This is a genomic window from Mesorhizobium sp. M1342, from assembly GCF_040317955.1.
Taxonomy (GTDB): Bacteria; Pseudomonadota; Alphaproteobacteria; order Rhizobiales; family Rhizobiaceae; genus Mesorhizobium.
In genome coordinates this window covers 1-49,405 of the sequence record NZ_JAMYLI010000041.1, presented here as the reverse complement: position 1 = coordinate 49,405, position 49,405 = coordinate 1, and the positions used below count along the sequence as shown (strand labels likewise).

The 49,405-nt window shown below is 61.9% G+C and carries 46 protein-coding genes and 1 tRNA gene; 20 read left to right on the top strand and 27 right to left on the bottom strand.

Annotation, left to right across the window (positions count from 1 at the left end; translation table 11 throughout):
- From NKH06_RS29625 to NKH06_RS29615, 3 genes are all read right to left on the bottom strand, one after another.
- On the bottom strand, window positions 1-488 hold a 488-nt coding region (locus NKH06_RS29625), incomplete at its 3' end, for a DUF2938 family protein (protein WP_352894877.1).
- A gap of 91 nt (window positions 489-579) precedes the next feature.
- Window positions 580-1,056, bottom strand: coding sequence for a peroxiredoxin (locus tag NKH06_RS29620; RefSeq protein WP_023808596.1), 477 nt, complete (start codon window positions 1,054-1,056; stop codon window positions 580-582).
- Window positions 1,057-1,140: 84 nt separating this feature from the next.
- Entirely contained in the window at window positions 1,141-1,947 is an 807-nt protein-coding gene (locus tag NKH06_RS29615; protein ID WP_352442779.1) for a protein-disulfide reductase DsbD domain-containing protein, read from the bottom strand.
- Between the two features lie 170 nt (window positions 1,948-2,117).
- Here NKH06_RS29615 and NKH06_RS29610 point away from each other — a divergent pair, with 170 nt between their 5' ends.
- A complete protein-coding gene (locus NKH06_RS29610) occupies window positions 2,118-2,726 on the top strand; it encodes a YqgE/AlgH family protein (protein ID WP_023808594.1) in 609 nt (202 codons plus the stop codon).
- Window positions 2,727-3,024: 298 nt separating this feature from the next.
- Here NKH06_RS29610 and NKH06_RS29605 read toward each other — a convergent pair whose 3' ends face one another.
- The 4 genes from NKH06_RS29605 to thrC are packed head-to-tail and all read right to left on the bottom strand — an operon-like array spanning window position 3,025 to window position 9,233.
- On the bottom strand, window positions 3,025-5,913 hold the full coding sequence (locus NKH06_RS29605; RefSeq protein ID WP_128302499.1) for an EAL domain-containing protein: 2,889 nt from the start codon (window positions 5,911-5,913) through the stop codon (window positions 3,025-3,027).
- Window positions 5,914-5,916: 3 nt separating this feature from the next.
- The gene (locus tag NKH06_RS29600) at window positions 5,917-6,513 is read right to left on the bottom strand and encodes a GNAT family N-acetyltransferase (protein WP_352442778.1); all 597 of its coding nucleotides are present in this window, start codon (window positions 6,511-6,513) and stop codon (window positions 5,917-5,919) included.
- Between the two features lie 15 nt (window positions 6,514-6,528).
- Window positions 6,529-7,821, bottom strand: coding sequence for a M16 family metallopeptidase (locus tag NKH06_RS29595; RefSeq protein ID WP_127290840.1), 1,293 nt, complete (start codon window positions 7,819-7,821; stop codon window positions 6,529-6,531).
- A 14-nt stretch (window positions 7,822-7,835) separates the two neighbouring features.
- Entirely contained in the window at window positions 7,836-9,233 is a 1,398-nt protein-coding gene (thrC, locus tag NKH06_RS29590) for a threonine synthase (protein ID WP_352894873.1), read from the bottom strand.
- Between the two features lie 128 nt (window positions 9,234-9,361).
- Between thrC and NKH06_RS29585 the strand changes: the two genes are divergently transcribed.
- A complete protein-coding gene (locus tag NKH06_RS29585; RefSeq protein ID WP_023808589.1) occupies window positions 9,362-10,093 on the top strand; it encodes a hypothetical protein in 732 nt (243 codons plus the stop codon).
- A gap of 25 nt (window positions 10,094-10,118) precedes the next feature.
- Here the strand turns inward: NKH06_RS29585 and NKH06_RS29580 are convergent, their stop codons facing one another.
- From NKH06_RS29580 to NKH06_RS29570, 3 genes are all read right to left on the bottom strand, one after another.
- A complete protein-coding gene (locus NKH06_RS29580) occupies window positions 10,119-10,409 on the bottom strand; it encodes a type II toxin-antitoxin system RelE/ParE family toxin (protein WP_023808588.1) in 291 nt (96 codons plus the stop codon).
- Window positions 10,409-10,645, bottom strand: coding sequence for a transcriptional regulator (locus tag NKH06_RS29575; RefSeq protein WP_023808587.1), 237 nt, complete (start codon window positions 10,643-10,645; stop codon window positions 10,409-10,411). Before NKH06_RS29575 ends, NKH06_RS29580 begins: the two co-directional genes overlap by 1 nt.
- Window positions 10,646-10,791: 146 nt before the next feature.
- On the bottom strand, window positions 10,792-11,478 hold the full coding sequence (locus tag NKH06_RS29570; RefSeq protein WP_023808586.1) for an HAD family hydrolase: 687 nt from the start codon (window positions 11,476-11,478) through the stop codon (window positions 10,792-10,794).
- A gap of 176 nt (window positions 11,479-11,654) precedes the next feature.
- Between NKH06_RS29570 and NKH06_RS29565 the strand changes: the two genes are divergently transcribed.
- The gene (locus NKH06_RS29565) at window positions 11,655-12,788 is read left to right on the top strand and encodes a site-specific DNA-methyltransferase (RefSeq protein ID WP_023808585.1); all 1,134 of its coding nucleotides are present in this window, start codon (window positions 11,655-11,657) and stop codon (window positions 12,786-12,788) included.
- Window positions 12,789-12,796: 8 nt separating this feature from the next.
- On the opposite strand, the gene NKH06_RS29560 is transcribed toward NKH06_RS29565, so the two are convergent.
- From NKH06_RS29560 to mutY, 3 genes are read right to left on the bottom strand one after another with little or no spacing between them, the layout of a single operon-like run.
- Entirely contained in the window at window positions 12,797-13,180 is a 384-nt protein-coding gene (locus tag NKH06_RS29560) for a WapI family immunity protein (protein ID WP_023808584.1), read from the bottom strand.
- Between the two features lie 12 nt (window positions 13,181-13,192).
- Window positions 13,193-13,804, bottom strand: a complete 612-nt coding sequence (locus tag NKH06_RS29555; protein WP_023808583.1) for an HAD family hydrolase — start codon at window positions 13,802-13,804, stop codon at window positions 13,193-13,195.
- The gene (gene mutY / locus NKH06_RS29550) at window positions 13,797-14,978 is read right to left on the bottom strand and encodes an A/G-specific adenine glycosylase (RefSeq protein WP_352628650.1); all 1,182 of its coding nucleotides are present in this window, start codon (window positions 14,976-14,978) and stop codon (window positions 13,797-13,799) included. Before mutY ends, NKH06_RS29555 begins: the two co-directional genes overlap by 8 nt.
- 53 nt (window positions 14,979-15,031) lie before the next feature.
- Here mutY and NKH06_RS29545 point away from each other — a divergent pair, with 53 nt between their 5' ends.
- The 3 genes from NKH06_RS29545 to smc all read left to right on the top strand — a co-directional run bounded on the left by NKH06_RS29545 (window position 15,032) and on the right by smc (window position 20,003).
- Window positions 15,032-15,532 (top strand): DUF721 domain-containing protein, encoded by a 501-nt coding sequence (locus NKH06_RS29545; RefSeq protein ID WP_127412048.1) that lies wholly within the window; start codon window positions 15,032-15,034, stop codon window positions 15,530-15,532.
- Between the two features lie 163 nt (window positions 15,533-15,695).
- On the top strand, window positions 15,696-16,439 hold the full coding sequence (locus tag NKH06_RS29540) for a DsbA family protein (protein ID WP_352894879.1): 744 nt from the start codon (window positions 15,696-15,698) through the stop codon (window positions 16,437-16,439).
- Window positions 16,440-16,544: 105 nt separating this feature from the next.
- Window positions 16,545-20,003 carry a chromosome segregation protein SMC gene (gene smc, locus NKH06_RS29535; protein WP_352894870.1) on the top strand — a complete coding sequence of 1,153 codons (3,459 nt, stop codon included), beginning with the start codon at window positions 16,545-16,547 and terminating at the stop codon, window positions 20,001-20,003.
- 73 nt (window positions 20,004-20,076) lie between these two features.
- Here the strand turns inward: smc and NKH06_RS29530 are convergent, their stop codons facing one another.
- The 6 genes from NKH06_RS29530 to NKH06_RS29505 all read right to left on the bottom strand — a co-directional run bounded on the left by NKH06_RS29530 (window position 20,077) and on the right by NKH06_RS29505 (window position 25,195).
- Window positions 20,077-20,244 carry a hypothetical protein gene (locus tag NKH06_RS29530; protein WP_352894868.1) on the bottom strand — a complete coding sequence of 56 codons (168 nt, stop codon included), beginning with the start codon at window positions 20,242-20,244 and terminating at the stop codon, window positions 20,077-20,079.
- Window positions 20,245-20,256: 12 nt separating this feature from the next.
- On the bottom strand, window positions 20,257-20,472 hold the full coding sequence (locus NKH06_RS29525; RefSeq protein WP_352442772.1) for a hypothetical protein: 216 nt from the start codon (window positions 20,470-20,472) through the stop codon (window positions 20,257-20,259).
- A gap of 182 nt (window positions 20,473-20,654) precedes the next feature.
- A complete protein-coding gene (locus NKH06_RS29520) occupies window positions 20,655-21,023 on the bottom strand; it encodes a VanZ family protein (protein ID WP_352442771.1) in 369 nt (122 codons plus the stop codon).
- Between the two features lie 120 nt (window positions 21,024-21,143).
- Window positions 21,144-21,635, bottom strand: a complete 492-nt coding sequence (locus tag NKH06_RS29515) for a hypothetical protein (RefSeq protein WP_352442770.1) — start codon at window positions 21,633-21,635, stop codon at window positions 21,144-21,146.
- A 36-nt stretch (window positions 21,636-21,671) separates the two neighbouring features.
- Window positions 21,672-22,904 (bottom strand): polysialyltransferase family glycosyltransferase, encoded by a 1,233-nt coding sequence (locus NKH06_RS29510; protein WP_352894866.1) that lies wholly within the window; start codon window positions 22,902-22,904, stop codon window positions 21,672-21,674.
- Between the two features lie 653 nt (window positions 22,905-23,557).
- The gene (locus NKH06_RS29505) at window positions 23,558-25,195 is read right to left on the bottom strand and encodes an ABC transporter substrate-binding protein (RefSeq protein ID WP_352894864.1); all 1,638 of its coding nucleotides are present in this window, start codon (window positions 25,193-25,195) and stop codon (window positions 23,558-23,560) included.
- Between the two features lie 128 nt (window positions 25,196-25,323).
- Between NKH06_RS29505 and NKH06_RS29500 the strand changes: the two genes are divergently transcribed.
- Window positions 25,324-26,223: a LysR family transcriptional regulator gene (locus tag NKH06_RS29500; RefSeq protein ID WP_127290810.1), complete on the top strand. Its 900-nt coding sequence runs from the start codon at window positions 25,324-25,326 to the stop codon at window positions 26,221-26,223.
- 89 nt (window positions 26,224-26,312) lie between these two features.
- Here the strand turns inward: NKH06_RS29500 and NKH06_RS29495 are convergent, their stop codons facing one another.
- The 4 genes from NKH06_RS29495 to NKH06_RS29480 all read right to left on the bottom strand — a co-directional run bounded on the left by NKH06_RS29495 (window position 26,313) and on the right by NKH06_RS29480 (window position 30,219).
- On the bottom strand, window positions 26,313-27,185 hold the full coding sequence (locus tag NKH06_RS29495; protein ID WP_023808572.1) for a phytanoyl-CoA dioxygenase family protein: 873 nt from the start codon (window positions 27,183-27,185) through the stop codon (window positions 26,313-26,315).
- Window positions 27,186-27,353: 168 nt separating this feature from the next.
- The gene (locus NKH06_RS29490) at window positions 27,354-29,444 is read right to left on the bottom strand and encodes an O-antigen ligase family protein (RefSeq protein WP_352894861.1); all 2,091 of its coding nucleotides are present in this window, start codon (window positions 29,442-29,444) and stop codon (window positions 27,354-27,356) included.
- Window positions 29,445-29,671: 227 nt separating this feature from the next.
- Window positions 29,672-29,746: transfer RNA gene (locus tag NKH06_RS29485), tRNA-Gln, on the bottom strand.
- A 128-nt stretch (window positions 29,747-29,874) separates the two neighbouring features.
- Window positions 29,875-30,219 carry a VOC family protein gene (locus tag NKH06_RS29480; RefSeq protein WP_127290804.1) on the bottom strand — a complete coding sequence of 115 codons (345 nt, stop codon included), beginning with the start codon at window positions 30,217-30,219 and terminating at the stop codon, window positions 29,875-29,877.
- A gap of 223 nt (window positions 30,220-30,442) precedes the next feature.
- Here NKH06_RS29480 and ppdK point away from each other — a divergent pair, with 223 nt between their 5' ends.
- The 3 genes from ppdK to NKH06_RS29465 all read left to right on the top strand — a co-directional run bounded on the left by ppdK (window position 30,443) and on the right by NKH06_RS29465 (window position 35,253).
- Complete coding sequence (ppdK, locus tag NKH06_RS29475; protein ID WP_352442766.1) at window positions 30,443-33,121, top strand: pyruvate, phosphate dikinase; 2,679 nt, start codon at window positions 30,443-30,445, stop codon at window positions 33,119-33,121.
- Window positions 33,122-33,239: 118 nt separating this feature from the next.
- On the top strand, window positions 33,240-34,343 hold the full coding sequence (locus NKH06_RS29470) for a glycosyltransferase family 9 protein (protein WP_352772347.1): 1,104 nt from the start codon (window positions 33,240-33,242) through the stop codon (window positions 34,341-34,343).
- 169 nt (window positions 34,344-34,512) lie between these two features.
- Window positions 34,513-35,253 (top strand): polysaccharide deacetylase family protein, encoded by a 741-nt coding sequence (locus NKH06_RS29465; protein WP_023808566.1) that lies wholly within the window; start codon window positions 34,513-34,515, stop codon window positions 35,251-35,253.
- Window positions 35,254-35,292: 39 nt separating this feature from the next.
- Here NKH06_RS29465 and NKH06_RS29460 read toward each other — a convergent pair whose 3' ends face one another.
- Window positions 35,293-35,682 (bottom strand): DUF427 domain-containing protein, encoded by a 390-nt coding sequence (locus NKH06_RS29460; protein WP_352442763.1) that lies wholly within the window; start codon window positions 35,680-35,682, stop codon window positions 35,293-35,295.
- 143 nt (window positions 35,683-35,825) lie between these two features.
- The gene (locus NKH06_RS29455; protein WP_023808564.1) at window positions 35,826-36,182 is read right to left on the bottom strand and encodes a hypothetical protein; all 357 of its coding nucleotides are present in this window, start codon (window positions 36,180-36,182) and stop codon (window positions 35,826-35,828) included.
- A 183-nt stretch (window positions 36,183-36,365) separates the two neighbouring features.
- Between NKH06_RS29455 and NKH06_RS29450 the strand changes: the two genes are divergently transcribed.
- Window positions 36,366-37,994 (top strand): fatty-acid--CoA ligase, encoded by a 1,629-nt coding sequence (locus tag NKH06_RS29450; RefSeq protein ID WP_352442762.1) that lies wholly within the window; start codon window positions 36,366-36,368, stop codon window positions 37,992-37,994.
- Window positions 37,995-38,074: 80 nt separating this feature from the next.
- Entirely contained in the window at window positions 38,075-38,860 is a 786-nt protein-coding gene (locus tag NKH06_RS29445) for a DUF1499 domain-containing protein (protein WP_023808562.1), read from the top strand.
- Between the two features lie 13 nt (window positions 38,861-38,873).
- Here the strand turns inward: NKH06_RS29445 and NKH06_RS29440 are convergent, their stop codons facing one another.
- Window positions 38,874-39,872, bottom strand: coding sequence for a LacI family DNA-binding transcriptional regulator (locus NKH06_RS29440; protein WP_128302515.1), 999 nt, complete (start codon window positions 39,870-39,872; stop codon window positions 38,874-38,876).
- A gap of 195 nt (window positions 39,873-40,067) precedes the next feature.
- Here NKH06_RS29440 and NKH06_RS29435 point away from each other — a divergent pair, with 195 nt between their 5' ends.
- The 5 genes from NKH06_RS29435 to NKH06_RS29415 are packed head-to-tail and all read left to right on the top strand — an operon-like array spanning window position 40,068 to window position 44,776.
- Complete coding sequence (locus NKH06_RS29435) at window positions 40,068-41,108, top strand: ABC transporter substrate-binding protein (RefSeq protein WP_352442761.1); 1,041 nt, start codon at window positions 40,068-40,070, stop codon at window positions 41,106-41,108.
- 27 nt (window positions 41,109-41,135) lie between these two features.
- Window positions 41,136-42,173 (top strand): ABC transporter ATP-binding protein, encoded by a 1,038-nt coding sequence (locus NKH06_RS29430; protein WP_352442781.1) that lies wholly within the window; start codon window positions 41,136-41,138, stop codon window positions 42,171-42,173.
- Window positions 42,170-43,057 (top strand): ABC transporter permease, encoded by an 888-nt coding sequence (locus NKH06_RS29425; RefSeq protein WP_352442760.1) that lies wholly within the window; start codon window positions 42,170-42,172, stop codon window positions 43,055-43,057. Before NKH06_RS29430 ends, NKH06_RS29425 begins: the two co-directional genes overlap by 4 nt.
- The gene (locus NKH06_RS29420) at window positions 43,050-43,841 is read left to right on the top strand and encodes an ABC transporter permease (RefSeq protein ID WP_128302516.1); all 792 of its coding nucleotides are present in this window, start codon (window positions 43,050-43,052) and stop codon (window positions 43,839-43,841) included. The genes NKH06_RS29425 and NKH06_RS29420 overlap by 8 nt, the downstream gene beginning before the upstream one ends.
- Before the next feature lie 14 nt (window positions 43,842-43,855).
- Complete coding sequence (locus NKH06_RS29415; protein WP_128302517.1) at window positions 43,856-44,776, top strand: phosphorylase family protein; 921 nt, start codon at window positions 43,856-43,858, stop codon at window positions 44,774-44,776.
- 19 nt (window positions 44,777-44,795) lie between these two features.
- Here the strand turns inward: NKH06_RS29415 and NKH06_RS29410 are convergent, their stop codons facing one another.
- Window positions 44,796-45,722 (bottom strand): MBL fold metallo-hydrolase, encoded by a 927-nt coding sequence (locus tag NKH06_RS29410; protein WP_128302518.1) that lies wholly within the window; start codon window positions 45,720-45,722, stop codon window positions 44,796-44,798.
- Between the two features lie 117 nt (window positions 45,723-45,839).
- On the opposite strand from NKH06_RS29410, the gene NKH06_RS29405 reads away from it, so the two are divergent.
- The 3 genes from NKH06_RS29405 (at window position 45,840) to NKH06_RS29395 (ending at window position 49,390) form a co-directional block, all read left to right on the top strand.
- Window positions 45,840-46,430, top strand: a complete 591-nt coding sequence (locus NKH06_RS29405) for a biotin transporter BioY (RefSeq protein WP_352442759.1) — start codon at window positions 45,840-45,842, stop codon at window positions 46,428-46,430.
- A gap of 364 nt (window positions 46,431-46,794) precedes the next feature.
- Window positions 46,795-48,072: a sugar transferase gene (locus NKH06_RS29400; RefSeq protein WP_352442758.1), complete on the top strand. Its 1,278-nt coding sequence runs from the start codon at window positions 46,795-46,797 to the stop codon at window positions 48,070-48,072.
- A gap of 43 nt (window positions 48,073-48,115) precedes the next feature.
- Window positions 48,116-49,390 carry a nucleotide sugar dehydrogenase gene (locus NKH06_RS29395; protein ID WP_128302521.1) on the top strand — a complete coding sequence of 425 codons (1,275 nt, stop codon included), beginning with the start codon at window positions 48,116-48,118 and terminating at the stop codon, window positions 49,388-49,390.
- The last annotated feature ends 15 nt before the right edge of the window (window positions 49,391-49,405 follow it).

Below are 49,405 nucleotides of genomic sequence, written 5' to 3'. Positions count from 1 at the left end.
TGCTGTGTTTTTTTGCGCACCCCCGCTTTTTCCCACACCCCCCCGCCGGAAACCCTTGTTCCCCACCCTTGTACCCGCGTTGTTAGCCCTGGGGGGGGGGCGGGTTGTGCGGGCCCAAACCCGGCGCCCATGCCGGGTGCCAGTAGGAACCAGCCGGCGCCGACGGTGACGATGCCGAGGATGAAGGCCGGCAGGAATGTCGGCGCGGCAAGCCAGCCCGCTCCGGCCAACACCACCAGGATGATGCCGTAGACGATGCCGACAAAATAGTGAAAGGCCCAGCCCAGCGCCTTTTCATGCGCGTAGGGCGCTGCACCGCCGATATCATCGTGAAAGACCTTGTCGCGGAGATGCCAGACCCAGCGACCGACCGGCCCCCAGTTCGGCCGTGGCTGCCCGAACGCCTTGTGCAGGAAGATGGCCCAGAGATCCATCGCCACCGTAGCGCCGATGCCGATCGCGATAGCACGCCAGAACATGTCAAACATCGAGGTCCCCCCAAAGGCAATCCCTGGAATACAAGGGCGATCGTCGGGCGGCGGCAACCGTTGCGGTCCAGCCCGACGTTGTCGCTGAAGTTCAGAGCTGCCCCAGAATATGAGCCGCACCGGACTCGTCGACACCGGGCTTGGTCTCGACATTGAGCGCGGTGACCTTGCCGTCGTCGATGATCATTGAGAAGCGCCTCGAGCGCAGGCCCATATCGTTGCTGATGTAATCGAGGCCCACCGCCTTGGCGAAATCGCCACTGCCGTCGGCGAGGAACAGGATCTTGCCCTCTCCGCCGGTGAAGTGCGCCCAGGCACCCATGACATGGACGTCATTGACCGAAACGACGGCGATGGTGTCGACGCCGCGCGCCAGGATGGCATCGTGGTTCTCGAGATAGCCCGGCAAATGGTTGTTGCTGCAGGTAGGTGTGAAGGCGCCGGGAACCCCAAACAGCACGACCTTCTTGCCCGAGAAAATCTCGGCCCCGGTGATCGGCTTGGCGCCATCGGCGGTCATCGTCTTGAAGGTCACGTCAGGCAGCTTGTCGCCAACGGAAATGGTCATGGATTCCTCGCTTGGGAAAATGGGAAGGACGTGTCTTTGCGTAGCGAACTCAACGGCTTCCTGCAATCGTTGGGACAGGCTGGATCAAGGGAAAGGCAGAATCCCTGCGACCGCGCCCGCCGCACTCGTCAGCGTATAGTGAAGCCCGCCATCGGTCGGCGTCGTCGAGGGGCGATCGAGGATCGGCACGGTGAAAATCAGCTTGCCGTCCTTTTCGCTGCGGGCCGGGGTGCCGAACATGTAGTCCCGCTCGCCGGCAACGAAGAAATCCGCCGCCGCCGGATCGCCGGGAAAGCTCGCCTCGACAATCAGCGTCTCGTGGTCGCCCGGCAGCACATTGATGCCGAAATCGGACCTCGCGGGCGTCGGCAGCGCCGTAAAACTCGCCTTCACCAGCGCCGCGTCCTCGACATTGTCCGGATCGGAGGCGGGGTCGACGGTCAGCCGCGTCTGCACCGGAATGCAGATCGTTTCGCAGATGCCGAGAAAGATGTCGGCATCGATCACCGCCGGCTGGTTCGGCGTCGCCAGCGTGAATGTCACCGGCAGAGAAACCGGATAGTTGTAGCCTGCCCATTTGCCATAGCCGTCGTCATGGCGCTGCGGCGCCGGAAACGACAGAGTGGCGTCGGCGATGTTGGTGCTGGCTGAAATGTCGAGTTGCGGCGGCACGCCCGCGTCGCCCGGATCGCGCCAATATGTCTTCCAGCCAGGCTTGAGCGCAATATCGAGAACGCCTTGGATACGGCCGGCATCGTCGGCTTTGCCTGATGTAACCAGCCGAACCTTGCCGCCTTCACTGTTGTACCACGCCGACGAAGAGGCGGCGGCGGGAAGAGCGGTTGCCGATCCGATGGCGGCTCCGAGCAGCAGGATTTTCAAGCTTCGCATGGCGGTGATTTGATCGTCCGTTCGTGGCCGCGCAATGATTTCATGGCCTTGCCGGTATCATATTTGCGTGACTTCGAGGGAGAAGAATGTTCGAGCCGCCGCAACAGGCTTTGGTCGAATCCAGCACGGCGCATCTTTTCGGCGCTTTGGAAACGCGTTACGCTCCCTTCATGGACTTGTTGCGCCACAAGAAGACGGTCGCCAGTCGCGGCTTTCTCGACGATCAGTTCCTGATTGCCATGCCCGGCATGAAGGACGACCGTTTCACGCGCTCGGTCATCTATGTCTGCGCACACTCCGATGAAGGCGCCATGGGCCTGATCATCAACCAGACGCAGCAGATGCTGTTTCCGGACCTGCTCGTGCAACTGGGCATCATGAACGAGCAGGAGGCGATCCGCTTGCCGGCTCAGGCCCGCGATTTCGTCGTGCGCAATGGCGGCCCCGTGGACCGCAGCCGGGGCTTCGTCCTGCATTCGGGAGACTATCGGGTGGAATCGTCGCTGACCGTTTCCGACGACATCTGCCTGACGGCGACCGTCGACATATTGCGCGCAATATCGTCCGGCCGCGGGCCTCGTCATGCGCTGATGGCGCTCGGCTATTCCGGCTGGGGCGCCGGCCAATTGGAGACCGAGATCGCCGAAAATGGCTGGCTGACCTGTCCGGCCAATGCCGAGCTTCTGTTCGACACCGACATCGAGCGCAAATACGACCGGATCCTCGCCTCGATCGGTATCGACCTTGCGCATCTCAGCTTGGCGGCCGGACACGCGTAATCGCGAACAGTCATGCGCAACATTCGCGGCTAGCCGAAGCCGCCTACACCTTCGTCATCCTAGGGCGAAGCAGGAGCGAAGCTCCGTCGCGGAGACCCTGGGATCCATTCCGTGACCTATGTCGAAGGATGCAGCGGCGAAGAAATCTGAACCGTTTTCAACGCTTTAACCTCACGGCATGGATCCTAGGGTCTGCGCCGCGTCGCTGCGCTCCTTGCTTCGCCCTAGGATGACGAAGCGATAGGCGTCTCGGCCAATCGCAGAGGTCCGCGCCTGGGCGACGCGCGCCTGAATCCCATCACGCTTGCGTCAGCGGATACTGTTCCTTCAGCGTCTTCAGCACCTGGTCGCCCGGCATTGGTGCGCCGAACATGAAGCTCTGGACATATTCGCAGCCCATCTGGCGCAGTTCCAGCGCGTCGCTCTCGTCCGAAATGCCCTCGGCGACGACGGACAGGCCGAGTTCATGCGCCATGTTGACCATCGATTTCAGCAGCACCGCGCGCTTGGGCGTGTTGTCGTCGACGAAGCTCTTGTCGATCTTGATGGTGTCGAAGGGGAAACGCGTCAGATAGGCCAATGAGGAATAGCCGGTGCCGAAATCATCCAGCGACAGGCCGATGCCGAGCTGCTTCAGCTTGGTCAGCACATGGGCGGTCTGCTCGGGATTGTCCATCACAAGCGATTCGGTGAGCTCCAGCCGGAAGCAGCGCGGCTTCAGATTGGCCCGAGCGATGACCGAGCGGACGTCGCTGACCAGGTCACGGCGGATCAGCTGGCGGCTGGACAAATTGACCGAGACCGACAGCGGCGCGTCACCGATCTGTTTTTGCCAGCTGGCGAGATCTTCCGCCGCCTGCTGCATGGCAAACAGGCCGAGCTGCACGATAAGCCCGCAGCTTTCGGCGACCGGGATGAAATCCGCCGGCGGGATCATGCCGCGGCGCGGGTGGTCCCAGCGCAGCAGCGCCTCGAAGCCGGCGACACTGCCGTCCTCAAGCCGCACGATCGGCTGGTAGGCAAGCGTGAATTCCCGCCGCTCGATGGCGCGGCGCAGGTCGGATTCGAACTGCAGCCTGTCGGTGCCGACAGTGCGGAAGGCCGGACGGAACGGCTCGATCCTGTCGCCGCCGAAGCGCTTGGCCTGGTGCATGGCAAGCTCGGCATCCTTGACCATGTCCTCGGCCGACATCTGCGGCGAATTCCAGGTGATCAGTCCGATCGACGCGGTCAGCACGATCTCGCGCTTGGCAAAGGTGATCGGGTTGTTGATGGCATGCTTGATGGCATCCGCCACGGCGGCGATGCGGGCCGGGTCCTGTTCGGACAATAGCATCAGCGCGAACTGATCGCCGGCAAAGCGCGACAGCGAATCCTTCGGCTTGAGCAGCCGGTGCAGGCGACGCGCGATGGTCAAGAGGATGGTGTCGCCGGCCGAGATGCCGAGGCCGTCATTGACCTGCTTGAAACGGTCGATGTCGATGACGAAGACGGTTGGCCGCACCTTTTCTTCGGTGCGCGCGATCGAGATGATCGCTTCCAGCCGATTCATCAAAAGTTCGCGGTTCGGCAGACCGGTCAGATTGTCGTGAACGGCGTCGTGCAGCAGCCTTTCCTCGGACTTTTTCTGCTCGGTCACGTCGACCATGGTACCGACGCAGCGGATAACCTCGCCGTCGGATCCGATGACCGGGCGCGCGCGCAGCGAAAACCAGTGATAGTGGCCGTCGGCGCCGCGCAGGCGAAAATTCTGCGATACCCGGCCGCGCCGGTGTTCGAGCACGACGTCGAGCGTGGTGCGGAACGTGTCGCGGTCGTCGGCATGCAGCACCGGGAGCCAGTTGCGGGCCGCGCCGCCAAGGCTGTTCGGCGCCAGTCCGAGCTGGATGCTGACATCGGGCTTGGTGACGACGCGGTCGCGCAGCACGTCCCAATCCCATACCGTGTCGCCCGAACCGGCGACCGCCAGCGCCTGCCGCTCGAGGTCGGAGAACAGGCCCTGATGCAGCGCGCCGCCGGCAAAAGCATGCTGCATGACGGTGAAGCCGATCAGAAGGATGATCAGGATCAGCCCGCCGCCCAGGGCCGGCTGGGCAATGTCGTTGTCGAGCATGCCGGTGATCGCCATCCACGATCCGCATAGCCACAACAGCACCATGACCCAACTGGGCACCAGCATGATGGCACGGTCGTAGCCGCGTATGCCGAGGAAGATGATCAGGCCAAGCCCGGTCAGTGCGGTGGCGGCGAAGGACAGCCTGGCAATGCCGGCGGCGACCGCCGGATCGACGATGGCGACGCCGGCGATCAGCACCAGTCCGAGGATCCAGACCAGCGCGCCATAACTGAAATGGCCGTGCCATCGGTTGAGGTTGAGATAGGCGAACAGGAACACCACGAAGGTTCCCGCCAGCGCCACCTCCGTTCCCGCTCGCCACATCTGCTCGTTGCCGGGCGATATCTCGATGATCTTGTTGAGGAAGCCGAAATCGACGCAGATATAGGCCAGCACCGCCCAGGCAAGTGCCGCGGTTGCCGGGAACATCGAGGTTCCCTTGACCACGAAAAGGATGGTCAGGAACAGCGCCAGCAGGCCTGCAATGCCGATGACGATGCCGCGAAACAGCGTGTAGGAATTGACCGAGTCCTTGTAGGATTCCGGATCCCAGAGGTAGACCTGCGGCAGCTTCGGCGAGGCCAGTTCGGCGATGAAGGTAATCACCGTGCCGGGGTTCAGCGTCACCCGGAAAACGTCGGCGTCGGGGCTGGTCTGGCGATCGAGCGCGAAGCCTTCGCTGGGCGTGATGGCGGCGATGCGGGTCGAGCCGAGATCCGGCCAGAAGATGCCGGAATTCACCAGGCGGAAATGCGGTGCGACGATCAGCCGGTCGAGTTGCTGGTCGGTGGTGTTGGCGAGCGCGAAAACAGCCCAGTCGCCGGTGGAACGGGCATCATTGGCCTCGACCTCGATGCGCCGCACGATACCGTCCGGACCCGGCGCGGTCGACACCTGGAAATTCTCGCCCTGGTTGCGGTAGATCTCGACGGCGCCGGAAAGGTCGAGCGCGACGTCGTCGCGGGCAATCTTGATCGGTTCGACGGCAAAGGCCGACGATGCCGCGCACAGCGTCAGGAGTGTCGCGAGGACAAAGGCGAACAGCGACCCGTTGCGCAGGAAATTCGTCAAAAATCAGTCCTTCGTTCCAACGCCCGGCGGATCGTCCGCGATCCGGGCGTAGAGGTAGTGGTCCTGCCAGATGCCGTTGATCCTGAGATAGGATCGCAGCAGTCCTTCGCGCCGAAATCCGGCTTTTTCAAGCACGCGGATCGACCGGATATTGTCGGGAATACAGGCCGCTTCGATCCGGTGCAACCTCAGCGTATCGAAGGCGAAGCGGGCCACCACCTTGACCGCGTCGGTCATCAGGCCGCGGCCGCCGAAGCGCTCGCCGATCCAGTAGCCGACATGGCCGCTCTGCGAGACGCCATGGCGTATGTTGCCGAGCGTGATGCCGCCGGCCAGCTTGCCACTGCTCCTCTCGAAGATGAAGAAGGCGATAGCGGTTCCTTGCGCATAATCCTCGCGGTAGCGGCTGATGCGCAGCCGCCATGCGTTGCGGTCGAGTTCATCGGGAGTCCAGCGTGGCTCCCAGGGTTCGAGGAAGGCGCGGCTATCGCCACGCACCGCCGCCCACTCGCGGAAGTCGTTGGTGAACGGCACGCGCAGCGTGACGCGGTCGCCTTTCAGCGCCGGCAGGTCGCGGCGGAAGAAAGGGAGCGCGAACACGACGCTTCGAGGGGCTTAGACGGCGAGCTTACGGGCCGTGGTCTGCGTGCCTGCGAGCGATTCGAGGATCGCCTCGTATGGCGCCAGTGTGCCCACAGGCCCGACAGCGGTAAGCGTCGGCTTGGTCGAGAACAAACGCGACGATAGATCGGTCAGCCGCTCGACCGTCAGCGCCGACAGCCGTTCCATCAGTTCCTCCTTGGCGATCGGCCGGCCGAACAGAAGCAGCTGCCGTGCGATCTGCGAAGCGCGGCTGGCCGGGCTTTCGGCTGACATGATCAGTCCGGCGCGATATTGGGCGCGCGCCCGGTCGAGTTCTTCCTGCAGGATTTTCTCGCCGGCCTTCTGCAGCTCGTCGATGATGACAGGCACCAGTTCGGCGATGTCGCTCTGGCCGGTCGCGGCATGGACGCCGAAGACGCCGGTGTCGGAAAAGCCCCAATGGAAAGCATAGACCGAATAACACAGGCCGCGCTTCTCGCGGACCTCCTGGAACAGGCGCGACGACATGCCACCGCCGAGGATCATCGACAGCACCTGCGAGGCATAGAAGTCGCGCACATGATAGGCCCGGCCTTCGAACCCCAGCACGATCTGCGCGTCCATCAGGTCGCGGTCCTCACGGAAGTCGCCGCCGACATATTGCGCATATTGCGGGATGGTGCTGTCGGCCTTGCTGCGGAAGCCGCCGAGTTGCTTTTCGACCTCGCGCACGAAATTGTCATGCTTGATGTCGCCGGCGGCGACAATCACCATGCGCTCGGCGCCATATTGCCGCTCGATGAAGTCGTGGAGTTGCTTGGAGGTGAAGGATTTGACCGTTTCGGGTGTGCCGAGAATGGAGCGGCCGATGGTCTGATGGCGATAGGCGGTTTCCGTGAAACGGTCGAAGACGATGTCGTCGGGGGTGTCGTGCGCGGCGCCGATCTCCTGCAGGATCACATGCTGTTCGCGTTCGAGTTCCTGCGGGTCGAATTCGGACTCTTGCAGGATGTCGGCAAGAATGTCGACGGCCAGCGGCACGTCGTCGGAGAGCACCCTGGCATAGTAGGAAGTGGTTTCGACGCTGGTGGCGGCGTTGATTTCGCCGCCGACGTCTTCGATCTCCGAGGCGATTTCGAAGGCGCTCCGCCTTTTCGTGCCCTTGAACGCCATGTGCTCGAGCAGATGGGCCATGCCATGCTCGTCCTCACGTTCATTGCGGGCACCCGACTTGACCCAGGCACCAAGGGCAACCGATTCGATGCTTTGAAGGGTTTCGGTGGCGACTGTCAGGCCGTTCGACAGACGGCTTACCTCAACACCCATATGGCTAGTACTCCTTAACGCGCCGCCCGCGCGCGGCGGCCGACATAATCTTCCACCATTTTCAGGTCGGAGGGAAGTACCGTGTATTTTTCCTCCGATGTCATCAACCCACCTAGCCATGCGGGCAGTGCGGGCGACACGCCGCTGGCGGCTTCGACGGCGGCCGGGAATTTTGCCGGGTGTGCGGTACCCAGCACCACCATCGGCACGGCGCCTGACGCCTTGCCCGCAGCGACATGCACAGCTGCCGCGGTGTGCGGATCGAGCAGATAGTTGCTGGCCGCGAGCGTCGAGCGGATGGTGGCGGCGACCTCGTCCATATCAGCCCGGCCGGCGTCGAATTCCGACCGCATCCCGGCGATTTGCTGGGGTTCGATGGTGAAAGCGCCGGACTGCTTCAGACCGTCCATGTAGCGCCGCACGGTCGCCGCGTCACGGCCGGAGGCCTCGAACAGCAGGCGTTCGAAATTGGACGACACCTGGATATCCATCGACGGCGACGTGGTCGCAAAGACACCCTTGGTGCGATATTCCCCTGTCGCGAAGGTCCGCGCCAGGATGTCATTGTCGTTGGTGGCGATGACCAGCCGCTCGATCGGCAAGCCCATCTTCTTGGCCGCGTAGCCGGCGAAGATATCGCCGAAATTGCCGGTCGGCACGGTGAAGGAGACCGGCCTGTCCGGCGCGCCAAGCGACAGCGCCGAGGAGAAATAATAGACGATCTGGGCCATGATCCGGGCCCAGTTGATCGAGTTGACGCCCGAAAGCGCCACCCGGTCGCGAAATCCGTGATCGTTGAACATGTCCTTGAGCAGGCCCTGGCAATCGTCGAAATTGCCTTCGATCGCCAGCGCATGGACGTTTGCAGCCGTCGACGTCGTCATCTGCCGCTGCTGCACCGGCGAGACGCGGCCGTGCGGGAAAAGGATGAAGATGTCGGTCCGGCTGCGACCGGCAAAGGCATCGATGGCCGCCCCGCCGGTATCGCCCGAGGTGGCGCCGATGATGGTGGCGTGCTGGTCGCGTTCGGCAAGCACATGGTCCATCAGCCGGGCCAGAAGCTGCATCGCCACGTCCTTGAAGGCGAGCGTCGGCCCGTGGAAGAGTTCCAGGATGAAGGTGTTGGGGCCGGTCTGCACCAGCGGGCAGACGGCCTCGTGGCGGAAGGTGGCATAGGCTTCGCGCACCAGCCGCTCGAAAACGGAGGCCGGGATCTCGTCGCCAAGGAACGGCGACAGCACGCGGATGGCAAGTTCGGGATAGGCAAGGCCGCGCATGGCGCGGATCTCGGCGGCGGAAAACTGTGGCCACTCGCGCGGCACGTAGAGCCCGCCGTCGCGCGCCAGCCCGGCCAGCACGGCGTCGGAAAATCCAAGAACGGGGGCTTCCCCGCGGGTACTCACATAATGCATGTCACAATTCCGTTACTGCTTGGCTTTTCCATCCACCGCAAGGTGGTTAATTTCTGCGCTGGCTCAGTCGCATTTTTGCCGCGCGGTTGATATACGTCACCAGCTTTGCGAGAGGGAAGTGCAGTTTCATGGCGTTTCGTACATTCAGTGGTCGCTTTTTGGCGGGTCTTGCGCTCACCGGCTTTATGCTTGCCGCCGCCGGCTGCCAATCGGGCGACAATGGCATCCTGAACCTCGGCATAGGCAAGAAGGAGGACCCGACGGCGCCACCGCCGCCCCAGGATCCCAAGATACTGGCCAGCCAGTTGCAGGCCTATTGTCCCAGGGTGACGGTGCGGGACGGCACGGCTTTCTTCAACACCTATTCCAAGGAAGCTCAGAAGCCCAAGCCCAGGATCAAGAAGACCGGCGACGCCGCGCAGGATGCCGCGGCCCAGGCCGAGGCTGACGCCGCTGCTGCAACTCCGCCCGACGAATCGGCCAACATCATCTACCAGGCATCGGTCAGCGACGTGACACGCGACTGCAGCCGTGCCAACGGCCAGCTGACGATGAAGATCGCGGTCGCCGGCAAGATTGTCCCCGGACCGAAGTTTTCTCCAGGCACCATCACCATGCCCATCCGCACGGCTGTGATGCATGGCACCGAGGTCCTCTATTCGCAGATCCACCAGTATCAGGTCCAGGTCACCGATCCTTCGGTCGCCACGCAGTTCGTCTTCACCGATTCCAATATTGTCGTGCCCGAGCCGACGGCGCAGGACTATCAGGCCTTTGCCGGCTATGACGAAACCGCGCATCAGGCAACGGCCGACAAGCCGAAGAAGAAGCAGAGGAAGAGAGCCGCCGCGACGAACTAAGCGGCGAACACAAGACATGGGCGGGCTATGTGAGGCTCTCCGGCCATTCTCTGGCCCCATGGACAACGGCGATGATTTCAACGTCACTGCCGCGCACCCGATAAACAACGATATAGGATGTCCGCGCTATCACAAGCTCGCGGGTTCCGCCCGCTCGTCCCTTGCGTCCGACCATGGGATTTGACGCCAAGAGTTCGTCGGTGCGACCAATCAGATCGGCTGTTAGCCGATACGCCGCAACGGGACTGTCCTGCGCGATAAAATCCTGAATCTGGTCGAGGTCGTCGAGAGCGGCGCTCGTCCATGAAACCTGCATCAGGTGGGGCGGTACTTGTTCAACACCCGCTCGATATCGGCACGGCTGGCAAATTCACCACGGTCGGCCGCTTCAATTCCTGCGTTCACCTTGTCTAAAAACCGCTCCTGCCACTCAAGGGAGTGGCCGTTCTCAAGCGCGTCCGCAACGACTTCCGACGCGGACAGGCTGGACCGCGCCGCGATAGCATCGATGCGGGCCTGTAACTCTGGCGTGATTTCAAGCTCAATCGTCATGACGCAATCATCGCATAGCCATCAGGGTTTTGAAATGAAAACCAGCTCCCAAAATTGCAGTATCGCCTCCTACCACTCTGAAGCACGAGAACGGTAGACCGACCGGGCGAGAAAAGTCCCGCCACGAGGGCGAAATTCAATCGCCCTCAGGCGTCCGACCACTCCGACAGCGCCGCGATCACGCTTTTCAACTCTGCCCAGCGGCGGATCACCGTTTCGGCGCCGGCCTCGGTGAGCGCGTCGGCATGGCCGGGATAGCTGTGGGCGGCTCCGGTGAAGCCGATCACCCGCATGCCCGCCGTCCTTGCGCCGTGAACGCCGTGCACGGAATCCTCGATAACGAAAGTGTTCGCCGGGTTGGCGCTGAGTTTCTCCGCCGCGAACAGGAACACGTCCGGCGCCGGTTTCGTTTTCCCGGTCGGTGTTTCCATCGCCGAAAAAATCCGGTCGGTGAAAAACGGCAGAAGATGCACCTTTTCCAGCATGAATTCGATCCGCTCGGAGCGTGAATTCGAGCAGACGCAGCGCGGCACGCTTACCGCGGCAACGGCCTCGCGCACGCCATCGATGGCGCGGACGTCGCTGCGCAGTTTGCGGTCGACCAATTGTTCCTCCCTGTCGATCAGAGAGGCCTGGAAGGGGATGCGGGACTTTTCCTCGACCCGCAGCATGATGTCCTTGAAGGTCAGGCCGGCATAGCTCTCCGAAATCTCCTCAGCCGATATCTCGTATCCTGCCAAGGTCAAAAGCTCGGCGTCGACGCGGGCGGCGATGATCTCGGAATCGACGAGCACGCCGTCGCAATCGAAGATGACAAGGTCTGGCTGGGGCATGGTGATCCGGACAATAGGAGGGCGAAGTGGCCTCGGAAGGCTCAGGCGGCGCGGCATACACCAACAGGGCCGCCTTCGCAAATTCGCCACACCCGTCCCTTGGCCTTCACGGAATATTTACGCTGATCGGTAACCATAACGGAGAGTAAACAGTAACGCGTGCCTTGGGTGTCAGAATGTCTGCCGTGCGTCTTCTCGACGAGCTATCCCACGCTCCCCAGCAATCCGAATGGCTGGACACGATCCTCAAGGGCGACTGCGTCGCCGCGCTCGACCGGTTGCCCGAAAAATCGATCGACGTCATCTTCGCCGATCCGCCCTACAATCTGCAGCTCGACGGCGACCTGCACCGCCCCGATCAGTCCAAGGTCGACGCCGTCGACGACGACTGGGACCAGTTCGAGAGTTTCGAGGCCTATGACGCTTTCACGCGTGCCTGGCTGCTGGCGGCGCGCCGGGTGCTGAAGCCCAACGGCACCATCTGGGTCATCGGCTCCTATCACAACATCTTCCGGGTCGGCGCCAAGATGCAGGATCTCGGCTTCTGGATCCTTAACGACGTCGTCTGGCGCAAGACCAACCCGATGCCAAATTTCCGTGGCCGCCGCTTCCAGAACGCGCATGAGACGATGATCTGGGCTACGCGCGATCAGAAGGGCAAGGGCTATACCTTCAACTACGAAGCGATGAAGGCGTCCAACGACGACATCCAGATGCGCTCCGACTGGCTGTTTCCGATCTGCACCGGCGGCGAGCGGCTGAAGAACGACAATGGCGACAAGCTGCATCCGACGCAGAAACCGGAAGCGCTGCTTGCCCGCATCATGATGGCCTCGACCAAACCGGGCGACATCGTGCTCGATCCCTTCTTCGGCTCAGGCACCACGGGCGCGGTGGCCAAGCGTCTCGGCCGCCATTTCGTCGGCATCGAACGCGAGCAGGCCTATATCGACGCCGCCAACGAGCGCATCGACGCGGTGCGGCCGCTGGAAGAGGCCGACTTGACCGTTCTCACGGGCAAGCGCGCCGAGCCGCGCGTCGCCTTTGTCAGCCTGATCGACACCGGCCTGATGATGCCGGGCGCGACGCTCTACGATGCCAAGAAGCGCTGGGCGGCCAAGGTGCGCGCCGACGGCACGGTGGCGATCGGCGACAGCGCCGGCTCGATCCACAAGATCGGTGCCGAAGTGCAGGGGCTGGACGCCTGCAACGGCTGGACCTTCTGGCATTATGAGCGCAGCGGTGGCCTGACCCCGATCGACGAGCTTCGCCGCATCGCGCGGCTCGGCATGGAGCGGGCAGGGGCCTGATCGGCAGCTCAGGCCTTGTCTTCCTCCAGGATGATTTCGCTGACCTCGCCTTTCGCCATCAGTGAGAGCTGACTGGCAAAACGCGACAGACGCGAATAGTCCGTCCGGAGTCGCACACGCGCGAAGTCACGGGCTTCGATCTCCTCCGCGACCTCGATCCGGACGAACAGGTGACCGACGCCATCCGCCGGGAAAACCGAGATGCTTATCAGGCCGGGCGATCTCAGGACCAGATCCGCGCGTTTAAGCGGATAGGCCTGCAATGACACAATAAATTCGCTTACCTCGTCGGTCGGGAAATAGGCATCGCCACGTCCTCGAAAGTGGCCATGCTCGACACTGGCGTCAAGTATTGACCATTCCGGGTTGAAGGTCAGAACGAGCTTGCCCATTGCCGGTCTCGATCAGGTCGCGATGCCATGCCGCTCAAGGTCTGCTTGAAGCGCCTTTGCATCGGTGAACAGCACCGACTGCCAGCCGGCCGCCTTGGCGCCGTCGACATTCTTCTGGCTGTCGTCGATGAACAGCGTCGCGGCCGGTTCGAGGCCGAAGGCGGCGATGTGATGATCGTAAATGCCGCGATCGGGCTTGATCATGCCGATCTCGCCGGAGATGGTGACGCCGCGCGGACGATTGAGAAAATCGAAGCGCTCGCGGGCTTCGGCCAGCGTGTCGCTGGCGAAGTTGGTCAGCATGGTCACGTCGTGGCCGCTCTCGATCAGGCCGACCATGATGGCGACGCTGTCGTCATAAGCATGCGGCACCATCTCGTGCCAATGGCGGCGGAAACCGCGGATGTTTTCCGCGTGATCGGGATGGTCCGCGATCAGCAGCGCCTCGGCCTCTTCCCAGGTGCGGCCGCGATCCTGCTCGATGTTCCAATCATGCGTGCAGACATTGTCGAAAAACCACTTTCTCTCTTCGGCATCCGGAATGAGGCGGCTGAACGGAATGTTGGGATCGTAGTGGATCAGCACTCTGCCGATGTCGAAAACGATGTGGCGTATTTCAGTCATGGGGCCTCTTTGCACTGTGTGGCGACGGCTTTTTCGTCGCGCCGGGTATCGCAGCCTCGATTGCCTTTTTCATGACAGTCGGCAGCGCCTCGCCGGAAATCTCGTGAGCGAGCGACCAGAAATGCCCGTCTGGCGCATCACCTTTGATGTGAGCGTGAAAGACTTCGAGTTCGAGAGCGAAATGCGTGAAGACATGCGCAATGCGGCCCGCATGCCGCCAGTCGGCGGGAAAGGGCGCGGCCGCTTCCGTGGTTGCCCCATCGATCCGCGCGGTCCAGCCCGTCGTCGGCACCTCGGTCATGCCGCCGAGCAAACCCTTCTCTGCCCGTTTGCGCAGAAGGATGGCGCCGTCGGCCCGCACGGCGACAAAGGCCGCGCCGTGCCGCTGCGGCTTGTCGGCCTTGGGCAGGCGCACCGGGAAGTGCTCGGGATCGCCTGAAACGACCGCGCTGCAGTCTTCGCGCAGCGGGCACAGCATGCAGCGCGGCCGGCGTGGCGTGCAGATGGTGGCGCCGAGATCCATCATCGCTTGGGCGAAGTCGCCAGGCCTTGTCCCGGGCACCATGCGCTCGACATGGGCACGGATCTCGGGCTTGGCTTCGCTGAGCGGGGTTGTGATCGAAAACAGCCGGGAGATGACACGTTCGACATTGCCGTCGACAACGGCGGCGGGGCGATCGAAGGCAATCGCCGTGATGGCCGCCGACGTATAGGCGCCGATGCCGGGCAGTTCTCTCAAACCCGTCTCCGTGTCGGGAAACCGGCCGCCACGCGCGGCCACAAGATCGGCACAGGCCTTGAGATTGCGGGCGCGGGAGTAGTAGCCGAGCCCGGCCCAGGCCTTCATCACGTCCTCGGTGGGCGCCGCGGCCAGCGCTTCGACATCGGGCCATTTCTCGACGAATACCTTGAAATAAGCCTTCACCGCTTCGACGGTGGTCTGCTGCAGCATGACCTCGGAGAGCCAGATGCGGTAGGGATCAGGCCGCACGCCGCGCGCATGCTCAATTGGTGTGATGCGCCACGGCAATTCACGGTGATGCACATCGTACCAGCTGAGCAGGCGGGATGCGATATCGTCGCTGACACCGGATGCAGCTGTGCTGCTATCTCCGGATGTGGCTTTGCCACTATCCCAGGATGCGGTCTTGCGGGTCTGGTCTGCTGGTGCCATTGATCTTGTATTGGCCTGGCCGGTATCTGCTGGGTCGTCGCTGGAGGACGTACATGGCAGGGAGAACGCCCTACGGCAATCCCGTCCCGGTCAGCGATCTCGCGACCAGGATCCTCGATCCGGTGCTGCGCAAGCGGGCCGGCATTTCGATCGGCCTCGTCCAGTCATGGGACGAGATTGCCGGCCCGCGGCTGGCCAGCCATTCGCGCCCCGAAAAAATCCAGTGGCCGCGCCGTATGCATGAGGACGATCCGTTCGAGCCGGCCGTGCTGGTCATTGCCTGCGAAGGCATGGCGGCACTTCATCTGCAGCACGAGACGGGCGAGATCATCAACCGGGTCAACGCCTTCCTCGGCTTCACCGCCATCAATCGCATCAGGATCCTGCAGAAGCCGGTGACAGCCGACAAAGGAAGGCGCAAACCGGCCCTGAGGCCGCTGACGGCGGCTGAGAAGACGAAATTGTCGGGAACTGTCGGCCTGGTCGATAATGATGAACTGCGCGCCTCGCTGGAGAAACTTGGCGCGACCATTATTGGGGAGAGAAAATCATAGGCGTCTCGAAGAAAGTCATGGATTCGTCGTCAATATCTCGCATTCGTGATCGCTCTTGTCAGGTTTCGCGATTGGATTGGGGATCGAGATGCCTTAATTCGCGCCAACTCTCGCCTTTTCGTGCCTTTGCATTGCAAAATCCAACCCTTGTCAGGTGATTCGTATGAACCGTCCCCCGTTCGGCCAAAGCTTGTCTCGCAGAAACCTCCTGTCTTCGCTGGCCGCCATTCCGGCGGTGGCCCTGCTCGCCGCCTGCAGCGACTCTGGCGAGGAGGCGAAGGCCGCGGATGTGAAGCCTGCGGCCCCGGCCGCCCCCGCGAAGGCGGCCACGCCGGCCGCCGCCACCGCGCCGGAGGCCCAGGGCACCGTGGATGTGGCGGAACTGATGAAGCCGGGTGCGCTGCCCGACAAGCAGCTTGGCAAGGATGACGCCAAGGTCACCATCGTCGAATACGCCTCGATGACCTGCCCGCACTGCGCGCATTTCGCCGAGACCACCTTTCCGGACCTGAAGACCAAGTACATCGACACCGGCAAGGTCCGCTACATGCTGCGCGAATTCCCGTTCGATCCGAGCGCCGAAGCCGGTTTTATGCTGGCGCGCTGCGCCAAGGATAACTATTACCCCATGGTCGACGTCCTGTTCAGGCAGCAGGCGAACTGGGTTGGCGTTCAGAATACCAAGGATGCGCTGCTGCAAATCTCGAAGCTCGCCGGTTTTACACAGGAGTCCTTCGAGGCCTGCTTGACGGACCAGAAACTTCTGGACGATGTGAGATCGGTCCAGAAGCGCGGCGCCAATGAATTCAAGGTCGACTCGACACCGACCTTCTTCATCAACGGTAAGACCTACAAAGGGGCGATGTCGATTGAGGAAATGTCGGCCATCATCGACCCTCTGCTCTGACATCCAGTCAGCCCTGAGGCGGCGGCGCTTCGGCGTGCGCGGCTTCCTGTCGTGCCGCGAATTCCTTTCGCAAAATCACGGAAATCCGCTTAGTGGGCGGGGCGAATGAAGTTTTCGCGCCTTCGCCTCCTCGGTTTCAAGTCCTTCGTCGAACCCGGCGAGTTCGTCATCGAACGCGGCCTGACCGGCATTGTCGGGCCGAATGGCTGCGGCAAGTCGAACCTTGTCGAGGCGCTGCGCTGGGTGATGGGCGAAAGCTCCTACAAGAACATGCGCGCGTCCGGCATGGACGACGTCATCTTTTCCGGCTCGGGCACTCGGCCCGCACGCAACACCGCCGAAGTCACGCTTTTCCTCGACAACAGTGACCGCTCGGCGCCCGCTGCCTTCAACGATGCCGACGAACTGCAGGTGTCGCGCCGCATCGAGCGCGAGGCCGGCTCGCTTTACCGTATCAACGGCAAGGAGGCCCGTGCCAAGGACGTGCAGCTTCTGTTCGCAGACCAGTCAACCGGCGCGCGTTCGCCGTCGATGGTCGGTCAAGGCCGCATTGGCGAACTGATCCAGGCCAAGCCGCAGGCACGCCGCGCGCTGCTCGAAGAGGCGGCAGGCATTTCCGGCCTGCACACCCGCCGCCACGAGGCAGAACTGCGGCTGAAGGCGGCCGAGCAGAACCTCGAACGACTGGACGACGTCGTCGGCGAGCTGGAAAGCCAGATCGAAAGCCTGAAGCGCCAGGCGCGCCAGGCGTCCCGCTTCAAGAACCTGTCGGCCGATATCCGCAAGGCAGAAGCGACGCTTTTGCATTTGCGCTGGACACTGGCCAAGACCCAGGAAGGCGAGGCACGTTCGGCGCTGGCGGTTGCGACAGCACTGGTCGGCGACCGCGCCGCAGCCCAGATGGCCGCCGCCAGGGAGCAAGGCATCGGCGCTCATAGGCTGCCGGACCTGCGCGACGCGGAAGCCGCCGCCGCCGCTGCCTTCCAGCGCCTGTCGATCGCCAAGTCGCAGATCGAGGAGGAAGCCGGTCGCATCCGCGCCCGTCAGAGCGAACTCGAGCGCCGGCTGCAGCAGCTCGACGGCGATATCGCACGTGAAGAGCGCATGGTCCGCGACAATGCGGACATTCTCGAGCGCCTTCGCACCGAAGAGGCAGCACTCAATTCGGAAAATGCCGGCGCCGCCGAACGCGAAGCCACCACCCGTGCGGCGTTCGAACAGGCGGCGTCGACGCTTTCGCAAAGCGAAGCCAAGCTCGCCGCGCTGACCGCCGAACGGGCCGAGGCTGCCGCCTCGCGCAACCAGATCGAACGGACGCTGCGCGACACCGCCGAGCGCCGCGACCGCTTCGCCCGTCAGCTTGCCGATGTCGACCGGGAATTGTCGGAGATACTCTCCAAGGTCGCTGGCCTGCCCGATCCGGCCGAGAAGCGCGTGCTGGTCGAACAGGCCATGGCGCTGCTGGAGGAGGCCGAGGCTGCCGTGTCCGAGGCCGAGCAGTCGGTCATCGATGCCCGCGCTACCGAAAGCGCTGCCCGGCCACCGCTTCAGGATGCCAGGGCCGAGCTGGCACGGATCGAAACCGAAGCGCGCACGCTGGCAAAAATCCTGAATGCCGCCAGTGGCGATCTTTTCCCGGCCGTGCTGGAACAGATCAGCGTCGATCGCGGTTTCGAAACGGCGCTGGGTGCGGCCCTTGGTGAAGATCTCGACGTGCCGCTCGACCGCAGCGCGCCGGTGCATTGGGGCGAAAGCGCGATCCGGCCCGGCGACGCGGCTCTGCCGGAAGGCGTCAGAAGCCTGGCCAGCGTGGTTCACGCGCCGGCACAGCTCGCCCGCCGCCTGGCGCAGGTCGGTATCGTCGAATCTAGCGACGGCCGCCGGTTGCAGCCGCTGCTTGCTCCCGGCCAGCGGCTGGTCAGCCGTGAAGGCGCGCTCTGGCGTTGGGATGGCTTTACCGCCAGCGCCGATGCGCCGACCGCCGCAGCACAACGGCTGGCGCAGAAGAACCGGCTGGCTGAGCTCGATGCCGAGGCGATACAGGCGACGCTCGTCCTGCGCCAGGCCGAGGAGGCGCTGGGAGAGGCTGAACAGGCGCTCCGCCTGGCGAGCGAGGCCGAGCGCAACACGCGCCAGGCCGGTCGTGACGCCCAGCATCGGCTGGACGCTGCCCGCAATGCGTTGGCCGAGGCCGAGAGAGCCGGCGGCGAATTGCAGAGCCGGCGCGCCGCGCTCGATGAAGCGCGCGCCCGCATCGTCGACAGCCATGAGGAGATTTCGGCCGCCTTCGCCGAGGCCGAAATGCTGCTGCAGGACGCGCCCGATCTTGGCGATCTGCAATTGCAGTTCGAACAGTCCTCGGCCAATGTCGCCCGCGACCGCGCCGCGCTTGCCGATGCGCGTGCCGTGCATGAGGGGCTGCGGCGCGAAGCCGAGGCGCGCGCGCGCCGGCTCGATGCCATTGGCGCCGAGCGCAGCAACTGGCTGGAGCGGGCCGAAAACGCCTCGACGCAGATCGCATCGCTCGGCGAACGCAAGGCCGAGGCCGAGGCCGAACGCGAGCGGCTGGCCGATGCTCCCGATGAAATCGACGCCAAGCGGCGTGCCTTGCTGTCGCAGCTCACCGAGGCCGAGAGCTTGCGCAAGGCGGCGGCCGACCGTTTGCAGGAAGCGGAGAACCGGCAATCCGAACTGGACAAGGCCGCCACCGGCGCCATCCAGTTCCTGGCCGAGGCGCGCGAGACCCGCGTTCGCGCCGAAGAGCGGCTGACCGCAGCCGACGAACGCCGGCTGGAGGTCGAGGCGCGCATCCAGGAGACGCTGAACACACCACCGCATCTGGTCATCCGCCACACCGGTCTTGAGGCTGACAGCCCGATGCCTGAAATGGCCGAGATCGAGCGTCAGCTCGATCGGCTGAAGATCGAGCGCGAACGGCTCGGCGCCGTCAATCTGCGCGCCGAGGAGGAGCAGAAGGAGCTATCCGACCGGCTGGAGGCGATCGTGTCGGAGCGCGAGGACATCATCGAGGCGATCCGCAAGCTCAGGCAGGCGATCCAGAGCCTCAACCGCGAAGGCCGTGAGCGGCTGCTGGCCGCCTTCGAGGTCGTCAACGGGCATTTCCAGCGGCTGTTCTCGCATCTGTTTGGCGGCGGCACGGCGGAATTGCAGCTGATCGAATCCGACGATCCGCTCGAGGCCGGTCTCGAAATCCTTGCCCGCCCGCCCGGCAAGAAGCCACAGACCATGACGCTGCTGTCCGGTGGCGAGCAGGCGTTGACGGCGATGTCGCTGATCTTCGCTGTGTTCCTGACCAATCCGGCGCCGATCTGCGTGCTCGATGAAGTCGACGCGCCGCTCGACGACCACAATGTCGAGCGCTTCTGCAACCTGATGGACGAGATGGCCGCCACCACCGAGACGCGCTTCGTCATCATCACCCACAATCCCATCACCATGGCGCGCATGAACCGGCTGTTCGGCGTGACCATGGCCGAGCAGGGCGTCAGTCAGCTGGTGTCGGTCGACCTGCAGGCGGCCGAGGCGATGCGCGAGGCAAGCTGACCCAGGTCGCGCTACCTGCGAATGGGCGGCTCTGGAGCGATTTCAGGGAAAAGTGTGAACCCCGGCAAAAAAATCAGAGCGTCGGATTGTGTTTGTGCGAATGCTGTTTGGCCGAAGCCCAGACGAAATAGAGTGATCCCAGCTTCAGCACAGGCACCCTGCGATCCCGTTCGCGATCACGCAGTTCGCGGTAGGTCTTCACCTTCAGTGTGCCTCCCGGCAATCTGATTCGAAAAGCCATGATGCATAGAGCTTACGTGCTTTCTCCAGTCGATGGAAGGTTCATTTCAAGCTCCTCGTCAGTATTCGAGCTCTTGGAGGGTCGATCAGGAATTGTACTGGGCCACCAGATGACGAAATATTTGCCACACTGCCAGACCGGGACTTCGCCCTTGTACTCCCGCCGCCGCAGTTCATGACGTTGCTTGACCTTCAACACACCACCCGGAAGCCTGATCTTGATCGTCATCGTCCCTCAATACTGATGGTGCGCTTCCTGGGTGCCGCGCCCGAAGCTTCATCTGTCCGGCCAAGGTAGAAAAATCGCCACTCCCGGATCGGATCGTTGCAATCCGATTTCGCCGAGTCAATGGAGCCGAGGGCGAACTCCTGTGGCTATCGGCGCCGTGCACATAAGGCCTGACAACAGGCTCAACCTCTGCGCCGCAAGATCCAGTTCACACAGATCACGGCCACGAGGCCACATGCGATGCCGGCGCAATCGGCAACCCAGTCGAACACATCCAGATCACGTCGTATCAGCGCCGTGCCCTGGAGGACCTCGATCGCCGCTCCAACCATGGCGAGGAAGACGATCAGCCTTGTCTTGCGATCGGGCCAGCCGAGTCCTCCAAGGAAAGTCATGACGGCAAAGGCGCTGGCGTGGTTCAGCTTGTCGGACCGGAAACCGATATCGATCCCATACTCCTCGAGTCGGGGCATAGGCAGCAATGCAAGGGCAAGAACAGCGATAAGCGTGCCGAAAAAAGCGATCCGTTCGGCGGCTGGATAAAATCTCATTCTGTTCCAATCTGTGCCTGGCCGCCGCAAAGGTCGAATCCGGCTCGGTGTTGGCGGTTCAGGCTGAAACTCAGATCGACGGCGTTGTCTTTCAAAGCCGCAATTTTTGCTTGAGCCTTTTCAGCCAGGTCTGTTCCGCCTCATCCTGGTTTTGATGCGCCGGGACGTAGCGCGGCCGTATCTTTTTTCCTTTGATGTAGAATGGCTTTTCAACTTCTCCAACCAGGTTGACGAAAAGCCGGGAAACCTGATGCCCGCTTTCATATTCTTGAGGCGTTCATAATTGGGGTAATAATCAGGGTAAAGCTTATGAATATCGTCGTAGAACAGTTCGGCGATCTCGGCGAAAAATGCTTGAGATACATGGTAGGCGATAAAATCGCGCCATATTTGCGGCACAGCTTCGTTCGACCGAATGCGGTGGGCCTCATAGTCCCATCTGGTGTTGTTGCGGCGCGTATCGATTTCGAGCGCTTCCGGAGCGGGAAACGTGTCGGCCAACTCCTGGTAGAGATCGAGGGGAAGGGCGTCGCGCAGGATGATGTGTGGAAACGGCTCCGATCGAACGTCGGCCCTGGTGGCACGTTGAAGGACTGAAAGCGGCTTTGACATCGATGGTGTCTCAGATCGAGTTTGCCTGAGTTGGATTCAGAGGATCGTGTTCAACCTGTTCGGGCTGCCGCCTTTCAACGGATCCTTGGTTGCGTTCAAAGATTGGAGCCCTGAAAAGGGCTCCGCATGGGCTTTCACCATTTCGCTCATTAGAATATCCGCGCCGGTCATCAGGGGGATCAAGGTTTCCGCGAATGTGTATGTTTTGATGCCGTAAAGCCACTTCAGGTAGAGAAGGGCAGCTGACGTGCCGGAGACGCACCCAACAATGTTCATCCGGGATACGACAAGCTCTATCGGATATATGTGTGGGAGGCTCGCCTCCATGATCCTGGTGCTGGCGTCGGCCGTCACATTGCCGACCGTATCCAGCAATTCGGGGAAGAAGGGCGTGCTTATTCTTGGATGTTCCTTCCAGACGACGTCGTATCCCCTCTCGACGATCTGCTCCGCAATTCGTCTATAGATCGCCGCCTCTTGCGCGTACGACATTATGCCGTTTCGCGACAATGCTTGGCCGAGCAGCAGGATCCGTGGGTTGGCTGACGCACGGCAATGTTTGCCGCCGGAAAGCGCATCCCTGCAGGCTTCATCTATTACGTCGCGCATCAGCGAAGCGCCGACCTGAAATCTTGGTACGTTCTCCAGAGCATCGTGAATGGGGATTTCGTGAAGCAAAGAATAAAACTTTGTCACCCGCCTCAGATGGTGTCTTTCTATCTTGTCGGCCGCTTTCCTCAGTCGGAACGCGGGTGAAATTGTAGAGAGTCCTGCAATCAAGGCTCCGGTGATGCGCCGTCTAAACCTGGTGCCTGGCGGCCGTGACATGGTTGACATTTCGAATGGAAGGTATGACGTCAAGCCATCCTCATACAAAACGATCTTGGCTTCCGGGTATGAGTCCAGCAGTATTTTTTCCGATGGCCGGTTAACGAAGCAGGCCCAGATTTCAGCTGCGGTACTCGCGTCGAGACCAATTGTGTCTCGGATCAGACGATGGACCCGGAAAATTTGCAGTTGCCCATATTTACGCTCGGACGTCAGAAGGTCGTACGCCCATATGATCCGTTTCCAGGTCCATACTGCAGACGCAAGTTCAGCAAGACCGGTCTTGAAATGCTCGGAAACGCCGGCCGTTTCATAGAGCAGAAGGTAATCCTCATGCTCCTCATCCGCCGGGGAGCTTCCATCCATTGTTGATTGGCGAAGTGAGGCAACCAGGCTGAGCAATTGCCAGCTGCCAAAGACGCAGCATATTCGAGCTGGCAATTTAAGATCTCCAGATCGGATGGAAATAACGCTGCATGTTCCGCGATCTCAACCGCAAAATTGCTTCATATCCGACAGGCGGTGTGGCTCGGGGCGTCCCACCCGCTTCATAACTGCCTATCGCGTCAGCAGGAAATATCTCGCAGATGTCGGTTCTAACGTTCGAGACAGGCTGGAGTTCCGCACAATAGGCAGGCGAATTCACTCCAACTGGCGGCAGACCTGTTGAGATCCGGCATAACATCAGGCGGCGGCAAACCGCTCATGCGGGTCGTCTTGCTGCTTCGGTTCCCCGTCGGCACCAAGAGCGCAATTCTCCCGGTTTTCGGGAAGGTCGTTGCCCGGGAAAGCGGGTTTCACTTCCATCAGTCAAAAGTAAGCTCCAGCCATGAACCGGAGCTTGATGATGACAGAGGCGGAAACCAAAAAGTTTCACCCGCTTGACGTGCCAGCCGGTCCGGTGCGGTGGCCCGGAATCCCGGCCGACCTGCCAAGGCATGGCGCGTGTGGCCGCACCTGCGCATCATGCCCGATGCGAAGCCCGCACTGCTCCTCGAATGCCCTTGATGCCGACGCTTCGGCGCGACTTTCCCGGTGAGCAGGCGAAGGGCGGCGCCGAAAATGCGCCACCCTGTCGGAGGGATTGCCCGTGATCAGGCGGCGAGCCAGGCCCGGGTGAAGTCCTGCTCATAGGCCTGATGCATCTGGTAACCCATCAAGGCAGGTTTCATATGGCAGAACAGCTTTCGCCAGTAGGGCTGAACGATGATGCCGGAATCCTGCAGCATGACCTGCAGTTCCTTCATCACCGCACGGCGCTGCTCCGGATCGGCGATGGCGTTGGCCTTGTGGACCTTGGCATCGAAGTCGGGGTCGGCGAACCCTGTCTCGTTCCATGCCGAACCGGTCTGGTAGGCAAGCGCATAGGTCTGGATGCCGAGCGGTCGGGCGTTCCAATTGGTCGTCGCGAAGGGATACTTCGTCCAGTCGTTCCAGAATGCCGATTCCGGGATGACGGTGCGTTTCACCTTGAAGCCGGCGTCGCGCATCTGCTGGGCGACGGCATCGGAGCTTTCCTTGCGGTAATCGGCTTCGACCGAGATCAGATCGAACTCGAAATCGAGCTGGCCGGCTTCCTCGAGCAATGCCCTGGCCCGGACCGGATCACGTTTGATCGGCGGCAAGTCGGCGTGTTCGGGATGCATCGGTCCGACATGATCGTTCTGCGCGACGATACCCATGCCGTCGGCGCCCAGTTGCAGCACCGCTTCGTTGTCGACCGCAAGCTGTATGGCGTTGCGCACGCGCTTGTCGTCATAGGGTTTGGCGTTGACGTTGCAGCGCGAGACCAGGGTGGCGGCAGTGACGATCTCGCTTTTCTTCAGGCCCAGCCTGTCGAGCATGGCGACGTCATAGGACTGCGTCTGCCCATTCAGGTCGATCTCACCGGATTCGAAGGCGGAGACGGTGGCGGCCGAGTCGGTGCCGTAGTCGGTCCAGTCGATGCCGTCGAGGAACACCTCGCCGCCCCACCACGACCCGTCCGGCCGCTTGCGCACCGAGGCAGCAACGCCGACATCGAGTTTTTTAAGTTCGAACGGGCCCGTGGAAACGGGGTTGGCCGACAGTGGCGCAGCCTTCGGATTGAAGGTGTGGTGGACGATCAATGCCGGGTAGTCGGTCATCGCGGGGATGATGGTGATGTCGGGCTGAGACAGTTTCAGGACCACGGTGTGGCCGTCGCGAACCTCGATGGCACCAGTGCGCGCCACCTTGGTGTCGGGATCGATCAGCGCGGTCATGCGCCCGGCCATCGAGTTGCCGGCGGCATCCTTCTCGCACCAGCGCGTGATGTTGAAGGCGACATCCGTGGCGGTGAAATCGTCGCCGTTCGACCATTTCACCCCCGGGCGCACCTTGAGCACATATTCCGTGGCGTCCGCATTGATCTCCCAGCTCTGCAGCAGCACCGGCTCGAAGGTGAAATCCGGCTTCCATCGCACCAGCGGTTCGAGAAACTGCATGGCGATGTTGCCCATCTGCGAAACCTTGAACTTGCGCGGGTCTTCCAGCTCCATCACCTGCATGGCAACACGCAGCACGCCGCCCTTCCTGGGTTGGGCGGCTTCCTCGGCCCGTGCTGGGACCGGCTGACCGATGAGCCCATAGGCAATCGCCGTGCTGGCGCCGAAGGCGCTGGCCAGTGCCAGGAACTCGCGGCGGCCAAGCGCGCCGCTTTTTGCGCCCTCCGCAAATACGCCGATCGCCGGGTGAAGAGGCTTGGATGTCATGTCGGTTCTCCCATTGTTGATTTTACGTCCAAATTCGGTGGAATGCCCTTGCCGCATCGTTGCTGGGCGCTGTTTTCTACAGGACGCAGCCGATGGCAGCGGGGCCGCGACGGCGAGGGGAAGGCAAGATGAATCTTCTGACGGCGATGCGGGTGTTCGATCGGGTCTGCCTGCTGGGCAGCCTGTCGGCGGCGGCGCGCGATCTCAACATGTCGACGACGGCCGTCAGCCGCACCATCAAGGAACTGGAAGACGACCTCGGTGTCCGGCTTATCAATCGAACCACAAGGCGCCTCAGCCTCACCGAGGCAGGCCGCGACTATGCTCCGCGCGCGCGCAGCCTGCTCGACGACATTTCCGAACTGCAGGATTCGACGCGCGGCCTGCATAAGGAGACACGCGGCCTGATCCGGGTTTCTTGCTCCAACGTTCTGGGCCACACGCGCATCACCAAGCTGGTGCCCAAGTTCCTCGAAGAGAATCCGCTCACCACGATCGAGTTCGACCTCACCGCGCGTTATGTCGTCGGCATTGTCGAGGAAGGCTACGATGTCGCCATCCGCTTCGGCGGTCAGGCGGATTCCGCCCTGATTGCCCGCCGGCTTGGTGAAGTCCGCAACTATGTCTGCGCCACGCCCGATTATTGGGATGCAAACGGCCGTCCGGTCCACCCGGATGAGCTGGCAAGCCATTCCTGCGTGCTGAGCAATTTCGCCAAGCGCCTTGGCACGTGGCCATTCATCGGACCCGACGGCCCTTTCGATGCGGCTGTCGGCGGGCGCATCTCGACCAACAGCGTCGAGGCCGCCTATCAGATGACCACCGCCGGTTTCGGCATCGGCAACCTGCCCAGCCTGCTGGTCGACGCTGCGATCAGGGACGGCCGGCTGGAAGTGCAGCTGGATGAGTTTCGCCCCGGCTCCAGCCCGATCTACGCGCTCTATCCGCACCGCACCTATATTGCGGCCAAGGTGCGCGCGTTCGTCGATTTCCTGATCCGCGAACTGTCGGCCGACTTCACCGCCTGAAATGCTGCGCGATTGCCCATGGCCAACGCCGTCAGGGGCCGGGCGCTAACGCCCGGCCCCCTCTGCCCCCGTCGCCCGACGCGGCAGCGTCATTTCCACCAGGCGGTGGTGTCGTACATCGGCCCCGGCTCCTCGAAGAGCTTTTCGTATTTGCACAGTGCCGGCGTCTTGCCGAGCGGCACCGAAACACCGTCCCTGAACGCCCATTCGCCACGTTGCGTCGTATCGGCCCGCACATAGCTGGACAGCGCAAAGGCCCGGTCGTGCTGCGATTTGTTGGGCGAGGAGCCGTGCACGGTAAGCAGCCCCCATAAAGCAAGGTCGCCCGGCTCCAGCACCAGCGGAACGATGGTCGCCGGGTCGATGCCGACCTTGCGCAACTCTTCTTCGGCGGTCAGGCCCTTCATCAGTTCGCCGGTTCCCTCGTCCGACAGGCCGAGATAGCCGAGCTTGTGGCTGCCGGGCACGACCTGAAGGCAGCCATTGTCCAGCGTCGCCCGATCGACCGCGAGGCCTGTTGTCACGGTGGCGTCGGCGACATTGTCGAAGGCGGCCTGGTTACGGAAGCGCAGATCCTGGTGGAAGCGATAACCCGTGACATTGGCGCCGGGCGGCTTCCAGTGCAGCTGTTGGGCGATCTGCCTTATGTCACGGCCGATCAGGCCCTCGAGCAGCTTCAGATAGTCGGGATTGCGGCGGAATTCTTCGAAATAGGAATTGATCCAGGAAAACCAGTAAGCCTGCAGCACATAGCGTTGGCCAAAGTCCGATTCAGGCAGGATCTGGAAATTCAGGTTGCCGTGCCGGAAGGTGGCGTGATGCTTGAGGCCGTCGGCATAGACCGCATCGGTTTCCTTCTTCAGCCGGATCATCTCGTCGCCGTCGACGAATTGTCGAACGACCGCGTATCCTTCCTCGCGGTACTGCTCCACCGCTTCGCGTGCCTGCCTGTCCGTCAGCATGTCCGTGACAACCCCTGTCTGTGATCCGTGTCGATCGTAACGAAGGGGTTGCCGGCGATAAGCCATGGATTTTGGCATCGACTTTCCCGATTATCGGGAAATTGAGCGGGGCCTCAAAGGGGCATTGGTCGCAATCGGCTGGTCAGATACGTGCTGCGCCGGCAGACCCTAAAAATAGGTCCGCGGCGCGACAAGGTTCTTCTGCTGGCGAACATAAAAACAGTAGAAGCCGAACGCCGCGGCAAACCACATGAAGGCCTCACCCATGGCCAGCCGGTTGTTGGAATTGGTAAGGATGCTTAGGGCGAAGAAGACCAGTGTGGAGATGTAGCAGGACCATGCGGCCGGAGCGACAAGCTTGGCTCGCATGGCCAGTAGAACCTGCCTGGCCGACCAGGTGTAGAGAAAGGCAAAGAACGCCAATCCGACCACACCATAGCGCACGGCAATCTCCAGATAACCATTGTGGAAGACGTTGAAGATCATGGGATGATAGGTTCTGTTCTGCCATTCGGTCAGCCAGCTGGAACTGGCTCCGAAGATCGGGTGGCGCTTCCAGATATTGATCGCATCCGCCCACAGCATCAGCCTCTCCTTGGCTGCAAGTGGCACCGCATCGCTCGCGATGGCGCGGTCGAAGGCGGGGAGGACCCCATGCCTGAACACATCCGGAACCAAGGTTTTGATGAATGCCATGGTATCGTCGGCGGTGGACGAGAAGATGTTGTGTGCTGCGACAATGCCGGCCGCCACGATCACCAGCACGCCACCCGAAACCAACAGTTCGCGACGATGGCCTCTCGCCAGGGTCATGACCGCCAACAAGAGCAGAGCGAGCGCAAGCGCAAGCCACACTCCCTTTGACCGCATCTCGATGATATTGACGAGGGCAAGCAGCAGGACGGCTGTCGACAGGACCCAATGCAGGTTCTTGGTTGCTTTCCCGAGGTCCGTTCTCTGGGCCGAGTAGGCCATGAATTGCAGCGTGCAGAGGAAGATGAAACCGGCCGCTACCGACGCGTGGATGGGATTGTTGAAAAGCCACGGGGCCGGTTGGATGCCTTGAAACATGTCCGAATAGAAGGTGTCCGCAGCCAGGAAGACGAGACTGAGGATCATGAACCAGAGCACGAGCCGTGCGGGTTGCCTGACAAACAGCAGAAACGCGAAGCCGGTCGTCGCGTAGAACAGCGGAAACATGTAAATGCCTTCGGCGCCACCCAACTGGTGGGTGCCGAAATAGACGATCGCCAGTCGGATGAAGACATAGAGCGACCAGCCCAGACACAGAAAGCCGACCCAACCGATCAGCGGTTTGCTGTAGGTCCACAAATCCACTCTGAACCAGCGGATGACCGCGAACAGGGCCAGCGCCAGGCCCGCATAGCGGTAGGTGTCGGCCTCGCGCCACACCGCGGAGACCAAAGCTAGAATGGCGAGTGCCGCAAGCAACAGAAGCAAGGTGTGGCGCGGCGCGTTGTCCTTGGCATCATCCAGGGCATCTCGCGGCAGAGGGGGCGGCAGCAGGACGTGATGCAGGCGGCGCAGCTCGTCGCTGGCCCGCAACACCCCGGCACGTATCCGGCTCGGCCCGCCCAGCCTTGCGGATTTGTAGCTTCCCGAGGGGCCCGCTATGCCCGAGATCCCACTGCTGGCGGCGAAGCCAAGCACGTTTTGGCGGACCGAATAGACTTTCAGGCCGGTATCCCAAAAGCGCTCGAGTGCAACGTCCCATGGCATTTTCATAACGGCGAGCGCCGACAACAGACCCTGCGCGCCCTCCCGCGTCACCAGATAGGCGGCGGCCGAGCCTTGCGGGCCATGCAGCGCACGACCGATCTCGTCGCCTTCCGCCGTCTCGACGGCGCGCATGAAGAAGCTCATGCGATGGTTGGTCAGCTTGATGACGTCGAAATCCGGCACCGCCGCGATGATGGCCTCGATGCGCCGCATGGTGTTTTCGCTGAAGAGGACGTCGTCCTCGACGATCAGGCCATGGGCGCTGCCACCGGCCAGGAACGTTTCCAGCGCCTGGATATGGCTGCGGTAACAGGCATATTCGCCCGAAAGGATGTCGCGCCCGCTCAGCTTGCGCGCGGCTGGCAGATCGATCTCCGTCCAGTCTTTTTCAGCAAGCGCCCGACCGTCGACGGCGGCAATGCGCCGCAAGGTCAGTCCTGCCGTTTCGGCGCTGGCAAGCAATTCGCTCCAGCGCTGGGTCTCGCGATCGAGGTTGATGGCGAAGATAGGAAGGTTCATTGAAGTTCCATGTTGAGCCGCCACCCACCTGGCCGACCTATGTATGGAAAGAAGGAGATGTTCAAGGCGACACTGTCCAGATCATGTGCAAATGCTGACCCGAATTTGCCGCGATGGCGTTGGTTTCGCTGAACTTATGACGCAGTCGAACTATTAACCGACCGGCTTCATGGAAGATCGCAAAGGTACTCTCGGGTCCTATGTGTCCGGAACGGACCTGAGCGGGATGGCTGGGGCGCCAGGATTCGAACCTGGGAATGTCGGTACCAAAAACCGATGCCTTACCACTTGGCGACGCCCCAATTGCCGTCAGAGTCGCTTGTGCGGCGCGTTATTAGCAGAGCAGCCAAAAAGCACAATCCTTATGAGTGACGGTTGGAACGCTCGAATTGGGCAGGCAACGCAGCACTGCCAAATGATATGCAGCGGGCTATTCGGACCACACCGCCATCTCGTTTCCGGCTGGATCGACGAAGTGGAAGCGCCGGCCGCCGGGGAACGGGAAGATCGGTTTGACGATCGTGCCGCCGGCGCTTTCGACAGCGTCGAGGGTTTGCTCCAGATCCCTGCTGTAGAGCACGGGCAGCGGCTTTGATGGCGCTTCCGCGGCATCTGCCTGGAAGCCTCCGTCCAGGCCTTCGGCAAAGGCCGAATAGGTCGGCCCATAATCGGTGAACGACCAGGCAAAGGCAGTACTGTAGAAAGCCTTCAGCCGGTCCAGCGTTCCACCGGTCGCGGGCATTTCCAGATAGTCGAGTTTTCCGGGCAGTTTCATGGCGCACCTGTTTGTTCCCTTTATGTTCTACATCAAAAATCTCGGAATGGCAAGTCATTTTGCCGCATCTTCGGACGCGGCTTTTGCTTAATCGATTGTAGAAGGCCGACCGCTTTGCCGGCGCTTGCCTTTCGCACTGCAGCATCATATCGCTCCAAGGACGGACCGGCGGAACTTTCCGTTTCGCCAATCTTTCCAATCTCCTGCAACCGGAGAGCGATGCATGACCAAATGGGTTTTCACCTTTGGCGATGGTGCGGCGGAAGGCCGTGCCAGCGACAAGAATCTCCTGGGCGGCAAGGGCGCCAACCTGGCCGAGATGTGCAGCCTGAGGCTGCCGGTGCCGCCGGGCTTCACCATCACCACGGAGGTCTGCAACGCCTACTACGCCAACGGCCGTATTTATCCGGCCGGGTTGGAAGCCGATGTCGCGGTCGCGCTCGATCACATCGGCCGGCTGACCGGCCGTCGGTTCGGCGACCCGTCGAAACTGCTGCTGGTGTCGGTGCGTTCGGGCGCTCGCGCCTCGATGCCCGGCATGATGGACACCGTGCTCAATCTGGGCCTGAACGACGAGACGGTCGAGGCGCTGGCCGCCGATTCCGGCGATGCGCGCTTTGCCTATGACAGCTACCGCCGCTTCATCCAGATGTATTCCGATGTCGTCATGGGCCTCGATCATGAGGTGTTCGAAGAAATCTTGGAAGATCAGAAAGGCGGGCTCGGGCACGAGCTCGACACCGAACTGACGGCGCTCGAATGGCAGGGCGTCATCGCGCTCTACAAGGCCAAGGTCGAGGAAGAGCTCGGCAGGCCTTTTCCGCAGGATCCGCACGAGCAGCTCTGGGGCGCGATATCAGCCGTGTTCTCGAGCTGGATGAACAACCGCGCCATCACCTATCGCCGCCTGCACGACATTCCCGAAAGCTGGGGCACGGCGGTCAACGTCCAGGCCATGGTGTTCGGCAATATGGGCGAAACCTCGGCCACCGGCGTTGCCTTCACGCGCAACCCTTCGACCGGCGAAAAGATGCTCTATGGCGAGTTCCTGGTGAACGCGCAGGGCGAGGACGTCGTCGCCGGCATCCGCACGCCGCAGAACATCACCGAAGCGGCGCGTATCGCAGCCGGCTCGGACAAGCCGTCGCTGCAGAAGCTGATGCCTGACGCGTTCCAGTCCTTTGTCACCATCTCCGACAATCTGGAGAAGCACTACCGCGACATGCAGGATCTCGAATTCACCATCGAGCGCGGCAAATTGTGGATGCTGCAGACCCGCTCCGGCAAGCGCACCGCCAAGGCGGCGCTGAAAATTGCCGTCGAGATGGCGCGGGACAGGCTGATCACGAAGGAGGAAGCCGTCGCCCGTATCGACCCGGCCTCGCTCGACCAGTTGCTGCATCCGACCATCGACCCCAAGGCCGCGCGCGATGTCATCGGCATTGGCCTGCCGGCGTCGCCCGGTGCTGCCACCGGCGAGATCGTCTTTTCCTCCGGCGACGCCGAGGAATTGAAGACGCAGGGCCGCAAGGCGATCCTGGTGCGCATCGAAACCAGCCCCGAAGACATCCACGGCATGCATGCGGCGGAAGGCATCCTGACCACGCGCGGCGGCATGACCAGCCACGCCGCGGTGGTGGCACGCGGCATGGGCAAGCCTTGCGTCTCCGGGGCCGGCTCGCTGCGTGTCGACTACAAGGCCGGCACGCTGATGGCGATGGGGTCGACCTTCCGCAAGGGTGATATCATCACCATCGATGGCAGCAACGGCCAGGTGCTGAAGGGCGCCGTGTCGATGTTGCAGCCGGAACTTTCCGGCGATTTTGCCGCCATCATGGAATGGGCCGACGCCGTGCGTCGCATGAAGGTGCGCACCAATGCCGAAACGCCGCTCGACGCGCGCATGGCGCGTTCCTTCGGCGCTGAAGGCATCGGCCTTTGCCGCACCGAGCACATGTTCTTCGACGGCGAGCGCATCGTCGCCATGCGCGAGATGATCCTGGCCGACACCGAAAAGGACAGGCGCGCCGCACTTGCCAAGCTTCTACCCATGCAGCGCTCGGACTTCCTCGAACTGTTCGAGATCATGGCCGGCCTGCCGGTGACGATCCGCCTGCTCGATCCCCCGCTGCACGAATTCCTGCCCAAGACCGAGGAGGAAGTGGCCGAGGTCGCCGCCGCCATGAAGGTGTCGCCGGACAAGCTCAGGCAGCGCACCGAGGCACTGCACGAGTTCAACCCGATGCTCGGCCATCGCGGCTGCCGCCTGGCTGTCTCCTATCCCGAGATCGCCGAGATGCAGGCACGCGCCATTTTCGAGGCGGCGGTGGAGGCCGGCAGGAAGGCTGGCGCCCTGGTGGTCCCCGAGATCATGGTGCCGTTGGTCGGCCTGGTGAAGGAGCTCGATTACGTCAAGGCGCGCATCGATGCGGTTGCCAAGAGCGTCATGGAGGAAACCGGCGTCAAGATCGACTATCTCACGGGAACCATGATTGAACTCCCCCGTGCCGCGATCCGTGCCCATGTCATTGCAGAGTCAGCCGAATTCTTCTCCTTCGGCACCAACGACCTGACCCAGACGACCTTCGGCATCTCGCGCGACGATGCGGCCTCGTTCCTGGAAACCTACCGCCAGAAGGGCATTATCGATCAGGACCCGTTCGTCTCGCTCGACATCGACGGCGTCGGCGAACTGGTGCGCATGGCCGCGCAAAAGGGCAAGGCGACGCGGCCCGACATCAAGCTCGGTATCTGCGGCGAACATGGCGGCGATCCGGCCTCGATCCGCTTTTGCGAAGAGGTCGGCCTCGACTACGTGTCCTGTTCGCCCTATCGCGTGCCGATCGCCAGGCTGGCGGCCGCGCAGGCAGCGGTGCTGGTTGCGAAGGCAGGCCGAGGATAGGATCCATCCAGCTTACCGTTTTGTAAGGCAATTCACGCGAACGTGCTGGCGGCGTCGCGTAATCTCGACATTGTTCCTGCCCAATTTGCGGCCATCCGCAAATTGCTCCCGGAAACAGATGCTGCAGATTTCTCCCGCGCCGTTCCACTCGATCCTGGTCATCCAAACCAAGTTTATAGGCGATCTCGTCCTCGCCTCGGCGCTCGCCAAGAACCTGCGGCTCGAATTCCCCGGCGCCAGCATCGTCTTTCTGTGCGAGGCCCGCTTCGAGAGCTTCGTCATGGCCCATGGTATCGCTTCCGAGGTGGTCGCATTCAGGCGCGACCGCATGCGCGGAACGCCCTTGGAGCGCGGGAAGGAGCTCTACACCATGGTGCGGGCGTTGCGCCGCTTCCGTTTCGACCTGACCATCGACCTGACCGATTCGAAGACGTCGCGCATGGTCACCGGGCTCGTCAACGCCAAGACCCGTGTCGGTTACAATCCTTCCGAAAGACCCTTGCGTATGTTGGAGCGGCAACCCGCCAATGTCTTTGCCAAGCCCTACGGCTTTGATGGTCAGCATTTCCTGTACCGCTACCTCTCGCCGCTCGAAGCGCTCGGCATCGAACTTCGCACGGTGATTCCGAACCTTCAGCCGCTGCCATCGGAGACGGCGAAAGCATTGGCGCTGCTGGGTAAGCACCATCTGCGGCCAAACGCATTCATCGCCGTGCATGCGGGTGCAAGCTTCGAGGGCCGACGTTGGCAGCCGGAGCGGTTTGCAGCAGTGATCGTCGAGATTGCCGGCGAGACCAGCCTGGATGTCGTCCTGGTGGGCGGCCCGGACGAGCGCGAGATCGCCGAACGTATCGTCGCCAGAACCGCGCCCTCGGTCGTCAATCTCGTCGGTGACCTGTCGCTTGAAAGCCTGCTGGCGTTGCTGAAACAGGCTCGGCTGTTTCTCGGCAATGAGAGCGGCCCGATGCACATGGCCGCAGCCACCGGAACCCCGGTTGTCGGATTGTTCGGTCTGACGGAGCCGTCGCGCTGGGGTCCCGTCGGCGTGCCCAGCATCTCGCTCCAGCCGCCGATGCCTTGCGCCTGCATGGCCGAAAACCTCTGCCGCGCGCCGGATCCGAGCAAAGCATGCTGCGTCTGGGGCCTGGAGGTCAAGCCTGTGGTCGATGCGGTGCGCGAGGTTCTTTCGCGCACCGAAATGAAACTGGAACACGCCATCTGAGATCATGCGCCGCATGCACGACCGCTCTCGACGCGGTGGAATGACCTGTCGCCCACAGGAACGGTCACATTGTCGCGGAGCGCTTTTCAGCTATGCACCATCCCGATTTCCGCCTTCATGCGGGTCGTTGGGATGCCTGCTTGAAATGACGGGTCCGGGAATCGGTTTGATGCGCCTGCTGCAAAAAAATCTCTGCATGATCGCCCTGTCGTGGGCGATGGCATCCGCCAGCCATGCCGCGCCGCTCGTCGAGCCGACGCTGCACATCAAGTCGCAGGCGAGCGGAGCCGGCCGTGTGGCGCTTACGCTCGACGCGTGCGGTGGACAGACCGACAACCGGATCCTTTCGGCGCTGGTGGACAACAAGATTCCCGCCACCATTTTCGTCACCGGCATCTGGCTGAGGCGAAACGCCGCCGCGGTCGAGATCATGCGGGCGCATCCCGATCTGTTCGAACTGGAAAATCACGGCGGCCACCACATTCCGGCGGTCGACACGCCGCGGAAAATCTATGGCATCCGCAGCGCCGGCAGCCCGGACGCGGTGCTGGCCGAGGTCGAATCGGGAGCCGCCGCTCTTGCCGGGACCGGCGAGCCGGCGCCGAAATGGTTCCGTGGCGCAACCGCCGAATACAGCCCGTCGGCAATCGCCATGATCCGCAAGCTTGGCTTCAAGGTCGCGGGTTTCTCGATAAACGGCGACGGTGGCTCTTTGCTCGGCGCCAAGGAGACCGCCCGGCGCATCGCGGCGGCCAAGGATGGCGACGTCATCATCTCGCACATCAACCAGCCGACCCATGCGGCCGGCGAAGGCGTGGTGCAGGGGCTGCTGGCGCTCAAGGCCAAGGGCTTGACCTTTGTGCGGCTCGACGATGCCGAAGGCATCGGCAACAACGGCACGACGGAGTGACTGGCCAGCCGAGCGGATCTCGATGCCGTCGGCGTGGGCTCAGTCTGGTTTGGCTTCGATCGTGACCTTGCTGGCGTAGAATGCGCCGTGGTTGCGGATTTCAGCCATTTCGTCGAAAGGCCGCTCGTAGGCCCACATGGCGTTCTGGCCGGTCTCGCCGGCAGGCAGCACGCTCCAATAGCTTGCATCGCCCTTGTAGGGGCAATGGGTCGAGTGGTCGGTGCGGCCGAGCTTGCCGAAATCGATGTCGGCGAACGGAATGTAGAACGCCGCCGGATAGGGGGCCTCGGTCAGCACCTTGGCCTTCGCTGTTGAAGCGATGACCACGTCTCCGGCACGCACGGTAACGGTGCCGGCATAGGGCTCGATGGTGATGATTTTGTCCGGGTTGCGTTGGAAACCGGGTGCGGGGTTGGCGATCTGATCCATGCGGGGGCTCTCCTTGCGTCGACTTAAAGGTGTGTCGCGCAAGCGCATTGTGCAAGCCGCTATCGCCATCCAGCACGCAAAACTTGCCTTGCCGACGCCGATGGACCGCGCCTTGGAACCCTCGAGATACTTGTCGTCAGCTGTCAGGCAGCGGCCTTGAACACGTCCATGAGACCGGCATAGGCGGCAGCGATCCCGGCGACCGGGTTGCTGCTTCTCGATACGGTCTCGACCTTCAAGGAACCGCCGCCGGTAGGCAAGGTGAGCAGCAGGAACTGGCGGTTTCCGCCATCGCCGACTGACGCGGCCGCGACGTGCTGGTCCTCGCCCTGATTCTGGACGCACATCTTGAACAGCAGCGTGCCGCCGACCGCTTCCAGCGCGCCGCCGACAACTTCAACAAATTCATCTTCGGAAACAGTCTTTGTGTCCGGCACCACATCGGCCAGACTTTCGGCAAGCGTACTCTCGAGAGCCTTGTCGTCGAGCTGCGCGTCCATGCGAACCTCTTTCAGTCGCCAATCGCACCCCTTTGCCCGTTAACGAAACTTAACGCGGACGATGGCCGGATTGTGGCGGTTTTCCACCAATGCGGCGCTGGGTGGTGCTGGCGGCTGGACAATCGGCCGGTTCGCTCCACAATAGCCCGAAAAGCACAACGCAAAAGCGTGAGGGAGGACCGAATGCTGGGACTGATGCAGGAATGGCCGCTGCTTTGCCATAAGCTCATCGACAATGCCGAGCGGCAGCATGGCGTGCGTAAGATCGTGACGCGCTCGATCGAGGGGCCGATCGTGCGTACCACTTACGCCGACATCCATCGTCGTGCCCTGAAGGTCGCCCAGCGGCTGGAGCGCGACGGCTATGGGCTGGGCGACCGCATCGCGACGCTGGCCTGGAACACCGCACGCCATATCGAGGCCTGGTACGGCATCATGGGCATCGGCGCCATCTACCACACGCTCAATCCGCGGCTGTTTCCCGAGCAGATCGTCTGGATCATGAACCATGCCGAGGACAAGGCAGTCTTCGTCGACCTGACCTTCGTGCCGCTGCTCGAGAAAATCGCCGGCGCCGTAAAATCGCTGAAACAGGTGATCGTGCTGACCGACAGGGCGCATATGCCGCCGACGACATTGCCCAACGCGGTCGCCTATGAAGACTGGCTTGACGAGGCGGATGGCGACTTCGCCTGGAAGACCTTCGACGAAAGCACCGCCGCCGGCATGTGCTACACGTCCGGGACCACGGGCGATCCCAAGGGCGTCGTCTACAGCCATCGTTCGAACGTGCTGCACGCCATGATCGCTGCCATGCCCGACGCCATGGGACTGTCGTCGCGCGATACGATCCTGCCTGTCGTGCCGATGTTTCACGCCAATGCCTGGGGCCTTGGCCAGAGCGGGCCGATGATCGGTGCCAAGCTGGTCATGCCCGGCTGCAAGATGGATGGCGCCTCGATCTATGAATTGCTCGACACCGAGAAGGTGACCTTCAGCGCCGCCGTGCCGACCGTCTGGATGATGCTGCTGCAGCATCTGGAGGAGACCGGCAAGAAGCTTCCCTATCTGAACAAGGTTGTCATCGGCGGCTCGTCGTGCCCGCGCGCGATCATGACCAAGTTCCAGCAGAACTACGATGTCCAGGTCATCCATGCGTGGGGTATGACCGAAATGTCGCCGCTCGGCACGCTGTGCACCCTGAAGCCGGACCATGCCGGTCTTGAGGGCGAAGCCCGGCTCGATGTCCAGCAGAAACAGGGCCATCCGCCCTTCGGCGTCGAAATGAAGGTGACCGACGACGACAACAACGAGCAGCCTTGGGACGGCAAGACTTTTGGCCGCCTGAAAGTGCGTGGGCCGGCCGTTGCCCGTGCCTATTATGGCGGCGCCGGCGTGGAGCAGTTCGATGAGGATGGCTGGTTCGACACTGGCGACGTCGCCCACATCGACGCCGGCGGCTACATGCAGATCACCGATCGCGCCAAGGACGTCATCAAGTCCGGCGGCGAATGGATTTCGACCATCGACCTCGAGAATCTGGCTGTTGGCCATCCCGATGTCGCCGAGGCGGCAGCCATCGGCGTTCAGCATTCGAAATGGGGCGAACGGCCGCTGCTGGTCGTCGTCCGCAAACCGGGCAAGGAACCGACCAAGGCTGACATTCTCGACTTCATGGACGGCAAGGTGGCCAAATGGTGGATGCCGGACGATGTCGCTTTCGTCGGTGAAATTCCGCACACCGCCACCGGCAAGATCCAGAAGATCACCTTGCGCCAGCAATTCAAGGACTATCGCCTGCCGACGGATTGACGCGATGGTGCATGTTTCGGCTTCATGCCATCGCAAAAAGGCACTAAGTCTCCGTTCGGGTTGGGGCAGCACGGAAAACGATGGTTAGCATTCCTGAACGGCAAACGTCGAAGGCGGCCGGCTGGTCGCGGCGCACGGCCGCTTTTTCGTTGGTGCTGCTGCTGACGGTCTTCGTCGGCCATCGCTTCGATCTCGTCGAAACACCTGTCTTTCTGTGGGTGCTGGGCATTGTCGCGCTGCTGGCGGCGATGGCGCTGTTGTTTGCCGGGTTTGCCTTTTCGCGGCTCTGGAATTTCGGCGACCGCGGCGGTCGCGACCTGACGGTCGGCGCGCTGCTGGCACTGCTGGTGCTCGCACCCTATGGCGTCGCCGCCTACTGGGCGACGATCTATCCGCCGCTCAGGGATATCTCGACGGATTTCGACGAACCGCCGGCGCTCGACGTGAGCGACCGGAGGAAGGATATGAACGTGCTTGCGCCGTCGACGCCTGGGGAACAGCGGCTGCAGACCGATAGCTATCCGCTGGTCAGCGCACGCAGCTACGACCTGCCGTTCGAGACCGTCGTCAATGCCGTCGAAACCGTGCTCGACCGGCGCGACTGGGAGCTGTCGGAACCCTATCCCGATCTCGCCGGGCAAAGCGAGGTGACCATCACCGCCGTCGCCAAGGGCTTCGTGATCGGCCTTCCCGCCGACGTGGCGATCCGCGTGACGGACGATGGCGACACGGTCATCGTCGACATGCGGTCGGCATCCCGCTACGGCCGCTACGACCTCGGCGACAATGCGGCGCGCATCACCGAATTTCTCGCGGAACTCGACCAGGAAGTCGCCGGTCAGGTTGGCGCCGCTCCGGTCGAATGAGACCCAGGGGAGGCTATTCGCCAGGGTCGAACTCTCCTTTGAACAAGACTGTCGCGACCGGTCCAATCGGATTGGCGATCCGGCTCTCCAGGACTTCGACAAGTTTGCGTCCGACACCCGCTATGTCCACGAAATGAACGCCGATCTTCGCAGGCAGGAAGCGCGATAGCCGCGTGCTGTCCCGAGTGACAATGTGGATGTCACTCCCTGGCGCGAGACCTCTTCTGCCGAGAGCGTGTAATGCCCCCAGAAGGCCCAGTTCGTTGGCGCATGCCAAGCCCGTCGGCGGATCTGACCAGGCCAGCATGCGATCGAACCAGGCTGCGCTCGATTCCATGGTGAACATTCCATGACCGATCAGCGACTGGTCGATCGGAATACCAGCCTCGGCCATTGCCCTTCCATACCCGGAAAGACGCATGGCACTCGCCTGGTCGCCGGGAACGAGAAGTTGCAGCGCAATGCGTCGGCAGCCCTTGTCCATGAGCCGCCGGGTCGCCTCGTAGGCAATCTGTTCATTGTCGATGTCGACATAAGGATATGCTGTATCCAGGTCAGTTCTTCCAAACGCGACGAATGGCATGCCTCTATCCAGCAATAGCTTAACGCGCGGATCACCCGAGACCATGCGTGTGATAATCAGTCCGTCTGTGCTGCCCGCCTGAAGCTGTCGCTGCACACTCTCGATGGGATCATCATCGGGCGTGGTGGAGTAGATGGATAGGCTATAACCCGCTTGCCGCGCCGCCAGCGTCATGCCTTCGATTAACGGAAGCTTCAACAGATCGGACAGATGATCTTGTGTTTCCATCGGGTATATTGCTGTCATCGTCAGCGTGCGGCCAGTTTTGAGCGCGAAGCCATGATGATTTGGCACATAGCCGACCCGCTGCGCCACTTCCTTGACGCGAGCGATGGTGGCGGGATGAACCTCCGGCCCATCCTTCAGCGCGCGGGATACCGTGGTGACCGAAAGGGAAAGTTCCGCCGCGATCTGTTTCAGGTTGGTCATGTCGCCCGACCTCATTTGCGAAAGCGCCGGCTGATTTGCTGACTTCCACTACGTGACCGAATTCTACCTCACGGTCAATCCAAGCTCTCGCTAAAGCAGCTTGACTCTCCTGCAATTGGATGCAATCGTAACGTTACGATTGTCAAGAATTGGCCATTTTGAGCGCGTCTCAACAAATTCTAGGGAGGAGAACCTATGTCTTGGTTACGCATTTCCTTGACGGCATTAGCATTCTCGGCCGCCGTGCCGGTCTATGCCCAATCAGTCACCATCACGACCGCGGGCGGCGATTATGGCAACGCCATGAAGGAAGCCATGTGGGCCCCCGCTGCAAAAGAGCTTGGCTATGATGTCCGCGAGGAGACCCTCAGCGACGGCTTGGCCGCCCTGAAGATGCAGGTCACCTCGGGCGCGGTCACAACCGACGTCATTCACCTGGGCTCACCGGAGGGCGCGCAGGCCGCCGCACAGTCGCTGCTGGAGCCGCTCGACTACAAGATCATCGATCCAAAGGCCGTGCCGGATGGCGCAAAGTCCGACTACTGCTATCCGTTCGACTCCTATGGCACCGTCATGTCCTGGAACACCAAAACCTATGGCGAGAACCCGCCAAAGACATGGGCGGAGTTCTGGGATGTTGCCCAATTTCCGGGCCGTCGCGCCCTCCGCGCCAATGCACAGGACTCGATCGAGATCGCGCTGCTCTCGGACGGCGTAGCACCGGCCGACGTGTATTCCGTGCTCAGCACGCCGGAGGGCCTGGATCGCGCGATCAAGCGGCTTGAAGCGATCAAACCAAATGTCGCGGTGTGGTGGACTTCGGGAGCTCAGTCCGCGCAGTTGCTGAAAGATGGCGAGGCGGATTTGGTCGTTACCTGGAACGGGCGGGCCCAAACCGTGAAAGCGGATGGCGGCGCGGTCGATTACACGTTCAAGGGTTCCGTCATCGGTACGGATTGCCTCGGGGTACCGAAGGGGGCGCCGAACAAGGAAGCGGCCATGAAACTCATCGCGGCGATGACACAGCCCGCGCGCGTGGCGAAGCTGACCGATTTCATCGCTTATGGCCCGGTCAATCCTGCTGGCTATGAGGGTGGCCTTATTCCCGAGGACCGTCTGAAGACCCTTGCGACCGCGCCTGAAAATGCCGGCACTTCGGTGTTTTCGAATGCGGACTGGTGGGTCAAGAATGGCGAAGCTGCTCAAAAAACCTTCGATGAGATGATGGCCCGCTGAGTCTCAGCTTTAAGGCTGAAGCACATGATGAAGTCGCTCCCGATCACCATCGACAGCGTGCGCAAGACCTACGGATCTTACGTCGCGCTGGACGATGTCTCGCTCGACATTCAGGCTGGCGAATTTCTCACGCTCTTGGGGCCGTCCGGATCGGGCAAGACCACGCTGCTCATGGCTTTGGCCGGATTTGTCCGGCCCGATTCCGGTAAACTTTTGTTGGACGATCGGGACATTACCCGCCTGGCCCCCAACAAGCGCGACATCGGCATAGTCTTCCAGAACTACGCCCTGTTTCCCCACATGAACGTTCTGGCAAATGTCGAGTATCCGTTGGTGCTGCGCAAGACGCCGAAAGCCGAGGCCCGCCAGAGGGCACTCGACACTTTGGCCCGCGTGAAGCTTGAAGGTTTGGCGGAGCGCAACATTGCCGCATTGTCCGGCGGCCAGCGCCAGCGGGTGGCGTTGGCGCGGGCGATCGTCTTTGAGCCACGCGTGATGCTGATGGACGAGCCGTTGTCGGCGCTCGACAAGAACCTGCGCGAAACCATGCAGTACGAGATCCGGCGTCTGCACGATGATCTGGGGATCACCACGGTCTATGTGACGCATGACCAGCGCGAAGCGCTAATCATGTCCGACAGGATCGCGGTGATGAATTCCGGCCGCATCCAGCAGATCGATACGCCACAGCGGATCTATGATCGTCCATCGACCCGCTTCGTCGCGGAGTTCATGGGCGAGGCCAACATTGTGGCCCCGGGCTCGGCGCGCAGAATAGACGGCGCCGATGCGTCACGCGAAGCTCTGATGATCCGCGCGGAATGCTTCCATCTTGATGCGAAGCTCGTCGGGCCAGACGGGGTGGCCCTTGAGGGAACGCTGCGCGCCAAGGCGTTTCGTGGCGAGAACTGGCTTTTGACGCTGGCGCTTGACGGCGGGCAAGAGATACTTGTCTGCATTCCGGCGGCGCTGGCCAGCGGCTGCGCCGAACTTGCCGCCGGTCAGCGGGTGACCGCCTATGCACCAGCAGCGAAAGTTCACGCGATACCGGGAGTGGTAGCGTGACCGTCCTTGCCGATCCTGCGCTCGCGGCAGACGCGCGACGCGAGCGGCGGTTCTTCCTCTCGCTTTCACTGCCTGCGCTGTTCATCGTCGGACTGGCGGCGATAATGCCTATCCTATGGATCATCCGGCAATCCTTCCTGACCACGGGGGGCGAGTACACCGTCGGCAACTACGAGAAGGTGCTTTCGAGCGGGCTGACATGGTCGGCACTGGTCACAACCCTTGAACTGTCCCTGGGCACGCTGGCGATCTGCATTCTTCTCGGTACTCCCCTGGCGCTCGCCCTGGCCAGCGCCAGACCAAGGGTGGCCAATTTGCTGATGGCCTTCGTCATGCTGCCGTTGTGGACCTCCATTCTGGTGCGCACCTATGGCTGGCTCGTGCTGTTGCGGCGCGATGGCCTGATCAACGCAACTTTGACGGGTTCAGGCCTGACAGCTGAGCCATTGCCGCTGGTCTACAATTTCACGGGAACGCTGATCGGCATGGTTCACTACATGCTGCCGCTTTTTCTGCTGCCCGTTTATGCGGCGATGCGCGATATCGATGCAAACCTCGTCCGCGCGTCGGCGAGCATGGGCGCCACTCTCGGGCAAACGATCCGCACGGTCATCCTGCCGCTTTCGGCCGGCGGCATCTTCTCGGGTTCGATCATCGTCTTCATTTACACCATAGGGTTCTTCATCACGCCCGCGGTGCTTGGCGGCGGCAAGGTAAATCCGCTTTCCACCCGGATCGAGCGCACGCTATCGACCTTCCAGGATTGGGGCTCGGCGAGCGTCCTGGGCATTCTGCTCCTCGTTCTTATGGCGTTGGTGGGGGTGATGTTCCTGGCTGCGCGGCGGCTCATTGCCGGACGCAGCATCGGCACAGCCCATGCTTGAAGCCTATCCAGACAGCAGGCTGGCCCGCATCCTCCTGTGGAGCTTTTGTGCGCTCGTTATGGCGTTCCTGATGCTGCCGACGCTCGTCGTCGTCCCGCTCTCCTTTTCGGCGTCCAATCTTCTCGAGTTCCCACCGCGCGCATACTCGTTGCGCTGGTACGAGACTTTCTTCGGTTCGGCGACATGGATGGCCGCACTCAGGACGAGCCTGATCCTCGGCACATTGACAGCGATGATCACAGTGCCGCTGGGGCTTCTGGCCGGCATCTCGATCAACCGGCTCGGCGGAAAGGCCGCCGTAACCATTCAGGGCGTTCTGCTCACCCCGTCCATTGTGCCGGGGATCCTGCTCGCGATCGGTCTCTTCTTTGTTCTGGCGGCGCAACGTCTTGTCGGAACGCTGTTCGGTGTCCTGGTCGGACATGTGGTACTAGCCATTCCGGTCGCGTGCATTGTGTTGTTGCCCGCCTTGGCCCGCTTTGACTGGAACCAGGTTCAGGCGGCGCGCAGCCTGGGCGCAAACTGGGCGAGAGCCATTGGCGGAATAATTGTCCCCCAACTTCAGATCAGTCTGTTGTCGGCCACACTGATGGCCTTCCTGACCTCGCTAGACGAATCCGTCATTTCGATCTTCGTCGCGAGTGGTCAAAACAGCACGCTGCCGAAGCTCATGTTCCTGTCGCTGCGCGATCAGATCGACCCGACCATCGCGGCGATTTCGACCTTGTGGACCGTCATCGTCGTGGTCGTTGTCCTGGTCGTGACCCTTCGCCAAAAATCCTGAGCGAGACTGAAAACATGCCCAACAATCATCATGCAGCCGACGATCTGGCCGATCATTCAACGGACATACCCCAAGTGGGGTTGGCGATCATCACCGGATCGGCGAATTGGGGTCTCGCCTTTCCGGAAGATGTCGAAGTTGATGGCGTCCGCACCTTGCAGCGAGACATGAGTTTCCAAACGCCTTTCGGTCCCAGCGACAATTGGAAGCTGCTCGAATTCGATGCATCTATTACCGTCGAGGGCAAAACGAAACGTGCCCTGTGCATGTATTCGCACGGCAATCCCCGAGACCATATCGACCATTCCTGTCATCGCCGCGCGTTCTGGGTGTTGATGAGTGCGGGTGTAAAGCAGATTCTCTCCTGCTCGACCATTGGCGCCGTCAACAAGGCTATCAAGCCCGGCGACATGGTGGTGAACGCCGATATCCTCGAACTGACGCAGACCCCGTTTTCACTGCTTCCCGGCCGCCAGAGCTTCGACTGCTCGGGCAAGCAGATCGTATGTCCAAGATGTGCGGCATTGTTGGCCGAGACCGCCCGGCGCCATTGGCCAGCCGAATGCCGCGTCCATGGCATCGAGCAGCAGTTGGTGGCTGCCCACTGCTACGGGCCGCGACTGACAACTCCCGCCGAAGCTCTGGCATATCGAAACATGGGAGCGGACGTGCTCAACCACTCGATCGCCCCTGAGGCCACCTTATCGCGCGAGATCGGCGCCTGTTTCGTGCCCCTGGCGTTCGTCACGGCCGGTTTCAACGACTATATGGACCGCGAGCGCCAGAAATTGCTGCAGGAGCACGTGCTGCCGAGCCTCTCTATGACAGCCTCGCGGGTTGCGCTGGAGACCGCGGCACGTCTTCCAACGGATCCCGAATGCTCTTGCCAGGGCTTGAAGTCGCCTCAGCCAGCAGAGCGCTCCAGCCGGTTCTAGAGCGAATGGCGCCGATAGCCTATCCGGCCGGCGTGAAAATGCCGTCGATGGCCGGTGCGGCATCGGTCACAACCAGGCCGCGCGCCGTCAGATCCTCGAGATGGGCAAGCACCGACAATCCGGCGGCACCATGCAGCCGCGGGTCGGTGTCCCTGTAGATCGCCTTGACCATGTCCACGATCGTCCGGTCGCCTTCTCTGACCCGCTCCAGTATGGCGCGCTCGCGCATCTTGCGATGCGTCTTCAACCCGCGCATGAAAGCGCGCGGTGCTGTCACCGGCCCGCCATGTCCGGGCAACAGCAAGCGGTCCCCGCGTTCGATCAAGCGATCCAGCGAGGCCATGTAGTCGGCCATCGCTCCATCCGGCGGGGCGACGATGGAGGTTGCCCAGGCCATGACATGATCGGCCGAAAACAGGATGCCGGTTCCCTCCAGCGCGCCAATTCTTTCCAGCGCGAATGCCGCATGATTGGCGGTGTGGCCCGGGGTCAGAACCGTCCTGATCGACCAGCCGTCGCCGTCGACCACCTCGCCGTCGGGCAGGGCGACATCAGGGACGAAAGCCGTGTCGGCACTGGCGTCGAGCGCATTGGTCTCGCCGATATGCAGGGCTCTTGCCGGCCGGTGCGGCCCCTCTGCCAGCACGAGGGCGCCGGTGCGCTCTTTCAGCCGGGCCGCCAGCGGGGAGTGGTCGCGATGCGTATGGCTGACGAAGATATGGCTGACCGGCCGGTCTGCGATCACGCCGAGCAGGGTCCGCAGATGCGCCTCGTCATCCGGCCCCGGATCGATCACCGCCAGCGTATCGCGGCCAATTATGTAGCTGTTGGTGCCGTGAAAGGTGAAAGGGCTTGGATTGCGGGCCGTGATGCGCTGGACATCGGGCGCGACGTTCACCCCCTGGCCATAGAAGGGGTCGAAGCCGGTATCGAATTTCAGTGCCATGCATCGGTGCCTTGTTTCGGGAAACGGCAAAACCGATTGCCGCATAACACGCAAGCCAATATAGGAGGATGTGAGGCCGCGAACATCGGTGTGCGGCAATCGGATTGGGGAAATACCATGGCAATTGCAACTACGATGCGTCCGCTTGTTTCTCTGGCTCTGCCGCAAAATGGCGCGGCGCGGCTGGCAACGCAGCTTTTCCTGGCCATCGCCGGAACGCTTGTGCTGACCCTGTCGGCCAAGACCAAGGTTATGCTCGGGCCGGTCGACATTTCGATGCAGACGCTGGCCGTGCTGCTGATCGCCGCCGCCTTCGGCATGCGTCTCGGCGTCGCCACCCTGCTGCTCTACATGGCCGAGGGCGCCATGGGCTTCCCCGTCTTCCAGAGCACGCCTGAAAAGGGCATCGGCATTGCCTACATGCTCGGCTCGACCGGCGGTTATCTCGCCGGCTTCGTGGTCATGGCGGCCATTGTCGGCTGGGCGGCGGATCGCGGTTGGGACCGCCATCCGATCAAGCTTTTCAACGCCATGCTGGTTGCCGAATTCGTCATGATGGCAATGGGCTTTGCCTGGCTGGCGCTGCTCATCGGTCCGGAAAAGTCGTGGCAGTTCGGCGTCGTGCCGTTCATCGTCGGCGACCTGATCAAGGTGGCTCTGGCGGCAAGCCTGGTGCCGGCCGTCTGGACGCTGCTCAAGCGCGGCTGAAGCGCGCGATCGAAGAAACGGCCAGGGGCAATCAAGCCACTGGCCGGAGCGGCGTGACTGGCCGATTTCCGGTCTGGTGTCCGCCAACCTCGATAGATTGTCGGTTATATCGCCCTAGACGCTGCGACATCTTCAGTAATGATCATCAAGCCGCTTTATTAGCCTAGGCTTTTCAATTCCCGAACTGTTGACCTAAGAAATAGATGCTTGCTGGTGCAGCCGCGCTGTCGTAGCTCTTGGTCTTCGACTGTATCGAATCGCCGGGGGGCGAGACGTCCGATTCGTTGTTGTGAGCGATTAGGTCAGATGCACTATCGCGCTGGTCTGTCGCCGACACGGCAGCTTCGGGGAAGGGGGGAAGACGTTGAATGTCGCAGCGTCGACTATTGTCGGAAGCCGGCATTTCCTGTTCAGGATTCGGTTTCAACTGCTTGGCGGACTGACATTCGCGATTTTTGCGCCGGCGATCATCCGGATTGTCTTCAATCCTGAATTTATCTATTCGGCCAGTCTTCAGGTCACGGTGGCCGCTGCGGTCATCGCGCACCTTGTGGGCTTCTTGTCCTATCGCCGCATCGGAAATTTCCCGGGCGTGGCCGCGGCAAGTTACATCTTGCCGACATTTGCCCTGTCCTATGGGGCTGTTTTCCTGACCATCTTCTTTTTTCGGTTCGAGTACAGCCGGTTTCAAGCCGCCGCCAGTTTCACGCAGTCCACGCTCTGGTATTTCGGCCTGAGCCTGTTGACGCGGCGCCTCGATCCGTACCGGCTCGTCGTGATTCCCGGCGGAGATGTCGAGCGCCTCAAGACGTTACCGGGTGTGCATTGGTTTTGGATCAAGTCGACCAGTACGATAATCGAAAGAGCCAGCGGCGTGGTCGTTGATCTGCGTGCCGATCTTGGCGCGGAATGGGAACGATACATCGCGGATCGGGCCCTTTCGGGAACGCCCGTATACCACGTCAAGCAGGTCAGCGAGTCGCTGACCGGGCGGGTCGAGATCGAGCACCTGTCGGAAAACACGCTTGGTTCACTCAATCCGAACCAAGCCTATCTCAAGATCAAGCAGGCAGCCGACTGGGTCTCGGCACTTGTCTTGATTATCGTTCTTTCCCCGGTTCTGGCGTTGATAGCGCTGCTGATCCGGCTGGATTCCGATGGTCCCGCGCTGTTTCGCCAGCAGCGCATGGGCTACCGGGGCAAGATCTGCACGGTCTACAAGTTTCGCTCGATGCGCCAGCACTCTGACGCCGGCAGCGACAAGGAGAGGGCGATCACCAGGCGCGATGATGATCGCATCACCCGAGTCGGGCGTTTCCTGCGAAAATCCAGGATCGACGAACTGCCGCAGGTCATCAACATCCTGCGTGGCGAAATGAGTTGGATCGGACCGCGACCGGAAGCTGTCGTGCTGTCACAGTGGTACGAGGCTGAGCTGCCATTCTATCGCTACAGGCATATCGTCAGGCCAGGCATAAGTGGGTGGGCACAAGTAAATCAGGGGCATGTGGCTGCCGTCGATGACGTTATGGAAAAATTGCACTATGATTTCTATTACATAAAGAACTTTTCGCCTTGGCTGGACGTTTTGATAACCCTCAAGACAATGAAAACGATGCTTACCGGCTTTGGTGCGCGATAACCAATGCGAAGCATGGCTCTGGAATAGCAAGCGCAGGAAGCAGATGGATCTCGCCTCCAGGAAAATAGCGATCATCGGGCTTGGCTATGTCGGCCTGCCGCTGGCGGTCGCTTTTGGCGCCACCAGGGATGTCGTCGGGTTCGACATCGACCAGTCGAGGGTGGACGCGCTGAGGCGTGGTGACGATCATACGCTGGAAGCCAGCAGTGATGAGATCAGTGCTGCGTCGCGGCTGACATTCACCACAGACAAGGCCGATCTGCGCGATTGCGGGATTTTCATCGTCACGGTTCCGACGCCGATCGACAGGGCCAACCGTCCGGATCTGAAACCGTTGATCATGGCATCGACTTTGGTCGGTGAGGTCATATCGCCAGGCGCGGTGGTGATCTTCGAATCGACGGTCTACCCCGGCTGCACGGAAGAGGTGTGCGCGCCGCTGATCGAGAAACATTCGGGCCTGCGCTACAATGAGGGGTTCTTCCTCGGCTACAGTCCCGAGCGCATCAATCCGGGCGACCGCGAGCATCGGTTGCAGACGATCGTCAAGGTCACCAGCGGCTCGACGCCGGAAGCGGCCGAAGGTATCGATGCGCTCTATGCCTCGATCGTGCCGGCAGGCACACACCGTACCTCGAGCATTGCGGTCGCCGAAGCGGCCAAGGTCATCGAGAACACTCAGCGCGACCTCAACATCGCGCTGATGAACGAGCTGTCGCTTATCTTCGGCAAGCTCGGCATCGACACGTCCGAAGTGCTGGAAGCCGCCGGCACCAAATGGAATTTCCTGCGCTTCACGCCTGGTCTCGTCGGCGGCCACTGCATCGGGGTCGATCCCTACTATCTCACCCACAAGGCCCAGGAACTCGGCTATCATCCGGAGGTGATTCTTGCCGGCCGCCGTATCAATGACGGCATGGGTCAGCACGCGGCGGATCAGACGGCCCGCCTGATGATGCGCAAGGGAATACCTGTCGTTGGCAGCCGGATTCTGGTGATGGGCGCGGCCTTCAAGGAAAATTGTCCGGACCTGAGGAATTCCAAGGTCGCCGATATCGTTGCCCAACTGAAGGAATACAATGCCGGCATCGACATATGGGACCCCTGGGTCAACGCGCAGGAATGCGCGCGTGCCTTCGGCATAGCCAGCATGAAGGACATTCCCGATCAGCGCTATGACGGCGTTATCGTGGCCGTCGGCCACTGGCAGTTCCGCGCGCTGGGCGTCGACGGCCTGCAGGCGCTTTGCAAGACCCCGGGCGTCATCTACGACATCAAGGGTCTGTTCCCCAGGCATGTTACGGATGGGCGCTTCTGATGAGGGTTCTGGTCA

Excerpts from the sequence above, each read along its gene's own strand:
- mutY (WP_352628650.1), bottom strand. The coding sequence starts at position 14,978 with ATGGCACCAGCAGACCAGACCCGCAAGACCGCATCCTGGGATAGTGGC.
- NKH06_RS29465 (WP_023808566.1), top strand. The coding sequence starts at position 34,513 with ATGCGCCTGCTGCAAAAAAATCTCTGCATGATCGCCCTGTCGTGGGCG.
- NKH06_RS29470 (WP_352772347.1), top strand. The coding sequence starts at position 33,240 with ATGCTGCAGATTTCTCCCGCGCCGTTCCACTCGATCCTGGTCATCCAA.
- smc (WP_352894870.1), top strand. The coding sequence starts at position 16,545 with ATGAAGTTTTCGCGCCTTCGCCTCCTCGGTTTCAAGTCCTTCGTCGAA.
- NKH06_RS29585 (WP_023808589.1), top strand. The coding sequence starts at position 9,362 with ATGGCGTTTCGTACATTCAGTGGTCGCTTTTTGGCGGGTCTTGCGCTC.
- NKH06_RS29575 (WP_023808587.1), bottom strand. The coding sequence starts at position 10,645 with ATGACGATTGAGCTTGAAATCACGCCAGAGTTACAGGCCCGCATCGAT.
- NKH06_RS29415 (WP_128302517.1), top strand. The coding sequence starts at position 43,856 with ATGCCCAACAATCATCATGCAGCCGACGATCTGGCCGATCATTCAACG.
- NKH06_RS29405 (WP_352442759.1), top strand. The coding sequence starts at position 45,840 with ATGGCAATTGCAACTACGATGCGTCCGCTTGTTTCTCTGGCTCTGCCG.
- NKH06_RS29490 (WP_352894861.1), bottom strand. The coding sequence starts at position 29,444 with ATGAACCTTCCTATCTTCGCCATCAACCTCGATCGCGAGACCCAGCGC.
- NKH06_RS29435 (WP_352442761.1), top strand. The coding sequence starts at position 40,068 with ATGTCTTGGTTACGCATTTCCTTGACGGCATTAGCATTCTCGGCCGCC.
- NKH06_RS29570 (WP_023808586.1), bottom strand. The coding sequence starts at position 11,478 with ATGCCCCAGCCAGACCTTGTCATCTTCGATTGCGACGGCGTGCTCGTC.
- NKH06_RS29460 (WP_352442763.1), bottom strand. The coding sequence starts at position 35,682 with ATGGATCAGATCGCCAACCCCGCACCCGGTTTCCAACGCAACCCGGAC.
- NKH06_RS29495 (WP_023808572.1), bottom strand. The coding sequence starts at position 27,185 with ATGCTGACGGACAGGCAGGCACGCGAAGCGGTGGAGCAGTACCGCGAG.
- NKH06_RS29440 (WP_128302515.1), bottom strand. The coding sequence starts at position 39,872 with ATGACCAACCTGAAACAGATCGCGGCGGAACTTTCCCTTTCGGTCACC.
- NKH06_RS29615 (WP_352442779.1), bottom strand. The coding sequence starts at position 1,947 with ATGCGAAGCTTGAAAATCCTGCTGCTCGGAGCCGCCATCGGATCGGCA.
- NKH06_RS29565 (WP_023808585.1), top strand. The coding sequence starts at position 11,655 with ATGTCTGCCGTGCGTCTTCTCGACGAGCTATCCCACGCTCCCCAGCAA.
- NKH06_RS29500 (WP_127290810.1), top strand. The coding sequence starts at position 25,324 with ATGAATCTTCTGACGGCGATGCGGGTGTTCGATCGGGTCTGCCTGCTG.
- NKH06_RS29545 (WP_127412048.1), top strand. The coding sequence starts at position 15,032 with ATGGCAGGGAGAACGCCCTACGGCAATCCCGTCCCGGTCAGCGATCTC.
- NKH06_RS29620 (WP_023808596.1), bottom strand. The coding sequence starts at position 1,056 with ATGACCATTTCCGTTGGCGACAAGCTGCCTGACGTGACCTTCAAGACG.
- NKH06_RS29395 (WP_128302521.1), top strand. The coding sequence starts at position 48,116 with ATGGATCTCGCCTCCAGGAAAATAGCGATCATCGGGCTTGGCTATGTC.
- NKH06_RS29445 (WP_023808562.1), top strand. The coding sequence starts at position 38,075 with ATGGTTAGCATTCCTGAACGGCAAACGTCGAAGGCGGCCGGCTGGTCG.
- NKH06_RS29555 (WP_023808583.1), bottom strand. The coding sequence starts at position 13,804 with ATGACTGAAATACGCCACATCGTTTTCGACATCGGCAGAGTGCTGATC.
- NKH06_RS29450 (WP_352442762.1), top strand. The coding sequence starts at position 36,366 with ATGCTGGGACTGATGCAGGAATGGCCGCTGCTTTGCCATAAGCTCATC.
- NKH06_RS29580 (WP_023808588.1), bottom strand. The coding sequence starts at position 10,409 with ATGCAGGTTTCATGGACGAGCGCCGCTCTCGACGACCTCGACCAGATT.
- thrC (WP_352894873.1), bottom strand. The coding sequence starts at position 9,233 with ATGCATTATGTGAGTACCCGCGGGGAAGCCCCCGTTCTTGGATTTTCC.
- NKH06_RS29515 (WP_352442770.1), bottom strand. The coding sequence starts at position 21,635 with ATGTCAAAGCCGCTTTCAGTCCTTCAACGTGCCACCAGGGCCGACGTT.
- NKH06_RS29410 (WP_128302518.1), bottom strand. The coding sequence starts at position 45,722 with ATGGCACTGAAATTCGATACCGGCTTCGACCCCTTCTATGGCCAGGGG.
- NKH06_RS29595 (WP_127290840.1), bottom strand. The coding sequence starts at position 7,821 with ATGGGTGTTGAGGTAAGCCGTCTGTCGAACGGCCTGACAGTCGCCACC.
- NKH06_RS29525 (WP_352442772.1), bottom strand. The coding sequence starts at position 20,472 with ATGACGATCAAGATCAGGCTTCCGGGTGGTGTGTTGAAGGTCAAGCAA.
- ppdK (WP_352442766.1), top strand. The coding sequence starts at position 30,443 with ATGACCAAATGGGTTTTCACCTTTGGCGATGGTGCGGCGGAAGGCCGT.
- NKH06_RS29560 (WP_023808584.1), bottom strand. The coding sequence starts at position 13,180 with ATGGGCAAGCTCGTTCTGACCTTCAACCCGGAATGGTCAATACTTGAC.
- NKH06_RS29610 (WP_023808594.1), top strand. The coding sequence starts at position 2,118 with ATGGACTTGTTGCGCCACAAGAAGACGGTCGCCAGTCGCGGCTTTCTC.
- NKH06_RS29480 (WP_127290804.1), bottom strand. The coding sequence starts at position 30,219 with ATGAAACTGCCCGGAAAACTCGACTATCTGGAAATGCCCGCGACCGGT.
- NKH06_RS29530 (WP_352894868.1), bottom strand. The coding sequence starts at position 20,244 with ATGGCTTTTCGAATCAGATTGCCGGGAGGCACACTGAAGGTGAAGACC.
- NKH06_RS29430 (WP_352442781.1), top strand. The coding sequence starts at position 41,136 with ATGAAGTCGCTCCCGATCACCATCGACAGCGTGCGCAAGACCTACGGA.
- NKH06_RS29505 (WP_352894864.1), bottom strand. The coding sequence starts at position 25,195 with ATGACATCCAAGCCTCTTCACCCGGCGATCGGCGTATTTGCGGAGGGC.
- NKH06_RS29455 (WP_023808564.1), bottom strand. The coding sequence starts at position 36,182 with ATGGACGCGCAGCTCGACGACAAGGCTCTCGAGAGTACGCTTGCCGAA.
- NKH06_RS29540 (WP_352894879.1), top strand. The coding sequence starts at position 15,696 with ATGAACCGTCCCCCGTTCGGCCAAAGCTTGTCTCGCAGAAACCTCCTG.
- NKH06_RS29520 (WP_352442771.1), bottom strand. The coding sequence starts at position 21,023 with ATGAGATTTTATCCAGCCGCCGAACGGATCGCTTTTTTCGGCACGCTT.
- NKH06_RS29420 (WP_128302516.1), top strand. The coding sequence starts at position 43,050 with ATGCTTGAAGCCTATCCAGACAGCAGGCTGGCCCGCATCCTCCTGTGG.